The organism is Streptomyces sp. NBC_00344 (assembly GCF_036088315.1).
Lineage (GTDB): Bacteria > Actinomycetota > Actinomycetes > Streptomycetales > Streptomycetaceae > Streptomyces.
In genome coordinates this window covers 6065001-6121788 of the sequence record NZ_CP107996.1, presented here as the reverse complement: position 1 = coordinate 6121788, position 56788 = coordinate 6065001, and the positions used below count along the sequence as shown (strand labels likewise).

The 56788-nt window shown below is 69.6% G+C and carries 51 protein-coding genes, 2 rRNA genes and 1 riboswitch (2 of these 54 only partly in view); of the genes, 16 read left to right on the top strand and 37 right to left on the bottom strand.

Going from position 1 to position 56788, the window contains the following annotated elements; genetic code table 11:
• A protein-coding gene (locus tag OHS16_RS27725) for an undecaprenyl-diphosphate phosphatase (protein ID WP_328539966.1) crosses the window boundary here: on the top strand, positions 1 to 402 show its 3' portion. The gene continues 474 nt to the left of window position 1, outside the view; 402 of the gene's 876 nt are visible here — the last part of the coding sequence; its start codon lies off the left edge, out of view; it ends in the stop codon at positions 400 to 402.
• A 355-nt stretch (positions 403 to 757) separates the two neighbouring features.
• Positions 758 to 1282, top strand: coding sequence for an excalibur calcium-binding domain-containing protein (locus tag OHS16_RS27720; RefSeq protein ID WP_328539965.1), 525 nt, complete (start codon positions 758 to 760; stop codon positions 1280 to 1282).
• Between the two features lie 234 nt (positions 1283 to 1516).
• Here the strand turns inward: OHS16_RS27720 and OHS16_RS27715 are convergent, their stop codons facing one another.
• The 4 genes from OHS16_RS27715 to OHS16_RS27700 form a co-directional block, all read right to left on the bottom strand.
• Positions 1517 to 2122 (bottom strand): flavin reductase family protein, encoded by a 606-nt coding sequence (locus OHS16_RS27715; RefSeq protein ID WP_328539964.1) that lies wholly within the window; start codon positions 2120 to 2122, stop codon positions 1517 to 1519.
• A gap of 145 nt (positions 2123 to 2267) precedes the next feature.
• On the bottom strand, positions 2268 to 3170 hold the full coding sequence (locus tag OHS16_RS27710) for a slipin family protein (RefSeq protein ID WP_328539963.1): 903 nt from the start codon (positions 3168 to 3170) through the stop codon (positions 2268 to 2270).
• A 174-nt stretch (positions 3171 to 3344) separates the two neighbouring features.
• Positions 3345 to 3809 (bottom strand): hypothetical protein, encoded by a 465-nt coding sequence (locus OHS16_RS27705; RefSeq protein ID WP_328541014.1) that lies wholly within the window; start codon positions 3807 to 3809, stop codon positions 3345 to 3347.
• 5 nt (positions 3810 to 3814) lie between these two features.
• Positions 3815 to 5143 (bottom strand): molybdopterin-dependent oxidoreductase, encoded by a 1329-nt coding sequence (locus OHS16_RS27700; protein WP_328539962.1) that lies wholly within the window; start codon positions 5141 to 5143, stop codon positions 3815 to 3817.
• A gap of 216 nt (positions 5144 to 5359) precedes the next feature.
• Here OHS16_RS27700 and OHS16_RS27695 point away from each other — a divergent pair, with 216 nt between their 5' ends.
• Positions 5360 to 6754 (top strand): hypothetical protein, encoded by a 1395-nt coding sequence (locus OHS16_RS27695; RefSeq protein ID WP_328539961.1) that lies wholly within the window; start codon positions 5360 to 5362, stop codon positions 6752 to 6754.
• A gap of 144 nt (positions 6755 to 6898) precedes the next feature.
• Positions 6899 to 9217, top strand: coding sequence for a 5-methyltetrahydropteroyltriglutamate--homocysteine S-methyltransferase (gene metE / locus OHS16_RS27690; protein ID WP_328539960.1), 2319 nt, complete (start codon positions 6899 to 6901; stop codon positions 9215 to 9217).
• Positions 9218 to 9267: 50 nt separating this feature from the next.
• Here the strand turns inward: metE and meaB are convergent, their stop codons facing one another.
• The 4 genes from meaB to OHS16_RS27670 form a co-directional block, all read right to left on the bottom strand.
• Entirely contained in the window at positions 9268 to 10263 is a 996-nt protein-coding gene (gene meaB / locus OHS16_RS27685; RefSeq protein ID WP_328539959.1) for a methylmalonyl Co-A mutase-associated GTPase MeaB, read from the bottom strand.
• Between the two features lie 4 nt (positions 10264 to 10267).
• Complete coding sequence (scpA, locus tag OHS16_RS27680) at positions 10268 to 12469, bottom strand: methylmalonyl-CoA mutase (RefSeq protein ID WP_328539958.1); 2202 nt, start codon at positions 12467 to 12469, stop codon at positions 10268 to 10270.
• Positions 12469 to 14349 (bottom strand): methylmalonyl-CoA mutase family protein, encoded by a 1881-nt coding sequence (locus OHS16_RS27675; RefSeq protein ID WP_328539957.1) that lies wholly within the window; start codon positions 14347 to 14349, stop codon positions 12469 to 12471. Before OHS16_RS27675 ends, scpA begins: the two co-directional genes overlap by 1 nt.
• Positions 14350 to 14476: 127 nt before the next feature.
• Positions 14477 to 15250, bottom strand: coding sequence for a crotonase/enoyl-CoA hydratase family protein (locus tag OHS16_RS27670; protein ID WP_328541013.1), 774 nt, complete (start codon positions 15248 to 15250; stop codon positions 14477 to 14479).
• Between the two features lie 352 nt (positions 15251 to 15602).
• Between OHS16_RS27670 and lnt the strand changes: the two genes are divergently transcribed.
• Positions 15603 to 17174, top strand: a complete 1572-nt coding sequence (gene lnt / locus OHS16_RS27665) for an apolipoprotein N-acyltransferase (RefSeq protein ID WP_328539956.1) — start codon at positions 15603 to 15605, stop codon at positions 17172 to 17174.
• Here lnt and OHS16_RS27660 read toward each other — a convergent pair.
• Together OHS16_RS27660 and OHS16_RS27655 are read right to left on the bottom strand one after the other, a co-directional pair.
• Positions 17098 to 18003 (bottom strand): Gfo/Idh/MocA family protein, encoded by a 906-nt coding sequence (locus tag OHS16_RS27660; protein ID WP_328539955.1) that lies wholly within the window; start codon positions 18001 to 18003, stop codon positions 17098 to 17100. The two genes, lnt and OHS16_RS27660, sit on opposite strands and share 77 nt — an antisense overlap.
• Positions 18004 to 18025: 22 nt before the next feature.
• Positions 18026 to 19246 (bottom strand): FAD-dependent oxidoreductase, encoded by a 1221-nt coding sequence (locus OHS16_RS27655; RefSeq protein ID WP_328539954.1) that lies wholly within the window; start codon positions 19244 to 19246, stop codon positions 18026 to 18028.
• 94 nt (positions 19247 to 19340) lie between these two features.
• Between OHS16_RS27655 and OHS16_RS27650 the strand changes: the two genes are divergently transcribed.
• Entirely contained in the window at positions 19341 to 19931 is a 591-nt protein-coding gene (locus tag OHS16_RS27650) for a TetR/AcrR family transcriptional regulator (RefSeq protein WP_328539953.1), read from the top strand.
• Positions 19932 to 19972: 41 nt separating this feature from the next.
• On the top strand, positions 19973 to 20485 hold the full coding sequence (locus OHS16_RS27645) for a DinB family protein (RefSeq protein ID WP_328539952.1): 513 nt from the start codon (positions 19973 to 19975) through the stop codon (positions 20483 to 20485).
• Between the two features lie 96 nt (positions 20486 to 20581).
• Here OHS16_RS27645 and OHS16_RS27640 read toward each other — a convergent pair whose 3' ends face one another.
• The 6 genes from OHS16_RS27640 to OHS16_RS27615 all read right to left on the bottom strand — a co-directional run bounded on the left by OHS16_RS27640 (position 20582) and on the right by OHS16_RS27615 (position 25013).
• A complete protein-coding gene (locus tag OHS16_RS27640; protein WP_328541012.1) occupies positions 20582 to 21019 on the bottom strand; it encodes a hypothetical protein in 438 nt (145 codons plus the stop codon).
• A gap of 140 nt (positions 21020 to 21159) precedes the next feature.
• Positions 21160 to 21843 carry a uracil-DNA glycosylase gene (locus tag OHS16_RS27635; RefSeq protein ID WP_328539951.1) on the bottom strand — a complete coding sequence of 228 codons (684 nt, stop codon included), beginning with the start codon at positions 21841 to 21843 and terminating at the stop codon, positions 21160 to 21162.
• Between the two features lie 251 nt (positions 21844 to 22094).
• Positions 22095 to 22850 (bottom strand): SDR family oxidoreductase, encoded by a 756-nt coding sequence (locus tag OHS16_RS27630; RefSeq protein ID WP_328539950.1) that lies wholly within the window; start codon positions 22848 to 22850, stop codon positions 22095 to 22097.
• A gap of 17 nt (positions 22851 to 22867) precedes the next feature.
• Positions 22868 to 23629: a 3-oxoacyl-ACP reductase FabG gene (fabG, locus tag OHS16_RS27625; protein ID WP_328539949.1), complete on the bottom strand. Its 762-nt coding sequence runs from the start codon at positions 23627 to 23629 to the stop codon at positions 22868 to 22870.
• 146 nt (positions 23630 to 23775) lie between these two features.
• The gene (locus OHS16_RS27620; protein ID WP_328539948.1) at positions 23776 to 24159 is read right to left on the bottom strand and encodes a DUF3037 domain-containing protein; all 384 of its coding nucleotides are present in this window, start codon (positions 24157 to 24159) and stop codon (positions 23776 to 23778) included.
• A complete protein-coding gene (locus OHS16_RS27615; RefSeq protein WP_328539947.1) occupies positions 24156 to 25013 on the bottom strand; it encodes a HipA family kinase in 858 nt (285 codons plus the stop codon). Before OHS16_RS27615 ends, OHS16_RS27620 begins: the two co-directional genes overlap by 4 nt.
• A 110-nt stretch (positions 25014 to 25123) precedes the next feature.
• On the opposite strand from OHS16_RS27615, the gene OHS16_RS27610 reads away from it, so the two are divergent.
• On the top strand, positions 25124 to 27172 hold the full coding sequence (locus OHS16_RS27610) for a prolyl oligopeptidase family serine peptidase (RefSeq protein WP_328539946.1): 2049 nt from the start codon (positions 25124 to 25126) through the stop codon (positions 27170 to 27172).
• Between the two features lie 74 nt (positions 27173 to 27246).
• On the top strand, positions 27247 to 27687 hold the full coding sequence (locus tag OHS16_RS27605) for a Rieske (2Fe-2S) protein (RefSeq protein WP_328539945.1): 441 nt from the start codon (positions 27247 to 27249) through the stop codon (positions 27685 to 27687).
• Positions 27688 to 28042: 355 nt separating this feature from the next.
• Here the strand turns inward: OHS16_RS27605 and OHS16_RS27600 are convergent, their stop codons facing one another.
• Positions 28043 to 28948 carry a LysR family transcriptional regulator gene (locus OHS16_RS27600; RefSeq protein ID WP_328539944.1) on the bottom strand — a complete coding sequence of 302 codons (906 nt, stop codon included), beginning with the start codon at positions 28946 to 28948 and terminating at the stop codon, positions 28043 to 28045.
• A 75-nt stretch (positions 28949 to 29023) separates the two neighbouring features.
• Between OHS16_RS27600 and OHS16_RS27595 the strand changes: the two genes are divergently transcribed.
• Positions 29024 to 30010, top strand: coding sequence for a DMT family transporter (locus tag OHS16_RS27595; RefSeq protein WP_328539943.1), 987 nt, complete (start codon positions 29024 to 29026; stop codon positions 30008 to 30010).
• On the opposite strand, the gene OHS16_RS27590 is transcribed toward OHS16_RS27595, so the two are convergent.
• Positions 30001 to 31329: an aminotransferase class I/II-fold pyridoxal phosphate-dependent enzyme gene (locus tag OHS16_RS27590; protein ID WP_328539942.1), complete on the bottom strand. Its 1329-nt coding sequence runs from the start codon at positions 31327 to 31329 to the stop codon at positions 30001 to 30003. The genes OHS16_RS27595 and OHS16_RS27590 overlap by 10 nt on opposite strands.
• A 35-nt stretch (positions 31330 to 31364) precedes the next feature.
• Between OHS16_RS27590 and OHS16_RS27585 the strand changes: the two genes are divergently transcribed.
• Together OHS16_RS27585 and OHS16_RS27580 are read left to right on the top strand one after the other, a co-directional pair.
• Positions 31365 to 32027, top strand: coding sequence for a pyridoxamine 5'-phosphate oxidase family protein (locus OHS16_RS27585; protein ID WP_328539941.1), 663 nt, complete (start codon positions 31365 to 31367; stop codon positions 32025 to 32027).
• A 17-nt stretch (positions 32028 to 32044) separates the two neighbouring features.
• Positions 32045 to 32698 carry an FMN-binding negative transcriptional regulator gene (locus tag OHS16_RS27580; protein WP_328539940.1) on the top strand — a complete coding sequence of 218 codons (654 nt, stop codon included), beginning with the start codon at positions 32045 to 32047 and terminating at the stop codon, positions 32696 to 32698.
• On the opposite strand, the gene OHS16_RS27575 is transcribed toward OHS16_RS27580, so the two are convergent.
• The 4 genes from OHS16_RS27575 to OHS16_RS27560 all read right to left on the bottom strand — a co-directional run bounded on the left by OHS16_RS27575 (position 32680) and on the right by OHS16_RS27560 (position 36221).
• The gene (locus tag OHS16_RS27575; RefSeq protein ID WP_443042703.1) at positions 32680 to 33666 is read right to left on the bottom strand and encodes a DMT family transporter; all 987 of its coding nucleotides are present in this window, start codon (positions 33664 to 33666) and stop codon (positions 32680 to 32682) included. The two genes, OHS16_RS27580 and OHS16_RS27575, sit on opposite strands and share 19 nt — an antisense overlap.
• A 162-nt stretch (positions 33667 to 33828) precedes the next feature.
• On the bottom strand, positions 33829 to 34809 hold the full coding sequence (locus tag OHS16_RS27570) for an EamA family transporter (RefSeq protein ID WP_328539939.1): 981 nt from the start codon (positions 34807 to 34809) through the stop codon (positions 33829 to 33831).
• Between the two features lie 32 nt (positions 34810 to 34841).
• On the bottom strand, positions 34842 to 35411 hold the full coding sequence (locus tag OHS16_RS27565; protein WP_443042800.1) for a Clp protease N-terminal domain-containing protein: 570 nt from the start codon (positions 35409 to 35411) through the stop codon (positions 34842 to 34844).
• Positions 35412 to 35636: 225 nt separating this feature from the next.
• On the bottom strand, positions 35637 to 36221 hold the full coding sequence (locus tag OHS16_RS27560; RefSeq protein ID WP_328539937.1) for a PadR family transcriptional regulator: 585 nt from the start codon (positions 36219 to 36221) through the stop codon (positions 35637 to 35639).
• Between the two features lie 150 nt (positions 36222 to 36371).
• Between OHS16_RS27560 and OHS16_RS27555 the strand changes: the two genes are divergently transcribed.
• Positions 36372 to 37181 carry a PhzF family phenazine biosynthesis protein gene (locus OHS16_RS27555; RefSeq protein WP_328539936.1) on the top strand — a complete coding sequence of 270 codons (810 nt, stop codon included), beginning with the start codon at positions 36372 to 36374 and terminating at the stop codon, positions 37179 to 37181.
• A gap of 108 nt (positions 37182 to 37289) precedes the next feature.
• Here the strand turns inward: OHS16_RS27555 and OHS16_RS27550 are convergent, their stop codons facing one another.
• Entirely contained in the window at positions 37290 to 38090 is an 801-nt protein-coding gene (locus OHS16_RS27550) for a CPBP family intramembrane glutamic endopeptidase (RefSeq protein WP_443042702.1), read from the bottom strand.
• A gap of 302 nt (positions 38091 to 38392) precedes the next feature.
• Positions 38393 to 39913, bottom strand: coding sequence for a glutamate--cysteine ligase (locus OHS16_RS27545; RefSeq protein WP_328541010.1), 1521 nt, complete (start codon positions 39911 to 39913; stop codon positions 38393 to 38395).
• A gap of 505 nt (positions 39914 to 40418) precedes the next feature.
• Here OHS16_RS27545 and OHS16_RS27540 point away from each other — a divergent pair.
• Together OHS16_RS27540 and OHS16_RS27535 are read left to right on the top strand one after the other, a co-directional pair.
• The gene (locus OHS16_RS27540; protein WP_328539934.1) at positions 40419 to 41012 is read left to right on the top strand and encodes a hypothetical protein; all 594 of its coding nucleotides are present in this window, start codon (positions 40419 to 40421) and stop codon (positions 41010 to 41012) included.
• A gap of 290 nt (positions 41013 to 41302) precedes the next feature.
• Complete coding sequence (locus tag OHS16_RS27535; protein WP_328539933.1) at positions 41303 to 41506, top strand: DUF5999 family protein; 204 nt, start codon at positions 41303 to 41305, stop codon at positions 41504 to 41506.
• 139 nt (positions 41507 to 41645) lie between these two features.
• On the opposite strand, the gene gcvP is transcribed toward OHS16_RS27535, so the two are convergent.
• Positions 41646 to 44531 (bottom strand): aminomethyl-transferring glycine dehydrogenase, encoded by a 2886-nt coding sequence (gcvP, locus tag OHS16_RS27530; RefSeq protein ID WP_328539932.1) that lies wholly within the window; start codon positions 44529 to 44531, stop codon positions 41646 to 41648.
• 188 nt (positions 44532 to 44719) lie between these two features.
• Positions 44720 to 44817: riboswitch (glycine riboswitch) on the bottom strand.
• A 113-nt stretch (positions 44818 to 44930) separates the two neighbouring features.
• On the opposite strand from gcvP, the gene OHS16_RS27525 reads away from it, so the two are divergent.
• A complete protein-coding gene (locus OHS16_RS27525; protein WP_328539931.1) occupies positions 44931 to 45305 on the top strand; it encodes a PRC-barrel domain-containing protein in 375 nt (124 codons plus the stop codon).
• Here OHS16_RS27525 and OHS16_RS27520 read toward each other — a convergent pair.
• From OHS16_RS27520 to OHS16_RS27465, 12 genes are all read right to left on the bottom strand, one after another.
• On the bottom strand, positions 45224 to 46699 hold the full coding sequence (locus OHS16_RS27520) for a DNA polymerase IV (RefSeq protein WP_328539930.1): 1476 nt from the start codon (positions 46697 to 46699) through the stop codon (positions 45224 to 45226). The two genes, OHS16_RS27525 and OHS16_RS27520, sit on opposite strands and share 82 nt — an antisense overlap.
• Positions 46700 to 46755: 56 nt before the next feature.
• The gene (locus OHS16_RS27515) at positions 46756 to 47349 is read right to left on the bottom strand and encodes a MerR family transcriptional regulator (protein WP_328539929.1); all 594 of its coding nucleotides are present in this window, start codon (positions 47347 to 47349) and stop codon (positions 46756 to 46758) included.
• A gap of 166 nt (positions 47350 to 47515) precedes the next feature.
• Positions 47516 to 47989, bottom strand: a complete 474-nt coding sequence (locus tag OHS16_RS27510) for a bifunctional nuclease family protein (RefSeq protein ID WP_033327106.1) — start codon at positions 47987 to 47989, stop codon at positions 47516 to 47518.
• Positions 47990 to 48042: 53 nt separating this feature from the next.
• Positions 48043 to 48789, bottom strand: coding sequence for a transcriptional regulator FtsR (gene ftsR, locus OHS16_RS27505; RefSeq protein WP_328539928.1), 747 nt, complete (start codon positions 48787 to 48789; stop codon positions 48043 to 48045).
• 17 nt (positions 48790 to 48806) lie between these two features.
• On the bottom strand, positions 48807 to 49685 hold the full coding sequence (locus tag OHS16_RS27500; protein WP_328541009.1) for an FHA domain-containing protein: 879 nt from the start codon (positions 49683 to 49685) through the stop codon (positions 48807 to 48809).
• Between the two features lie 148 nt (positions 49686 to 49833).
• A complete protein-coding gene (locus OHS16_RS27495; RefSeq protein WP_328539927.1) occupies positions 49834 to 50703 on the bottom strand; it encodes a DUF881 domain-containing protein in 870 nt (289 codons plus the stop codon).
• Positions 50704 to 50708: 5 nt separating this feature from the next.
• Entirely contained in the window at positions 50709 to 51041 is a 333-nt protein-coding gene (locus OHS16_RS27490) for a small basic family protein (protein WP_023543062.1), read from the bottom strand.
• On the bottom strand, positions 51038 to 51961 hold the full coding sequence (locus OHS16_RS27485; RefSeq protein WP_328539926.1) for a DUF881 domain-containing protein: 924 nt from the start codon (positions 51959 to 51961) through the stop codon (positions 51038 to 51040). Before OHS16_RS27485 ends, OHS16_RS27490 begins: the two co-directional genes overlap by 4 nt.
• Before the next feature lie 96 nt (positions 51962 to 52057).
• The gene (locus tag OHS16_RS27480; protein WP_328539925.1) at positions 52058 to 54553 is read right to left on the bottom strand and encodes a mannose-1-phosphate guanyltransferase; all 2496 of its coding nucleotides are present in this window, start codon (positions 54551 to 54553) and stop codon (positions 52058 to 52060) included.
• 112 nt (positions 54554 to 54665) lie between these two features.
• Positions 54666 to 55274: a CDP-alcohol phosphatidyltransferase family protein gene (locus tag OHS16_RS27475; RefSeq protein WP_328539924.1), complete on the bottom strand. Its 609-nt coding sequence runs from the start codon at positions 55272 to 55274 to the stop codon at positions 54666 to 54668.
• Between the two features lie 180 nt (positions 55275 to 55454).
• Positions 55455 to 55571 (bottom strand): 5S ribosomal RNA (gene rrf / locus OHS16_RS27470).
• 78 nt (positions 55572 to 55649) lie between these two features.
• A 23S ribosomal RNA gene (locus OHS16_RS27465) occupies positions 55650 to 56788 on the bottom strand (it continues 1985 nt past the right edge of the window).

Here is a 56788-nt window from a genome sequence, read left to right as displayed (position 1 = left end):
AGCATCAGGGACGGTCTCGTCTTCGGCCTGTGCCAGGCGATGGCACTGGTTCCCGGTGTCTCGCGCTCCGGCGCCACGATCAGTGGTGGCCTTCTGATGGGCTATACCCGTGAGGCCGCCGCCCGTTACTCGTTTCTGCTGGCCATTCCCGCCGTACTGGCCTCGGGCGCCTTCGAGTTGAAGGATGCCGGCGGGCAAGGCCAGGTGGCCTGGGGCCCGACGCTCTTGGCGACCGTGGTCGCCTTCGCCGTTGGATATGCCGTGATCGCGTGGTTCATGAAGTTCATCACGTCCAAGAGCTTCATGCCGTTCGTGATCTACCGGATCCTGCTCGGTGCCGCGCTGTTCCTGCTGATCGGCGCGGGCGCGCTCAGCCCGGACGCCGGCCCGGCCGGCGGTTGAGGGCCGACCCCTCCCCGCGTGCATGGCGAAACACATCGGGCCGGCCGGTTGCGGCCCGCCCGCGCCGCCCATCCGGTGAACCGCACGCGCCCCGAAGGCCAGTAGCTCCGGGCAGTCGTCACGTGCGGGTTCCCCGGCCCGGCGAGATGGCCATGGCACAGGCGGAGAACGTGAGTTGCCGCGTCCGGGCCGGGAGAGCGATGCCGCACGCGGTGACTCACATGACGCCGGATGCGCCACCCCTTCACCACCAATCGGTCACAGTTTCGCCACTAACGGAACATGGCCCTCACATCAGGTGAAGGTGTGCCGCTACGGTCGTCCCCTCGCACAGAGCATCCTTGGGGGGACGCGCATGGCACGCAGAAACCAGTCACCGTCGGGACCGCAGTGGGGGCAGTGGGGGCCGCCGCCACAGCCCCGCCCCGCTTCTCCGTCCGGGCGGCCCGGGTGGGCACGGAAGCGGGTCGTCATCCCGGCGGCTTTCGGTGTGTTCATCATCGGCGTGGCGATCGGTGGTGCCGGCAGCGGCGGGGGCACCGAAGCAACTGCCAGTGCGAAACCTGCTCCCGCGCCCACGGTGACGGCCACCGCCACGGAGACCGCCGCGGCCCACCCTTCTCCCGCGGCCACGGTGACCGTGGAGGCCACCCCGAAGCCTGCGCCCACCGTCACTCGAACGAAAACGGTCCGGGTCACTGTGGCCCCGAGGCCGGCTGCCGCTGGGACCGGTGGCGGCAGTTCGACTTCCGGCGGCGGCTCGACGTACTACGCGAACTGCACCGCGGTACGTGCGGCCGGCGCCGCACCGCTCCACGCAGGTGACCCCGGTTACGGGCGGCACTTGGACCGTGACGGGGACGGGGTGGCGTGCGAGTAGAGCCCGGGCGACTGTCGCAGCTCGGCGGCGCGCTCACCTGACGGGCGGGCCCCCTCTTTCCGACACCGGCCGGAACCCCGGAGGCTCAGCCCCAGGGTTCCGGTCATGATGACAGCCGAGGGTCTGAAGTCGGTACGAACCGGCTGAACGCGACCTCCGGGACATGGCCAACTGCGCCGGGTGTTCGGCATGGCCACGCACTTCTGAGCACATCCGGGACTGCTGCGGGCAGCTTCAGCCGTTCCACTGGTCATAGGGGATGCGGGCGATCTCGCGCACCTCGCCCGGGGTTCCCCATTCGTTCTTGCCCAGCCGGGCCAGCGGGCGCAGCCGGGTGTACTCGGGGTGTCCGTTGGTCATCACGGACTCGTCGACCGCCGCATGCACGACACGCCCGAAGACCACGGTGGAGGAGCCGAAGCCGACGGTGCTGTGCAGTTCGCATTCGAGAGCGACCGGTGAGCCTGCGACGCGCGGCGGCTTCACCCGCAGACTGGGCTCACGCGCGATGCCGATGGCGTCGAACTCGCTGGTCCCGCGAGGAAAGTCGGTAGCCGTCCCGTTGATCTGCTCGAAGAGGTGTTCGGGAGCGAAGTTGACGACGAAGGCGCCCGTGTCCTCGATGTTGCGCAGGGAGTCCTTTCGGCCCACCGAGGTGAACTGGACGATCGGCGGCGACACGCTGGAGACCGTGAAGAAGGAGTGCGGGGCCAGGTTGTCCGACACCCCGTCCCGGTGGATGGTCGACACCCAGGCGATGGGCCGGGGCACCACGACCGCGGTCAGCAGGCGGTAGAAGGCGTCGACAGGCGTTTCGGCGGGGTCGAAGTCAATGCGCATACCGCTCAGTATCGCGGTGGCGGCCGCGCCGGGCGCCCCCGGGGTGAGCGGGCGAACGGGCTGTCGGCTGCGCCCCCATGCGCAGGTACGGTCTCGCGCCGGGAGACCCCGCCGGGCGGCCGGAGGTGCCGGGCCGCGCTTCGATTCAGCGACCGTCCGCATCCGGCGGAGGCTCACCCGCCGCGGGCGGCCCGGGGGCCGGAAGCTGTTCGGACAGGCCGGGTGTGCCGGTCCCCGCGGGCGGGCCGGTCGGGGCGGCCCGCTCCGCGGACGAGGCCTGCTCCGGCTGATTCTGCTGGGCCCGTTCCAGGAAGCGCAGCAGTTCGACCGGGAAGGGCAGTACCAGCGTGGAGTTCTTCTCGGCCGCCACCGCGACCACCGTCTGCAGCAGCCTCAGCTGCAGTGCGGCCGGTTCCTTCGACATCACACCGGCCGCGTCGGCCAGCTTCTTGGACGCCTGCAGCTCCGCGTCGGCGTTGATCACCCGGGCCCGCCGCTCACGGTCCGCCTCGGCCTGCCGGGCCATCGACCGCTTCATCGTCTCCGGCAGCGACACGTCCTTGATCTCCACCCGGTCGATCTGCACACCCCAGCCGACCGCCGGACTGTCGATCATCAATTCAAGGCCCTGATTCAGCTTCTCCCGATTCGAGAGAAGATCGTCGAGATCACTCTTACCGATGATGGAACGCAGTGAGGTCTGCGCCATCTGCGACACCGCGAAACGGTAGTCCTCGACCTCCACGAGCGCATCGGCGGCATTGATCACCTTGAAATAGATCACCGCGTCCACCCGGACGGTGACATTGTCGCGGGTGATGCCGTCCTGTGCGGGCACCGGCATCGTGATGACCTGCAGATTCACCTTGCGGAGCCGGTCCACCAGCGGAAGCACCATGGTGAACCCGGGCTCCCGGATCTGGCCGCGCACCCGGCCGAGGCGGAACACCACGCCCCGCTCGTACTGCTTCACCACGCGCGCGGCGGCCGCCCCGTAGACCGCAACGGCACATATGACCAGCAATATCAGTGTCAGCAGCTCTGGCATGATGTGACCACCTGTCCGAATAGGCCCTAATCCACGATATGCCCCCTTCTGCGATTGGAGCGAGGCCCAGCAGTCCGGCCCTCGCGATACGGCTCAAACGGTCGTTCGATCACGGAGGCGGCCTCTCGCGTGGCGACGGCCGGGCCGGCGCTCCCCGCGCTCGCGGCACCCGGGTCACTGACCGGCCCGGGGGCCCCGGGGCCCCCGGCCTGCCGCCCCACCCCGCAGCGCACCGGCCAGCCGCCACAGCAGCGACACCGCGAAGAGCGCAGCAGTGATCAGCAGCCAGTGGGACAGGAAGACTCCGGCGGGCAGACCGGTGGACCGCTCGTAGCGGGGAGCAGGACCGAGGATCAGTGGGAACCAGACGAGCAGCAGCAGCCCGGACAGTGCGGCGGGCACCCGGAACGTGTTGATCCAGCCCCCGGCCCTGACACCAGGCATGGCGCGCAGCGCCCGGTCGGCCAGCGCGTACAGCGGCACCAGGAGCAGATCGTGCAGCACCGCCGCGCCGACGAACCACACGGCGATCAGGAACCGGTCGCCGTCCAGGAGGCGCACCCCCGCGAAGCCGGCCGCCGCGAACGAGGCGAGCAGGACCCCGCAGTGCAGCGGCCCCGCCCCGTACCACCGCCTCATCCGCTTCACGACAGCTCCCCGAAGGCCACCGAGGCCACCCATTTGGTGTTGAGCACCCCGGGCGCGGCGGGAACGATGATCCGTGCCGGGTATCCGTGATCGGGGGTGAGGTCGGCGCCGTTGACCCGTAGCGCGAGCAGCGAGCGCGGGTCGCCTACCTGGTTGTCCCGCAGCGCCGCCTCGCGGAAGGAGCCGTGCGTCTGCAACGACGTCACGAGCGCCGGCAGCGCGTCGCCCGCACCGACCAGGGCCGCCAGGTCCCGCAGCCGTACACCCGACCAGCTCTGGTCCGGTGTCGACCAGCCCTCCACGCAGGCGATCGGGAGTTCGGCACGGTGCTGGGGCATATGCAGCAGCTCGGCGCGGGCGAGGCGCACGGTACTCCCGTCGGGTCCTCGCACCACCAGCCGCCAGCCGTCGCCGGTGTCCTGCGTTCCGACGCCCGCGACGGCCGCACTCCTGTTGATCTGAAAGCCGCCGGGGCCGCCGACGGGCTCCGGCCCCCCGTGCGGGGCGAGCAGCGCCGTCCTGCGCAGCGGGCCCCCGATGCTCTGCCCTGCGGTCACCACGAACAGCAGCACCGATCCCCCGCCCACCAGGCCGATCAGACCGCGGCGGGAGAGCGTCGGGGCAGCCGGCCGCGGTGTCACCAGGCCGGATTCGTCCGGTGGCTCCTGGCGGAATGCCGCGGGCCCGCGCAGGGGCGCCCGCAGCCCGTGTGTCCGCAACACCCGTACGGCCTGCGGGAAGCGGAGGGTCACATGAGCGGCGAAGGCCCCGATGAAGACCCAGGCACCATAGAAGTGCAGTCGGTAGAACGAACCGGGAAAGAGATAGTCCAGCTGCACATTGAGCATCCCGGTGACGAACTCGAAGAGCACCCCGCCGACCAGCAGAAGCAGCGAGATCCGCTCCAGTGCGTGGGCCACCGATCTCACCGGAGGCAGCGCGAACAGCTTGGGGACGACGGACCACAGCTTCGCCAGCAGCACCGGGACCAGCACCACCCCGAGCGTCACATGGACGCCCTGGGTCAGGCGGTAGAGCCAGTGCGGATCGGTGGGCCAGGAGAAGAGGTAGAAGCCGAGCAGGCCCTTGTCCGGCGTCTTGTCATTGACGCGTGCGAGATCGGGGTTGTACGCGGCGTAGGACAGCAGCCCGGTCACGATCAGCACGGTGACACCGGCCAGCAGTACGAAGCCCAGCAACGCCGTCAGCCACGGTCCGCGCAGCGGGCTGCGCCAGAATCCCGGCTGCGCGGGGCTCAGGATCCACGGGTCCCGTTGCTCGTCCGCGGTCTCTTCTCCGGTGGTGGTCCACTGCTCGACGCCCATGACACTTCCTCGGCGGTTACGTGGGCGGTCGTCCACCGCCGCGCTCCGACGTTAGGCCTGTGCACGGGCTCTCAGGGGGCCGGGAACCATGACGAAACGCTGACGGCATGGGCGGCACCGCGGAGTTCGGACCGCATCACCGCGGGGATCTGACGGTTCCATGACGGACGGTGGTGTCGTGGGCCGGACCGCGGGCCCGGGCCCTAACGTGTGGCCGTGACCGCCCCCGCCCCCGCCACTCAGGACCAGGCCGTACCCCGTCAGGGACACGGCGGACACCGGCCGGATGTGCTGGCGGCCCTCGGCGCCGCCCTCCTGGTCATCGCGGCCGCGGTCGCTGGAACCGTCATCGAGGACACCGACGGCACCCTGCGCGTCGGGTGGCCCCCCTTGCTGGCCACCTGGCTTCCGCACCTGGGCCCCGGCACCCCGGCGGCGCTCGTGGTCGCGACGACGGTGATCATTCATGGACCGGCCGTCGCGGACCGTCTCGCCTGGCGCCCGCTGGCCGTGACCTGCTGGGCCGTCGCGTCCGCCTGGATCTGGTCCCTGGCACTGATCGACGGGTGGCACCGCGGGATCGCCGAACAGCTCACCACCAGCAGCGAATATCTGCGGTCCATCGGCGCCTTCACGCATATTGGGCCGGCGCTGCGGGACTTCACCCACCACATTCTGATCGGCGCCCCGCACAACTATCCCGCCCATGTGGCAGGTCATCCGCCGGGAGCCACGCTCACCTTCGTCTGGCTGGACCGGATCGGGCTGGGCGGCGGCGGATGGGCCGGCGTCTGGTGCATCACTGCCGGGAGTTCGGCGGCGGCTGCCGTCCTGGTTGCCCTGCGGGCCCTCACCGACGAAGGGACCGCCCGCCGCGCCGCTCCCTTCCTGGTGCTGGCCCCGGCCGCCGTATGGATGGGCACGTCGGCGGACGGCTATTTCGCGGCCGTCGCCGCTTGGGGGATCGCGCTGCTGGTCCTGGCCGCCACCCGGACGGCCCGCCGGCCCGTACCCACCGCACTGGGGGCCGGACTTCTCTTCGGCTGGATGCTCTATCTGTCCTACGGGCTGACGCTCATCGCCGTCCCCGCGGCCGCCGTTCTGCTGCTCACCCGCACGCTCCGCCCCGTACTGCCGGTCCTGGCCGGGGTGGTGATCGTCGCGCTGACGTTCACCCTTGCGGGCTTCAACTGGTGGGAGGCCTATCGCCTGCTGGTCGAACGCTACTACCAGGGCTCCGGCGGCATCCGGCCGCAGAGTTACTGGATCTGGGGCAACCTGGCCAATGCGGTGATCATCATCGGGCTTGCCACCGTGGCCGGGCTCCGCCGCGCCCTGGCTTCGTCCCCGGCCACGGTCAGCAGGCTGCGCGGCGGCCGGGCCACCGCCGCCGACCGCCTGGTGGTGCTGGTGCTCGCCACACTGCTGGCCGTGCTGATCGCCGATCTGTCGGGCATGAGCAAGGCCGAGACAGAACGCATCTGGATCCCGTTCGCTCTCTGGCTGCTGCCCGCCACCGCGCTGCTGCCCGGCTCCTGCCGACGGCCCTGGCTCTGCGTCCAGGCCGTCGTACCCCTGCTCGTCAACCATCTGCTGCTGACCGGGTGGTAGGGCCGCGTCCCGGGCCCGTGGGGCGATGCACACCGGCCGGCGGTCCCGCCCGCCGCGCACCGGCGCAGAACCGACCGGTGCGGCGTCCGCCGGAGACTGCGCCGGTCCCTGATCGTGGGAGCCGGACCCGCGAAGGAGACATCCATGACAGGTAAGTCCGCGGCCGCTTCGGCCACCGTGTACGGCTACCCCCGACAGGGCCCGAGCCGGGAACTGAAGAAAGCCGTCGAGGGGTACTGGAAGGGCAGCGTCAGCGACGGGGCCCTGCGGGACACCGCGGCCGGTCTGCGCCGCGCCAACTGGCTTCAGCTCCGCCAGGACGGCGTCCAGGAGGTCCCGACCGGCGATTTCTCCTACTACGACCATGTCCTGGACACCAGCGTGATGGTGGGCGCGATCCCGGCCCGCTACCGGGCCGGGATCGCGGCCGACGCCCTGGACGGGTACTTCGCAATGGCCCGGGGCACCCGCGATGTCGCCCCACTCGAGATGACCAAATGGTTCGACACCAACTACCACTACCTGGTCCCCGAACTGGGCCCGGACACGGTCTTCGCCGCCGACTCCGCTACGCAGGTCGGCGCGGTCGGGGAAGCCCTCGCGCTCGGTCTCACCGCACGGCCGGTACTTCTCGGACCCATCACCTTCCTGCTGCTGTCGAAGCCTGCCCCCGGTGTCGCGGACGGGTTCGAGCCGCTGACGCTGCTCGAACGCCTCCTTCCGGTGTATGCCGGTGTGCTCGCCGATCTCCGGTCCGCGGGCGCCGAGTGGGTACAGCTTGACGAACCCGCGCTGGTCCAGGACCGCTCCCGGGACGAACTCGACGCCGTCGCCCATGCCTACCGTGAACTCGGCGCGTCAGCCGGCCGTCCGCGGCTGCTCATCGCCTCGTACTTCGACCGGCTGGGCGAGGCGCTTCCGGTTCTCGCGTCGGCTCCGGTGGAGGGGCTCGCGATGGATTTCACCGGCCCGGCTGCGGCGAACCTCGGAGATCTGGCCGCGATGGGCGGTGTGCCGGGCAAGCGACTTGTCGCCGGTGTGGTCGACGGGCGCAACGTCTGGATCAACGACCTGCAGAAGTCGCTGCACACGCTGGACACTCTGGTCCCTCTCGCCCACCGGGTGGATGTGGCACCTTCCTGTTCGCTGCTGCACGTCCCGCTGGATCTCGGCGCCGAGCGGGACATCGATCCGCAGACCGCCCGCTGGCTCGCCTTCGCCCGCCAGAAGACCTCGGAGACCGTCACACTGGCCCGGGGGCTCGTTCTCGGGGCGCAGGCCATCGCCGGCGAGCTCGCACTCAACCGGGCGGATCTCGCGTCCCGCGCCGGATCGGCGCTCACCAACGACCCTGCTGTACGCGCCCGCACGGCAGCCGTCACCAGCGCCGGGACCCGCCGCTCGCTGCCGTATCCGGAGCGCGCGGCCGCACAGCGCGCCCGCCTGGGGCTGCCGCTGCTGCCGACCACGACGATCGGCTCGTTCCCGCAGACCGACGAACTGCGCGCCGATCGCGCGGACCTGCGGGCCGGCCGGATCGGCACCGATGTGTACGAGCAACGCATCGAGGCGGAGATCAGGAGCGTCGTCGCGTTCCAGGAGAGGGCAGGGATCGATGTTCTGGTGCACGGCGAGCCCGAACGCAGTGACATGGTGCAGTACTTCGCCGAGCAGCTGACCGGCTTTTCCGCCACCCGGCACGGCTGGGTCCAGTCCTACGGCACCCGTTACGTCCGCCCGCCGATCCTCGCGGGCGACGTCTCCCGGCCCGGACCGATGACGGTGCGCTGGACGGCGTACGCCCAGTCGCTGACCGACCGCCCCGTCAAGGGCATGCTCACCGGTCCCGTCACCGTGCTCGCCTGGTCCTTCGTCCGCGACGATCAGCCACTCGAGGACACGGCACGCCAGGTGGCACTCGCACTGCGCGACGAGGTCGACGACCTGGAGAGGAGCGGAAGCCCGGTGATCCAGATGGACGAACCCGCGCTGCGGGAGACCCTGCCGCTGCGCACGGCCGACCGGCCCCGATACCTCGCCTGGGCCACCGAGGCGTTCCGTCTGGCCACCGGCGGCGCACGCGCGGACACACAGATCCACACACACATGTGCTACGCGGAATTCGGCGACATCCTCCAGGCGATCAATGACCTCGATGCCGATGTCATCAGTCTGGAGGCCGCGCGCTCGCACATGCGGGTGGCGGACGAACTGGCGGCGGCCGGCTATCCACGGGAGGTGGGACCCGGTGTCTACGACATCCACTCCCCGAGGGTGCCGGGCAGCGACGAGCTGATCCGGATGCTACACAAGGGGCTCGGCGCCATTGCGGCGGAACGCCTGTGGGTCAACCCGGACTGCGGGCTGAAGACCCGCGGCTGGCCCGAGGTCAGGGAGTCGCTGGAGAATATGGTGACCGCGGCCCGGTCGGTCCGCAGCGCGCTGCCGGAAGGGACGCACTGAGGGACGGAGGCGGGGCCGCTTCGCGCACCGGCCCCGCCCGCGGAGCACCGTCAGGGCTGCGGCTCCCCGCGGAACGCCCCGAGGATGCGGTCGGCAGCCAGCGTCGGAGTCAGGGAGCCGCTCCGCAGCTGCTCTTCCAGCACCGGGGCCATCCTGCGCACCTGAGGATCGTCCTGCAACTGCTTCAGCAGCCCCTCGCGCACCATGGTCCACGCCCAGTCGACCTGCTGGTCACACCGCTTGGCCGTGAGCCCACCGGAGGCGTCCAGCACTTTGCGGTGCTGTTCGAGCCGCTCCCAGAGGGTGTCGAGGCCGGTTGACTCACGAGCGCTGCAACTGAGCACGGGCGGAGTCCAGGAGGCGTCGGCGGGATGCATCAGCCGCAGCGCGCCCGCGAGTTCGCGTGCCGCTCCACGTGCGTCGCGTTCGTGCGGACCGTCCGCCTTGTTGACGGCGATGAGGTCGGCGAGCTCGAGCACACCCTTCTTGATGCCCTGCAGCTGATCGCCGGTACGGGCGAGGGTGAGCAGCAGAAAGGAGTCGACCATGTTCGCCACCGCGGTCTCGGACTGGCCGACACCGACGGTTTCCACCAGGACCACGTCGTAGCCTGCGGCCTCCACCACGACCATGGCTTCCCTGGTGGCCCTGGCCACCCCGCCGAGGGTGCCCGTGGTCGGCGAGGGCCGGACGAACGCCGCGGGATCGACGGCCAGCCGCTCCATCCGGGTCTTGTCACCCAGGATGGAGCCGCCGGTCCGGCTGGACGAGGGGTCGACGGCGAGTACCGCGACCCGGTGGCCGAGGCCGGTGAGCATGGTGCCGAAGGCGTCGATGAAGGTCGACTTCCCTACACCGGGCACCCCGCTGATCCCGATGCGGCGTGCCTGCCCGGCGTGCGGCAGCAGCTGCGTCAGCATCTGCTGGGCTAGCGCCCGGTGGTCCGCCCGGGTGGACTCCACCAGGGTGATGGCCCGTGCGATGAACGCACGTGACCCTTCGATGACGCCCTTGACGTAACGGTCGGGATCGATCACTGATGGCATCGGCTCACAGCTCGTGGCCGAGAGCGGAGGCGAGCCTGGTCACCAGGTCGTACGCGGCGTCCGGGATCACCGTGCCGGGCGGGAAGACCGCGGCGGCTCCGGCTTCGATCAGCGCCGGGATGTCCTGGGGCGGGATGACTCCACCGACGACGATCATGATGTCCTCCCGGCCCTCGGCGGCCAGTTGCTCGCGCAGTGCCGGCACCAGGGTGAGGTGCCCCGCGGCCAGCGATGACACCCCGACGATGTGCACATCGGCCTCGACGGCCTGGCGCGCCACCTCTTCGGGTGTCTGGAACAGCGGGCCGACGTCGACGTCGAAGCCGAGGTCGGCGAAGGCGGTGGCGATCACCTTCTGGCCTCGGTCGTGGCCGTCCTGGCCCATCTTGGCGACCAGGATGCGCGGCCGGCGCCCTTCCGCCTCGTCGAAGGCCTCCACCAGCGTGCGGGTGCGCTCCACGGAAGGCGACTCCCCTGCCTCGGTCCTGTACACACCGGAAATCGTACGGATCTGGCCCGCGTGCCGCCCGTAGACCTTCTCCAGCGCGTCGGAGATCTCCCCCACGGTGGCCATGGCCCGCGCAGCGTCGACGGCGAGGGCCAGCAGGTTGCCGTCGAGCCCCGGCCCCGGTTCGCGTCCGGCCGCGGCGGTCAGGGCCTCCAGCGCCTGCCGGCAGGCGGCCTCGTCGCGCTCCTCGCGCAGCCGCTTCAGCTTGGCTACCTGCTGGGACCGGACCGAGGAGTTGTCGACCTTGAGCACGTCGATCTCCTGGTCGGTCTCGACCCGGTACTTGTTGACCCCGACGACCGGCTGGCGACCGGAGTCGATACGGGCCTGGGTACGGGCGGCGGCCTCCTCCACCCGCAGCTTGGGAATACCCGCGTCGATGGCCTGCGCCATCCCGCCTGCCGCCTCGACCTCCTCGATGTGCTTCCAGGCACGCTGCGCCAGGTCGTGGGTGAGCTTCTCGACGTAGGCGCTGCCGCCCCACGGGTCGATGACCCGGCAGGTCCCGGACTCCTGCTGCAGGAGCAGCTGGGTGTTGCGGGCGATACGGGCGGAGAAGTCGGTCGGCAGGGCCAGCGCCTCGTCGAGTGCGTTGGTGTGCAGCGACTGGGTGTGCCCCTGGGTGGCCGCCATGGCCTCCACACAGGTGCGCGTCACGTTGTTGAAGACGTCCTGCGCCGTCAGTGACCATCCGGAGGTCTGCGAATGGGTGCGCAGCGAGAGCGACTTGGCGTTCTTCGGGTCGAACTGCTTGACCAGTCTGGCCCAGAGCAGCCGGGCCGCCCGCAGTTTCGCGACCTCCATGAAGAAGTTCATGCCGATCGCCCAGAAGAAGGAGAGGCGGGGCGCGAAGGCATCGACGTCCAGACCGGTGGCGATCCCGGCGCGCAGGTACTCGACACCGTCGGCCAGGGTGTAGGCGAGTTCCAGGTCGGCCGTCGCACCCGCTTCCTGGATGTGGTAGCCGGAGATGGAGATGGAGTTGTAGCGGGGCATCTTCTGCGAGGTGTAGGCGAAGATGTCGGAGATGATCCGCATGGAGGGCTTCGGCGGATAGATGTAGGTGTTACGGACCATGAACTCCTTGAGGATGTCGTTCTGAATGGTCCCGGCCAGCTTCTCCGGAGGCACACCCTGTTCCTCGGCGGCGACGATGTAGAGGGCTAGTACCGGGAGCACCGCACCGTTCATCGTCATCGACACGGTCATCCTGTCCAGCGGGATGCCGTCGAAGAGCTGTCGCATGTCGTAGATCGAATCGATCGCGACACCCGCCATACCGACGTCGCCCGTCACGCGTGGATGGTCGCTGTCGTAGCCGCGGTGGGTGGGCAGATCGAAGGCGACCGAGAGCCCCTTCTGTCCGGCGGCGAGATTGCGCCGGTAGAAGGCGTTGGACTCCTCGGCGGTGGAGAACCCGGCGTACTGACGGATCGTCCATGGCTGATTGACGTACATCGTCGGGTAGGGGCCGCGCAGATACGGGGCCACACCGGGGTAGGTGGCGAGGAAGTCGAGCCCCTCGGTGTCCTCACCGGTGTAGAGGGGTTTGACCGGGATGCCCTCGGGCGTCTCCCACACCAGTTCGTCGACGCTGTGGCCGGTGTCCTCCTTCACGGCCGCGCGCCACCGGTCGTCCGTGACGGGCGAGGAGGGCACCGGTCCCAGCTCGATCTCTGAGAAGTCCGGGATCTGCATTACGCCACTCCCATTCGGTCGAGCACGGAGGTCAGCACGGCTACCGCGTCCGCTCCGGCGAAGATGAACTCGTCCACTCCGGCCCGCAGATACGCGTCCTTCCGCTCGCCCGGCCGGCCGGCCAGGAAGATCTGGTCGGCACCCGCCGATTTCAGCGCGGCCGCGGTGCTCTCCGCCTGCTCGGCGTAGAGCGTGTCGCTGGAACAGAGACAGGCGACGGTCGCACCGCCCGACGCGAAGGCCGCGGCGACGTTGTCCGGGCCGAGCGGCGCCGGATCGTGCACCGGTTCGATGCCGCCCGCCTGGAAGAGGTTGGAGGCGAAGGTGACCCGTGCTGTGTGGGCCGCGGCGGGGCCCAGTGCGGCGATGAACACCCGGGGCCGGGCGCCGGTTGCCGCCAGATGTGCGTCCGAGCGGGAGCGCAGCGCCTCGAACGCGTCGTCACGGCGGACCACGGGCAGTCCGCCCGCGGGGCCCGCAGGTGCGGTGTCACGGACCACGGGTCGCTCGGCGAGCTGCGGGAACTCGCTGACCCCGGTGACCGGCTCACGCCGTCGGGCCAGCTGTTCACTGCGGCGCTCCCAGGTGTCCGCCAGCCGGCCGGCGATCAGCCCGGAACGCAGGCCGGCTGCCTGCCCGCCGGCGCGTTCGATCTCCTGGAACCAGTTCCAGGACGCCTGGGCGATCTCCTCGGTGAGCCGCTCCACGTACCAGGACCCCCCGGCCGGGTCGATCACCCGCGCCAGATGCGACTCCTCGACGAGCACGGTCGAGGTGTTGCGTGCGATACGCCGGGCGAAGTCGTCCGGCAGTCCGAGTGCGTGGTCGAAGGGCAGCACGGTCACGGAGTCCGCCCCGCCGGTGCCCGCGGCCAGGCAGGCGATGGTGGTGCGCAGCATGTTCACCCACGGGTCGCGCCGGGCCATCATCACCGGTGATGTCACGGCGTGCTGACGCTGGGCGCCGGCGGCGGGAGAGCCGCACGCCTCGGCCACCCTGGCCCAGAGCCGGCGGGCGGCGCGCAATTTGGCGATGGTGAGGAACTGGTCGGCCGTGGCGGCGTAGCGGAATTCCAGCTGCCCACAGGCCGCATCGGCGTCCAGCCCGGCCGCAGTGAGATCGCGCAGCGCGGCCACCGCGGTGGCCAGCGAACAGCCGAGCTCCTGGGCTGCCGACGCGCCGGCCTCGTGGTACGGCATCGCGTCCACGACAAGGGCGCGCACTCCGGGGTACCGCTGGTGGCACAGCTTCGCCAGTTCGGTGGCGGCAGCGGTGTGAGCGGTCAGGTCGTCGTGCCGGCCGGTGCGGGCGACAAGCCCGAGAGGGTCGGCGCCGAGATTGCCGAGGGCCGCATCAGGGGCGACCCCTCGGGTTTCATGAAGCCTCAGCAACTCCCGTGCGGCTGCATCGAATTCAGCGCCCGCGTCGAGAACGACCGGAGCCAGATCGAGGTGGACCCCCTCGAGGGCTCTGTCCAGCTGGGCCACCGGCACACCGGCGGCGCCGGCCGTCAGCCATACGGAGGCGACGCCGTTCTCCAGGTCCGCGAGCACGGCCTCGTTGGTGCGGGCGGCGTCCGGTCTGCTGTGTCGCTGCCGTACGTCCCAGCCGCTGAGGGAGCGGCCCGCGGGCGCGCTGCCCCGGGTGAACGGGGCGAAACCGGGATAACCCGGCTCACCTCCGGCGTCCGGCGCGATGTAGAGGGGACGGGCGATGAGCCCGTCCTCCAGCGTGGTGGAGAGCGCCGCTTCCGCCGCCGTGCCCGAGACATCCTTACCCGATTTGCGCAGCACGCCTTCCACAAGGGTCTGCCACTGCTCATGGGTCGCATGCGGGAACTCGGCGGCCAGGGGGAGCCCGTTGTCGGGCAGGACCGTCATGCTCAGATGCTAGCCAGCGTCTCAGACGAGCAGCAGAGGGAACCGCTGTGACCTTGAACTCTTCCCGGCCCGCCGGAGCGGAGCGCGACCGTGGCCGGGGGGGGGCGGCGCGGCCCCCGACGGTGTGTCAGTGGTCCGGATTCTCGCCGAAGGATCCGTGCCGGCCGGCTCCGGCCGCAAACCGGTCGGCGCCCTCCTGCGAGTGCGTCAGTGAGATCCGCCCGTGGCGCAGTTCGCCGGCCATCGCCTCCGCCTCGGAGCGGCCGGCCTGTTCCAGGAGCGAGAGCCGGTCCTCGCGCAGACAGTCCTGCGGAAAGGCCGCGATGGCTGCGGCGAGCTCCTCCGCCGCCGCGCGGGCCGTGCCGGACGGCACCACCCGGTTGGCGAGGCCGATCGCGTGTGCCTCGGCAGCGTCGACCGGGCGGCCGGTCAGCACCAGGTCCATGGCGCGGCTCTCCCCGATCAGCCGGGGCAGCCGTACGGTGCCGCCGTCGATCAGCGGTACCCCCCAACGGCGGCAGAACACCCCGAACACCGCGTCCTCCTCGGCCACCCTCAGGTCGCACCACAGGGCGAGTTCGAGGCCACCGGCCACGGCGTGCCCGGAAACCGCGGCGATGACGGGCTTGGAAAGACGCATCCGGGTCGGGCCCATCGGACCGTCACCCGCCTCGTTCACCGCATTGCCCCGGGGCGTCCCGATGGCCTTGAGGTCGGCGCCCGCGCAGAAGGTGCCGCCCTCGCCCCAGAGCACTGCCACCGCGGCCTCCGGGTCGGTGTCGAAAGCCCGGAAGGCGTCCGCGAGCGCGAGGGCGGTGGGACCGTCCACCGCGTTGCGCGACTCGGGCCGGGACAGCACCACGGTGGTGACCGGGCCGTTGCGTTCGCTGCGTACGGGCATCTGCCGCACCCTCCAGTCGGCCGGCCTGCTGTCCGGGGCGAGTCGTCCGGTGGCGATCAGCGGCAGCACCCGGCAGAGCCTTCCACACGCGGTGCCGGTGCGGCTCGCCGCGGAGCGCGGATCTCGGGTCGCGCGTGCGGTCCGGGTCGTACGCGCGCGTACGGTCCGGTGCGTATGCGGGTGCGGTCCGGCGCATGCGCGACGTCCCGGTCCGGGAGAGAAACGGCGGCGTGCCCTGGGGCAGCCGCAGGAGCCTGACACGCCGCGCGGGCCGCGCGCTGTCAGCAACCGGCTTACTCCCGCACACTGAGGGAAGAGACTGCACACGGGGCCGGAGAGCAAGGAGGCGCTGATGCAGATTCCGCTCGGCCGGCTTCGGGGACATGCCCGCTCGCCGTGGTGGCGTGGCGCGGCGGCCCTGCTGGCGGGGGCGTTGCCGGCGTTGTCCTTTCCGGCGCCGTCCCTGTGGTGGCTGGCCTACTTCGCGCTGGTGCCGTGGATGTTGCTGATGCGGGCCGCCCCCACCCCGCGCAGGGCCGCCCTCGACGGCTGGCTCGGTGGCACCGCTTTCATGATCGCTGTGCACCACTGGCTGCTGCCGAGCCTCAATGTCTTCATCGTGGTGCTCGCCGCGCTGCTCGGAACACTGTGGGCGCCCTGGGGGTGGCTGGTCCGCTCGATGCTGGGCCGGACCGCGACCGCCTCCCGCGTCGCGGCGGCCCTGGTGGTGGTGCCGTCCGGCTGGCTGATGGTCGAACAGGTCCGGTCCTGGCAGGGGCTCGGTGGCCCCTGGGGGCTGCTCGGCTCCAGTCAGTGGCAGGTCGGCCCGGCGCTGCGGCTCGCGTCGGTGGGCGGGGTCTGGCTTGTCAGTCTGCTGGTGGTGGCGGTCAACACCGCCGTGGTGGCACTGCTGGTGGCGGAGTCCGCACGGACGACCGCTGCGACCGGGGCAGTGGCCTGTGCCGTGGTCACCGGCGCGGTGTCCTGGTGGGCCCCCCGGCCAGCCGAAGAGGGGAGCACCCGTGTCGCCGTGGTGCAGCCGGGGGTCGTCAAGGGCGTCGACGCCCGGTTCGACCGGAGCGAGGCCCTCACCCGTGAACTCGCGGGCCGGGACGTCGACCTGGTGGTGTGGGGAGAGAGCAGCGTCGGCAGGGACCTCACCTCCCGGCCCCGTCTGACCGCCCGGATCGCCGCCCTTTCCCGGCTGACCGGCGCCGACATCCTGGTGAATGTGGATGCCCGGCGTTCCGACCGGCCCGGCATCTACAAGAGTTCCGTTCTCGTCGGCCCTTCGGGACTCACCGGCGACCGCTACGACAAGATGCGGCTCGTCCCGTTCGGCGAGTACGTCCCCGCCCGTTCGGTCCTCGGCTGGGCGACCTCGGTGGGAAAGGCCGCGGGCGAGGACCGCAAGCGGGGCACCCGTCAGGTCGTGATGACGCTGCCCGGCGGTCTGCGGGTGGGCCCCATGGTCTGCTTCGAGTCGGCGTTCCCCGACATGAGCCGGCAACTGACCCGCGACGGAACCCGGCTGCTCGTCGCGCAGTCGGCGACATCGTCCTTCCAGCACAGCTGGGCGCCCGAACAGCACGCTTCACTCGGGGCGCTGAGAGCCGCCGAGACCGGACGGCCGATGGTGCATGCCACGCTCACCGGGGTGAGCGCGGTGTACGGGCCCGACGGCCGTCGCGTCGGGCCCTGGCTGGGCACCGGCAGCAGCACATCGGAGGTGTACGACATTCCGCTGGCCGACGGCACGACTCTCTATGTGCGCTTCGGTGACTGGCCTCTCCGGGGCGCCCTGGCCGTGCTCGCGGTACTGGCCGCGGTCGAGGGTCTGCGGTCGTTCAGGCGGCCTGCCGCACGGCCGACTGCACCACACGCTCGCACAGCTCATGAGTCCGCAGGGCATCCTGGGCGCTGAGCAGTTCTCCCGCCTCCACCGCGTCGAGGAAGGAGGTCACGCACTGTTCGATGCCACGCTGCCGGGCCACCGGCACCCAGTCGCCGCGGCGGCGCACAGTCGGCTGGCCCTTGTGGTCGACGATCTCAGCGAGATTGATCACCTGCCGCTTCGACTCCTGCCCCGAGACCTCGAGGATCTCCTCGGTCGAGCCGTTCATCCGGTTCATGGTGCCGATCGCGGAGAAGCCGTCACCCGACAGATGCAGCACCACATGGTGCATCAGCCCGTCCCGGATCCTTGCCTGCACGTCCACCCGCTCGACCGGTCCTGGCGCCAGGAAGCGCAGGGTGTCGACCACATGGATGAAGTCGTCCAGGACCAGGGTGCGCGGGTCCTCCGGGAGGCCGACCCGGTTCTTCTGCATCAGGATCAGCTCGCGCGGATGGTCGGCGCACTGGGTGTAGCCGGGAGCCAGACGCCGGTTGAATCCGACGGCCAGACTGACTCCGCGGCTTTCGGCCAGGCTCACCAGACGCTCCGAATCGGCGAGTTCATAGGCGAGCGGCTTGTCGACGTAGGTCGCGACACCCGCCTCGAGGAGCCGGGCCGCGATCTCCGGGTGCGCCGTGGTCGGCGCGTGGACGAATGCGGCGTCGAGCCCCTGGGCAAGCAGTGCGTCCAGGTCGGCATGGCACTGAGCGGCCGGGATGCGGTGGGCATCAGCGGTACGCGCCAGAGTCGCGGGCGTCCGGGTCTGCAGATGCAGTTCGATGCCCGGCCTGGCGGTCAGTACCGGCAGATACGCCTTCTGAGCGATGTCCCCGAGCCCGATGCAGCCGACCTTCACAGGGGGCCTCCCTATCGCTTTGTCACGTACTGGTGCTGTGCTGCGCAGCATACGTGCGCTGCGGCGGCTGCCAGTCGGCGATGTCCGCGAAGGAGCGGAGCACCACGGTGGGCCCGACTCTGGAGACCGCGGCGATGAGGGTGTTCCGCAGCGCTACCGCCGGCAAGCTGCGCAGCATGGTCAGTCTGCCGGTTGCGGCCGCCCGGCGGGCTATGGCCGTGGTGCGCGGCAGCCGGTCCGCGGTGTGGGCGGCGAGCGCCGGGCCGGGAACGGCCCCGGGTCCTTGCACGGATCCGGCGTGGTGGGCGAGCACGATGGCGTCCTCGATGGCCTGGTTGCCGCCCTGGCCGAGGCTCGGAGTCATGGGGTGTGCGGCATCGCCGACCAGAACGGCCCGGCCCCGGTGATGGGCAGGCAGCGGAACGGTGAGATGGCGGACGTCGTGGCGCAGCACCTGTCGCGGCTCGGCGGCTGCGATGAGCGCGGGAACCGGGTGGTGCCAGTCGCCGAAGAGCCGGCGCAGTTCGGCCTTCTCGTCGTCGGGGGCACGGCCGCCCTCCGGTGCGGCGGCAGCCGCGTAGGCGTAGATCCTGCCGTCCTTGAGCGGCTGGCTGCCCCAGAGGCGTCCGCGCCCCCAGCTCTCGTGCGCGGGGAAGGACCGGTCCGGCGCCGGGACGATGAGCCGCCAGGTGGTGAATCCGGCATGGACCGGCTCCTGATGGCCGGGGAACAGCACCCGCCGCACACCGGAGTTGATGCCGTCCGCGCCCACGACGAGAGCGGCCTCCAGCTCCCCCTCGGGGGTGCGGACGACTGCGGGGCGCCCGGCAGCGCCCGGTTCGGCCAGTTCGGCGGGCACCCCGGTATGGACGCACCCCGCCGGCAGCAGCGCGGCCAGTCGCTCCACCAGCACGGCGCGGTGCAGCAGGACGACGGGCCCGCCGAACGCGCGCCTGGCGGCTTCGGCGTTCGTACGGGACAGCCAGCGACCGCCGGGGGTGCGCATCCCGCCGTCCCCCTGCCATGCGGCGAGCCGGCGCACCTCGTCACCGAGGCCGATGACATCCAGCGCGCGCTGGGCGTTGGGTGCGAGGGAGATCGCCGATCCCAGCGGTTCGATCGAGGGCGCGCGTTCGAGGACTGTCACCTGCCAGCCGCGCTGGTGCAGGGCTGCCGCGGCGGTCAGACCGCCGATGCCCGCTCCGATCACCACGGCATGAGAATCGGTCGCCGCTTTCCGCATGACCCCTCCTGTTCGCGCACCCCGGTCACATGGGACTACAGGCGTAGTGACCGGTAGGGTACTACACCTGTAGTACCCCCGGTAGGTTGGCCGCATGGCAGCATCCAGCCCCGGCAGATCCCGTGCCGAACTCATCGCCGACACCGCCCTCACCCTGCTCACGGAGCGCGGCATGCGCGGCCTCACCCACCGGGCGGTCGACGAGCTCGCCGGGCTCCCCCAGGGCTCGACATCGAATCACGCACGCACCCGCCAGGCCCTGCTGGAGGCCGCGGTACGGCGCCAGGCGCAGCGGGAGGCGCGGGTACTCACCGTGGACGAGATGCCGGTTCACGGCGACGGCACAGCAGAGTTGGTGGAAGCCCTGGCCACGGCGCTGCACCGCTATCTGACCCGCCATCCCGGACTGCTCGTGTCACGCTACGAGCTGGCACTGGAGGCCACCAGAAGGCCCGAGTTGCGGAAGTTCTACGACACAGCGGGCCGGCAGTTCCGCGAGCCCCTGGTCACCCTGATGACGCAGGCGGGGTCGCCGGAACCCGAGCGGCACGCGCTGTCGCTGATGGCCTGGTGCGAGGGGCTGATGTTCTCCTGTGCGGCCGGCTCCCACCACGACGCCGTGCCCAGCCGGGAGGAACTGAGCCGCGGCTTCGGCGAACTGCTGCGTGGAATGCTGCAGCGATAACGGATGGCGGCGACGCCGATCACAGGGCGAGGATGTCCGTCATGACAACCCAGGAACGCAGCGAACCGCCTCTGACCGCCGACGAACGCACCATGCTGGACGGCTGGCTCGACTACCACCGGGACACCCTGGCACTGAAGTGCGCGGGGCTGGACGACGCACAGCTGCGTACGGCATCCGTGCCCCCGTCCGAGCTGTCCCTGCTCGGTCTCGTCCGCCACATGGTCGAGGTGGAGCGCGGCTGGTTCCGCCAGGTCCTGGCCGACGAGGAGACACCGCCGATCTACTTCAGCGACGAGGATCCGGACGGGGAATTCCACCTCACCGAATCCGACACCTGGGACGAGGCGTACACCACGTGGCAGGCCGAGATCGCGCATGCGCGCCGGCTGGCCTCCGGGCGCTCTCTGGACGATCTCTCCGACGGCAGGAACAAGAGGGGCGAGCAGTTCAGTCTGCGCTGGATATACACCCATATGATCGAGGAGTACGCCCGTCACAACGGCCATGCCGACCTGCTGCGCGAACGGATCGACGGCGCCACCGGGGAGTAGTCGTGACGGCCGGCCGGAGGTCCGGCAGGTGCAGGGCCGCACAACCGGCCGCCGGTTCGCGGGCCGTGGCGGGCCCGCGTCGTCCGCGCCGGTCGCTCACTCCTCTCCCAGCTGCCACTCGAGCCGGTCGATCGCGGCCCGGATGCCGTTGCCGTATCCGTCGTCGGCCAGCGCGTCCGTCGCGGCCCGCGCGCGAGCCAGATGGCCGCGCGCGGCCGCGCTGCGCCGCAGCTTCAGATAGTCGGCCGCCAGACTGAGATGCAGCGACGGATAGAAGCCCCGGACGACCAGGGAGGAGTCGTGCCGGGCGGCCCGCCCTTCGTCCAGTCCGTCCGCCGCGGCCAGCGCCCGCAGATCCCAGAGCAGTTCGTGCTCCGGATCGTCCTGGGTGTCCGCCATGTAGTGCGCCAGAGTGCAGCGGTGCAGGGCGTCGCCCTTCTCCCCGATCTCGGCCCACAGCCTGCCGAAGCGGTTCCGGGCCTCTTCGCGGTCGCCCCCGTGCATGAGCATGATCACTTGGCCGATCCTGGTCATCACGGTGTCAGCCGATGTGTCCTGCTGCGACTCGGCCACTCATGTCTCCTCTGCCCGTGCACGGATCAGCTCGACCCGCGCCGTCTCCGACCCCGGCTGGTGTCCGCTCGATCATGGCGCAGCCGTGCGGCCTTCCCGGGTCAGCCCAGATCAGGGATACGCCAGTCGATGGGCTGATGCCCCTGCGCGGCGACCGCCTCGTTGATCTGCGTGAACGGCCGGGAGCCGAAGAACCTCTTCGCGGACAGCGGCGAGGGATGCGCGCCCTTCACCACCACATGCCGCTCCTCGTCGATCAGCGGCAGCTTCTTCTGCGCGTAGTTGCCCCAGAGGACGAAGACCGCAGGATCCGGCCGGGAGGCCACCGCGCCGATCACCGCGTCCGTGAACTTCTCCCAGCCCTTTCCCTTGTGGGAGTTGGCCTCGGAGGCCCGCACGGTCAGCACCGCGTTGAGCAGCAGCACCCCCTGTTCGGCCCAGGGCATGAGATATCCGTTGTCCGGCACGGGGTGGCCGAGCTCGTCCTTCAGTTCCTTGTAGATGTTCCGGAGCGAGGGCGGCGTCCTGACGCCGGGACGCACCGAGAAGCACAGCCCGTGCCCCTGCCCTTCGCCGTGATAGGGGTCCTGACCGAGGATCAGCACTTTCACCCGGTCGTACGGCGTGGCGTCCAGGGCGGCGAACACCTCTTCACGCGGCGGGTAGACCGGCCCCCTGGTCCGCTCCTCCTCGACGAATTCGGTGAGCTCCTTGAAGTAGGGCTTCTGAAGCTCTTCGCCGAGGACGCCGCTCCAGGACTGGGGCAGCATGTCGGTTCCGGTCACGTCAACAACCTCCGGTGTGCGATTCGTATCCGCCACAGAACCTACCGGCGGCCACTGACAGCGGCCCCGGGCGCTCCCCTTGCACCGCCGCGGCCGACGGTCGCCCACGCACGACGCCCGGCCGGGAAACCCCGGCCGGGCGTCTGTCCGCACTGCGCGCGAACCGGTAGGCCGGCCACGCGTTCAACCGCCAGGCGCATGCGCTGCAGGGCGGGGCCGTGCTGTGTACGTGCGGCTGACGGGGCCGCGGCTCAGGCGACCCCGGCGTTGAGGAAGATACCGCCGTCGACGACCAGCGTCTGACCGGTGATCCAGCCCGACTGGTCGGACGTGAGGAACGCGGCGGCGCCGCCGATGTCCTCGGGCACACCGAGCCTGCCGAGCGGATAGGCGGCGGCCGCCTCCGCCTCGCGGCCCTCGTAGAGCGCCTCGGCGAACTTGGTCTTCACCACGGCGGGAGCGATGGCGTTGACCCGGACGGCCGGGGCGAACTCATGCGCCAGCTGAAGGGTCAGATTGACCATCGCGGCCTTGCTCATGCCGTACGCGCCGATGAAAGGCGACGGCGAGACACCGGCGACCGACGCGATATTGACGATCGCTCCGCCGTTGTCCCGCTGCCAGGCCTTCCAGGTCTGCTGTGCGAAGCCCAGCGCCGAGATGACGTTGGTCTCGTAGACCTTGCGGGCGACATTCAGGTCGAGCTCGGCCATCGGGCCGAACACCGGGTTGGTTCCGGCGTTGTTCACCAGGAAGTCGACCCGCCCGAACGCCTCCATGACGCGCTCGACGGCCACCGCCTGATGTGCCTCGTCGTGGGCCTTGCCCGCGACGCCGATCACCCGGTCGGCGCCGAGCTTCTCCACGGCCGCCTTGAGGGCGTCCTCGTTGCGTCCGGTGATGCAGACCCGGTCACCGCGGGCTACGAGCGCCTCGGCGATCCCGTATCCGATACCGCGGCTGGCACCCGTGATGAGCGCCGTCCTCCCGCTGTCCTGTGCAGTCATGTCTGTTGATTCCCTGTTCAGTTGAGCGGGCCGCCGGCGACGTACATGACCTGACCCGAGACGAAGCCCGCGTCCTCGCCCGTGAAGAAGGCGATGGCGTTGGCGATGTCCTCGGGCCGGCCGACGCGCTGCACGGGGATCTGGGTGGCGGCCGCGGCCTGGAACTCCTCGAAGCCCATGCCGACGCGCGCCGCGGTCTGGGCGGTCATCTCGGTGACGATGAAGCCGGGGGCGACGGCGTTGGCGGTGACGCCGAACTTGCCGAGCTCCTTGGCGAGTGTCTTGGTGAAGCCCTGCAGGCCCGCCTTGACCGCGGAGTAGTTCGCCTGTCCGCGGTTGCCGAGCGCCGAGCTGGAGGACAGGCTGACGATGCGGCCGAACTTCGCGTCGACCATGTGCTTCTGGACGGCCTTGGACATCAGGAACGCACCCTTGAGGTGGACGTTCATGACCATGTCCCAGTCGGACTCGCTCATCTTGAAGAGCAGGTTGTCGCGCAGGACACCGGCGTTGTTGACGAGGATCGTCGGCGCACCGAGCTCCGCAGCGACCCGGGCCACGGCGGCCTCGACCTGCGCGCTGTCGGAGACGTCACAGCTCACGGCGATGGCCTTGCCGCCGGCCGAAGTGATCTTCTCTACGGTGTCCTTGCAGGCTGCCTCGTCGAGGTCGAGCACTGCGACGGCGCGCCCCTCTGCCGCCAGACGGACTGCCGTGGCTGCGCCAATGCCGCGCGCCGCCCCGGTCACAATGGCAACACGCTGCTCGGTGGTGGACATTCTGGATCTCCTCGCCCTCGGATCGCGGCCCTCGATCGCTGAGCAACCGCTTAGTACCTTCAGCAGACGAGACGCTAGAAGGCCTGGCACCCGGTGTCAACGGCACACGGGATCAGCAGTGAACGTCACACCGGATGCCACACCGCTCAGCGCACCAGCAGTTCCAGCAGGCGCTCGACCTCCGCCGCCGGATCCGCGGTCAGCCCGGTGTGCACCGGGCCGGGCTGTACGACCGTCGACCGCGGTGCGATCAGCCAGCGGAACCGCCGTCCCGCGTCGTCCGGCGCCGCCTGTCCGGCGGCCCGGCCACCGTGGCAGATCCCCTCGACGGCGCGCAGCGCGGCCCGCACTCCGACAACGTCCGCACGCGGATCGAGCACCATCAGCTTCGCCTCGTCCAGATGGGTTCTGGCCGCCACGAAGGACTTCGCACGGCAGTAGACCATCACGCCCGCATTGAACACCTCACCGCGCTCGACCCGGGGCATCACACGCACCAGCGCGTACTCGAAGACATCCCGCTCGCTCATCGGGCACCGCCCCTGTTCCCGCTCTCCTTCGTCGGGTGCGGCCAGGGCGTGAGGTGTTCGGTCAGCCAGCCGGGGGCCTGCGAGGGTTGCGTCGCCGTCTGCGGACCGAGGGTCAGTCGGGTGTGGACACCTGCGGCCCGCTCGAGCAGGACCTCCACATAGGCCCGGCGCAGCGCGTCGGGGGTGTCGAATCCCGCCTCGCCGGCCAGCCAGACATCGGGGATGTCCGCGGCGATCCCGGCGAGCAGGTCCTCAGTGACCAGGGGAGCCAACTCCCCGGCAGCGGCCGGGACATCGGGGGAGAACGTCGCCAGCACATGATCCGACGCGTCGTACGGTTTGGTCCCGTAGTTCTTCGCGGACGGCCAGTTGTGCTGCCAGATCATCGTGGCACCGTGATCGATGAGCCACAGATCGCCGTGCCAGACCAGCATGTTCGGGTTGCGCCAGGAGCGGTCCACGTTGTTGATGACCGCGTCGAACCAGACGATCCGCCCCGCCTCGAGTGGGCCGACCTGGTAAGCTAGCGGATCGAATCCGAGTGAGCCCGGCAGATAGTCCATGCCGAGATTCAGCCCGCCGCTCGCCTTCAGCAGCTCCTGCACTTCCTGGTCCGGTTCGGAGAGTCCGATGACCGGATCGAGCTGCATCTGCACCAGTTCAGGCACGCGCAGGCCGAGCCTGCGGCCGAGCAGACCGCACATCACCTCGGCGACGAGGGTTTTGCGTCCCTGCCCCGCCCCGGTGAATTTCATGACGTACGTACCGAGATCGTCTGCCTCGACGATCCCCGGAAGCGAGCCTCCCTCACGCAAGGGCGTGACATAGCGGGTCGCGGTGACTTCGGTGAGCATTTCGCCAGGTTACTTCGGGGACGGGGGCGACGATTTCTTTTATGTGCCCGCACGGTGCCGCGTGACCGCCCGTCACCGTACCGCCGCCCCCGACAGAATCCATGGAGCCGATGGACAGCGAAGAATTCCCCCGCCAGTTCGCCAGGACCCGCCGGTTCACCCTCGGCGTCCCCGCACAGTTCACCGTGTCCCCCGACGGCGAACGAGTGCTGTTCCGGCGTACCGCATCCGGCTCCGACCCGCGCGGCCTCCTCTGGCTGCACGAGAACGGACGCGAGCGGCCCCTCGTCGATCCGCCGCACCCCGCCGCGGGCATGAGCGGGTACGCGACCGACCAAGCCGTCCGGACCGCCGTCTGGGCGGTGGAAGGAGCCCTGTGGACGGTACGGACGGACGGCGGCGCCCCGCCCCGCCGGGTCCCGGCAGCGGGCCCGGTGACCGCGCCACGGCTCTCCCCCGACGGGACGCTGATCGCCTACGTCACCGGCGGCGCCCTGCATGTGGTGGGCACGGACGGGACGGACGACAGGCCGGTCGCCGTCCCGGAGAGCGCCGATGTGACCTACGGGCTGCCGGACCACACGGCGGTGGAGTCGATCGGCAGAACGCGCGGGTACTGGTGGTCGCCCGACAGCGGCACACTGCTCGTCGCGCGGGTCGACACCTCGGCAGTGCAGCGCCGGTACCTCTCCGATCCGGCGAACCCCCTGGAGCCTCCGAGGCCGATCCGCTATCCGGCAGCCGGCACGTCCAACGCCGTCACCACGCTGCTGCTGGTCACTGCGGGCGGCGAGCACATACCCGTGTCCCTCCCGAGCACGGCGGACACGGAGCCCGCGGCGCACCCCGCCTGGGCCGATCCCGCTTTCGAATACCTGATCGCCGCCGCCTGGGGAAGCGCAGGCCCCGTCGTCAGCCTGCAGACCCGCGATCAGCGCACGGTCTGGACCGGCGCGGTCGACCCGGCGACCGGCGGCTTCGATGTGCTGTTCCGCGCCACCGACCCGCACTGGGTGCACTTCCCGCCGGGCGCCCCTCTGCACACGGATGCGGGGACCGCCGTCACCCCCCACGACATCGGCGATGTCCGGCGAATCCGCATCGGGAGCACACCGAGCCCGGCAGGCCTGCAGGTGCGCGAGGTGCTGGGCGCTGTGGGCGAACGGATTCTGTTCACCGCGAGCGAGGACCCGACGGAGACACATGTGTGGTCCTATGCGCCGGGGAGCGGCTTCGTCAGGCTCACCGACGAGCCCGGAGTGCACACCGCGGCCGCCGGGGGCGGCACGGTCGTCGTCGACAGCAGAACCGCGGCCGGGCAGACGGTGACCGTGCTGCGGGAGGACGGTCCGTGCGGGCGGATCGCCGTTCTCGCCGAGGAGCCGCGAGTGAGGCCCGCGCCTGTTCACCTCGTCGTCGGCGAGCGCGAACTGCGTACCCGGCTCCATCTCCCCTCCTGGTACGCCGCGGGGTCGGGCGGGCTGCCCGTGCTGCTCAGCCCCTACGCCGGGCCCGGGATGCAGGTCGTGACCAGGGCGCGGATGTGGTACACCGCCGTGTGCCAGTGGTTCGCGGAACAAGGATTCGCCGTGCTGGCGACGGACGGTCGCGGCACACCGGGTCGTGGCATCGCATGGCAGCGGGCGGTGATCGGCGACCGGTTGGGGCCGGTTCTGGACGACCAGATCGACGCCCTGCACGCCGTCTCCGGCCGGTACGACTGCCTTGATCTGGACAAGGTGGCGATCAGAGGCTGGTCGTTCGGCGGATACCTGGCCGCGGGCGCCGTGCTGCTCCGCCCCGATGTGTTCCGGGCGGCTGTCGCGGGGGCGCCGCCGACCGACCGCCGCCTCTACGACACGTACTGGGAGGAACGCTTTCTCGGCCACCCGGATTTCCAGCCCGAAGGGTACGAGCGCTCGTCGCTGCTCCCCCACGCGCACAGACTCACCCGGCCGCTGCTGCTGGTGCACGGGCTCGCGGACGACAACGTGGCACCCGCCCATACGCTGCTGCTCTCCGCCGCACTGCTGGCAGCCGGCCGGCCGCACAGCGTCCTTCCCCTCTCCCGGGCCGGGCACCGGGTCTCCGCGGAGGGGGTGGCGGACAATTTGCTGCTGCTGGAACTGGACTTCCTGAAGAAATCCTTGAACATCTGAACATCGCGCCGGCGATATCCGTACCTCCTCGGGAACCGGTCGTCCGATGGCCGGCCGTCGAAGGGAAGCCGGTAATGACCGCAGCACAGGAACCCGCTCGCGCGTTCGACCGCAGGACCGTCGTGGCCGCGGTGGGTGCGACCGGAATCGCCGCCGTACTCACCGCGTGCGGCGGTTCGGACCAGTCGGGAGGCTCCGACGCGGTGAAGCCGGCCGACGGTGGCGGCGGCGCCGCCCTTGCGAAGACCTCGGACATCCCGGAGGGCGGCGGCAAGATCTTCGCCGATCAGGGCGTCGTCGTCACCCAGCCGACGGCGGGGCACTTCGTGGCCTTCTCGTCCAAGTGCACGCACCAGGGCTGCGCCGTCACGAAGATCGTGGACGGGACGATCCACTGCCCCTGCCATGGCAGCCAGTTCGGCGTGGCGGACGGCAGCGTCAAGCACGCCCCGGCCACGCAGCCGCTGCCGGCCGTGAAGATCAAGGTGGACGGGGACTCGATCAAACTCGCGTGAGGCACCGCGCGCACTACCGGCCCCCGGCGACGACGTCGGAGGTGGACGGTGGCACCGCACGCGGACACGCGGCGGGTCATCGTAGCGGGGGGTGCCCGGCAGGTACTCCCCCGACGGCATCCGGGGGAGTGCCTGCCGGCCCATTGCGCTGCCGCGGGCAGCTCGGACGGCCAGGACACAGCCGAGGGCTGCCCCGCAATCCCCGGCGGGCGCACGACGAGAGCTGACGCCATCCACGGCGCCGCGCCGCGCCGTCGGACCGCCCGGAATTCGCCCCGTACGAGGACGTTCCTCCGCCTTGCGATCCACGGCACCGGACCCCCTCACCGATCCGACCTGATCCGAACGAGGGACCCTAACCGGCAACGGCCGCCCCGGCGTTGTACAGGGCGTCGACCGCGGCCCTGATCGACGGCCTGCGGTCGGCGTCCGCGCGCCAGATCGCATAGACATGGCGGCGCAGCGCGTCCCGGACCGGAACCACGCGCACCCCGTCGGGCACCGGGCCGCGCCCCAGCCTGGGCGCCACCCCGACTCCCAGCCCCGCGGCGATCAGCGCCATCTGGGTGGGGTGCTCACCCGCCACATGCGAGATCCGAGGCTCGAAGCCCTTGCCTCCCAGCGTGAACATCAGCCATTCACGGCAGAACTCTCCTTCCGGCCAGGTGATCCACTCATCCTGAGCGAACTCCTCCAGATCCACCTCGGCGCTGCCCGCGAGCCGGTGACCGGCGGGGACTGCGATATCGGCGATGTCGTCGAGCAGTGCGCGCTTCGCCATCCCCTCGGGCATCGGAGTCGGCTTGTTGTACCAGTCGAGCACCACAGCCACATCGAGGTCGCCGCGCACCACGCCGCGGACCCCGTCCTCGCCCTCGAGCTCCTGCGAGCAGACCGCCAGTTGAGGATGGCCGGCGCGGAGCGCGGCCAGCGCGCCCGGGAAGAGACCGCGGGCCGCCGTGGGGAAGGCGGAGATCCGCAGGTCGCCGACGACCCGTCCGCGCTGTGCCTCCAGATCGGACTGGGCGACCTCCACCTGGGACAGGATGCGAGCGGCATGGTCGGCAAGCAGCCGGCCGGCATCGGTGAGCCGCACACCGCGGCCGTTCTTGGCGAGCAGCGGCTGTCCGGCCTCACGCTCCAGCTTGGCCAGTTGCTGGGAGACCGCCGATGTGGTCACATGCAGGCCCTCGGCAGCCCCGCTCACCGACCCGTGCCGGGCCACCGCATCGAGGATCCTCAGACGCTCCAGATTCAACATGTAAGCAAGTCTAATCTAACTACTTCACATAATCTCGCTTGTGCTACGAAGTGAGGGCACCTCACAGTGGTCCTCATGAGCACCGCGACTCCGCCCACCACTCCGCCCGCGACCGTGTCCGTACCGGTCGCAGCACCCTCCGCCGCCGCTCCGCGGCGCTCACTCGACTGGCGCGTCCGCTTCATGGTGCTGTCCCTCATCTGGGGATTCAGCTTCCTGCTGATCAAGGTCGGCACGAACGGCTACGCACCGTTCCAAGTCACCTTCGGGCGGCTGTTCTTCGGCACTGCGGTGCTTGCCGTGGCGATCGTGACGAAGCGGGAACGCCTGCCCCGCGGAGTCCGCACCTGGGCCCACCTCGCCGTGGCCGCTCTGCTGCTCAACGCGGCGCCGTTCTCGCTCTTCGCCTACTCGGAACAGACCATCCCCTCGACACTCGCCGGGATCTGCAACGCCACCTCGCCGCTGTGGGGCATGGCCCTCTCCCTGGTCGCCCTCTCCGAGGACCGCCCGACCAGGCGCAGGGTCGCCGGGCTCGGCATCGGATTCCTCGGAGTGCTGACGGTGCTCGGCGTCTGGCAGGGGTTCTCGGGGCTGGACTACCGGGGCACGGCGATGGCCCTGCTGGCCTCACTCTGCTATCCGATCGGCTGGATCTACGTACGCCGTACCCTCGCCGGCACCGGGCGTTCCAATGTGTCGCTCATGGGCTCCCAGCTCCTCGTCGCGACCCTCGAACTCGCCCTGATCACACCGCTGTTCACCACTCTGCCGCGCTCGTTCCCGGTGGTGCCGCTGCTCGCGGTGGCGGCACTCGGCGCTCTCGGGACCGGCCTCGCGCTGTTGCTCCAGTACGGCCTGGTGACCGAGGTCGGTCCGACGACCGCACAGATGGTCACCTACTTCATCCCGGTGATCGCCACGGCCGCGGGTGTGGCGCTGCTGCACGAGAACCTCGGCTGGAACACCCCGGTCGGCGCGGCTGTCGTGCTGGCAGGCGCCGCACTCACCCAGAGCCGGCCGAGAAGGCCGCGGCGGCGCAGCACTCCGGATCAGTCGTAGCGTCTGCCCGGCGCGGGCCCTGCCGCCGAAGCGACGGCCTCGGCGGCCGCAGCGATGTCGCCGGGGCCCAGACCCGAGACGGTGATGCGCACACCGGGAGACGAGGCCGTCCGGAACCGCGCACCGGGGGCCACCGCCCAGCCGGAGTGCAGCAGCCGCGCCACCACTCCGGTCTCGTCGGCCACCGGCACCCACACGTTCATTCCGCTGCGCCCGTACGCCTCGATCCCCCGCTCGCCGAGCGCCCGCACCAACGCGTCCCTGCGGTCACCGTAGGCCCGGGACACAGCGACCGGGTCGACAGCCCCGGAGGTCCAGAGGTGGACGACGGCACGCTGCAGCACTCTGCTGACCCAGCCGGGGCCGAGCCGCTGCCGGCCCCGCACCCGGTCCACGGTGGCCGCGTCACCGGTCAGCACCGCCAGTCGCAGATCGGGCCCGTAGGCCTTGGAAGTGGACCGTACGAACGCCCAGTTGCCGGTGGCCCCGGTAAGTGTGTGCAGCGGCAGATCCGCGATGCCGTGACCATGGTCGTCCTCGATGAGCAGCACATCCGGATGGGCGGCCAGGACCGCCCGCAGTGCGCCGGCACGGGCCGCGCCCACCGCCGCGCCCGTCGGATTCTGCGCACGAGCCGTGACGACGAGTGCCCGGGCGCCGCCCCGCAGAGCCTGCTCCACCTCCCCGGGGAGCGGCCCCTCGTCGTCGAGCGTGACCGGCACGGCGCGCAGCCCGAGCGCCGGCACCAGGTCCAGCAGCGCTCCCCAGCCCGGGTCTTCCACAGCCACGGCGTCACCCGGCCTGAGGTGCGCGGCCAGGACCCGCTCGATGGCGTCGAGCGACCCGGACAGTACGGCGACCGGCCCATCGGGCACCCCGTCGGCATCGAGGGCGGCGCGGGCCAGGGCGGACAGCTCCGGATCCACGGCGTCCTCGCCGTACAGCACCGGCGACCGGTCGCTGAAGGCGCCCGCAGCGGCGAGGGCGGGGGCGAGCGGCGGCAGCAGCAGCGGGTCCGGATTGCCCGCCGCTACGTCGCGCACCCCGGCAGGCACATCCCGCCTGGCATCTCGTGCGGTGCTGGCCGGGCGGGGCCGCACCCGGCTGCCCCTGCGCCCCGCCGTCTCGATCACCCCGCGGTCGCGCAGGGTCCGGTAGGCGGCGGCGACTGTATTGGGATTGACACCCAGACCGGTTGCCAACTCCCGCAGAGGTGGCAGAAGTTGGCCCGGCTCCAGCTTCCCTGAGCCGACCGCGCGCTCCACGCTGGCAGCGATGTCCATTGCACGGCGACCTTCGATCCCATATTCTTCTAGCACAAAGATGATTATGCACTAGTTCAATGGAGAGCACAATGCCGGAGACCGCCCGTTACGAACCGACCGAGCGCACTGTTCCCACCCGCTCGCGGGACCGCGCGGCCTACGACCGCGACCTGGTGCACTCGATACTCGACGAGGGCTACGTCTGCCATCTCGGCTTCGTCAGGGACGGCGCCCCCGTTGTGCTCCCGACGCTGTACGGGCGAGTGGGCGAGCGTCTGTACATCCATGGCTCCACGGGTTCCCGACCCCTGCGGATGGCGGGCGAGCAGGATCCCGGCCTCGCCGTCTGTCTGACCGTCACCCACGTCGACGGTCTGGTGCTGGCCCGGTCCGCCTTCCACCATTCGATCAACTACCGCTCCGTGGTGGTGCACGGCACGGCGCACCAGGTCGTCGACCCCGATGAGCGGCGCATGGCGCTCGACTCCCTCGTCGACCACGTCGTCCCGGGCCGTTCCCTCGACTCGCGCCCCGCCGACGCCAAGGAACTGGCGGCGACCGCCGTGCTCCGGCTCGACCTCGAAGAGGTCTCGGCCAAGGTCCGCACCGGCGGCCCGAACGACGAACCCGAGGACCTGTCGCTGCCGTACTGGACAGGAGTCGTACCGCTGACGCGCGGTTACGGCACGCCGATCGCCGCCGGCGACCTCGATCCGGCCGTCGCTCTGCCCGGCTATCTCGCGGAACTCTAGAAGGGCCGGCGACCACCGTGCTGATTCATCCCTGGGACACCCCACAGGACGACACCGAGTGGCAGCAATGGCTGGCCGTCCACGATTTCGGCCAGCTGGTGGTCAACGGTCTGCCGGGCGAGGCCCCGTACAGCCAGCCGGCGCACTTCGTCTTCGACCCCGGGTGCGGCGACGTACTGACGCATCTGGCCCGGCCCAACCCCGTCTGGCCTGCCATCGAGGCGGATCCACGGGTCCTGCTGAGCGTCGTCGACGACTACGTCCATGTGCCGGGGCCCTGGCAGGCGCCGGTGGGCACACCGTCGGAGCACGGTGTACCCACCAGCTTCTACGCCGCCGTGCAACTGCACTGCACCGCGCACCCGGTCGACGATCCGGTTCTGAAGGCGGAGCTGCTCAACCGGCAGATGGCGCACTTCCAGCCGGAGGGCGGATCGGCGGAAGCCGCCGTGGGGGAGGCGCCGTTCGGACGGATGCTGTCCGGGATCCGCGGGCTGCGCCTGGAGGTGACGCAGGTGCGGGCGAAGTTCAAGTACGGAAGCCAGAAACCGCTCGACGTGCAGGAGCGGACCGCTGCCGGCCTCGCCGCGCGCGGCGGTCCGCGCGACGAAGCCGCGCGCGTCCACCATCTGCGCCGCGGGTCGGCGGGCGGTCATGCCGGAACCGGCTGACGGCGCGCGAGGGCAGCGGCCCGCGCCTCCCCGTACGCCAGCCCCGCGACCGCGGTGAGCAGCAGCAACGTGCCCAGCACGGTCGCCGTCGTGAGCTGTTCACCGAGCACGGTGACGGCGATGACGGCCGCGCTCACCGGCTCCAGCAGCATGATCACGGAAACCGTAGCGGACCTGATCACGGCAGCTCCCGTGAAGTACAGGGCATAGGCGAGAGCGGTGGGCACGACGGCCACATAAGCCAGCAGGCCGATCACGTCCGCGGTATCGGCGGTGCGCGGCAACAGACCTTCGGCAAGGGCGAACGGCAGCAGGACGACCGTGCCCACGGCGAAGGACCAGGCCGTAGTAGACAGCGCGTCGCCTCCGCCGTTACGTCCGAAACGACGCGTCAGCAGAGTCATGGCCGCGTATCCGAGCGCCGAGAGGAGGGCCCAGCAGACTCCCGCCGGACGCACCGCACCACCGCCGCTGCCGAGTACCAGCACCACCAGGCCGCCGAGCGCGCCGGCCACGGCGGCCGAACCGCCGCCGCCCAGCCGCTCCCCCAGGGTCAGCCAGGCGCCGAGGGCGATGAGCACCGGGCCGGCGCCCAGCGTCACGACGGTGCCGACGGCCAGCCCGGTGTCCTGGACCGCGGCGAAGTAGGCGGCCTGGAAGACCGTGAACACGACCCCGGTGGCCGCGATCCGGAGGGCCGCGCGCCCGGGCCGCTCGCCGGCGCGCGTCCGGGGCGCCGGCCGCGGGCGCCGCAGTCCGCGCGCGACGAGCAGCACCACGAGTCCTCCGGCACAGCGCCAGAAGGTAAGTGCGGCCGGACCGAGATCGCTCACCCGGTAGAGCAGCGAAGCGGCTGCCCCCGCGGTGCCCCAGGCCGCGCCGGCAATGATCAGAAAGACGAGGCTCCGCCGGACGGACGGGCCTGATTGCTGGTTCGCCACAGATTCGGCGCGCTGTGCGTACGTCACGTACTTCTCCACATGCAAGACAGGGACGGGGGTCGCTGAAATCCGCGCGCGGGCAGCGACGACCCGCTCGGGGACACCCCGAGCCCGGTCTTCGTCAGGGAATGCGACCGCCCGCGCTAAGCGGCGGGAGGCGGCAGTACGGTCGAATGCATGGGCGCCACCCTAGGACGCGGTCCGGCCGGCCGACAACTCGGTTACCTCGGCGCCGGCCCCGCCCGCCAGCGGCCCCGACGGGGCTTTAGGGGCCGAGGACTGGGCGATGAAGGCGCCGAGCAGCACCACCGCTCCGCCGACGACCTGCGGGGCCGAGAGGTGCTCCCCGAGCAGCACCCAGGCGAGCACGGTGGCGATGACCGCCTCCAGGCAGGCGACCACCCCGGCCACCTGCGGAGAGAGCCTGCGCACCGAGACCACCCCGAAGACGTAGGCGACAACGGTGGCGATCAGCACGATCCAGCCGAGGAGCAGCCAGCCGGGCACCTGCGTTCCGTTCATGTCCGTATGCGCGGCGAGCAGCGACCAGTCCATCCGCCAGGGGCGGGCGACAACTGTCAGCACCGCGGTGCCCACCAGCAGTCCATAGGCGATGACGCCCAGCGGGTCCGCCGGATCAGCGCCGTCGCTGCCCTGGTCGGACAGGACGAAATAGCCGACCTGGCAGCAGGCCGCGCCGAGGGCGAGCAGCAGACCGACCGCGTCGAAACTCAGTCCCGACCACACCTCGACAACACAGGCCAGCCCGCCGGCTGCCAGCACCACTCCGAGCGCCGCGGCGCGGGTCACCGGCCGGCGCTGGACGAACCGGACCCAGCCGAGGACCAGCGCGGGCGCCAGGTATTCGACGAGCAGGGCGACACCCACCGGGATCCGGGAGAGCGCGGCGAAGTAGCAGGCCTGCACCCCGGCGACCGCGAGCAGGCCGAATCCGACGAGCAGGGCAGGCCTGCGCAGCACGAGATGACGGTGGCGCCAGGCGACGGGCAGCATGACCAGCGCCGCCCCGGCCACCCGTAGCCAGACAACTTCGAGGGGGGCGAGCCCCGCTTCGATCAGCGGCTTGGCCGCGACTCCCGATCCACCGAACGCGAACGCCGAAACCAGGGCCAGTCCCAGGCCGACGCTCTTTCCCTGAGACACCCGCATCGGCACATCATGTCAGCTGCCCGTCAGGAGTGTCACCCCTGATACACCTGTTGAGATGCGCCCTCCTCGAGCCGTGTGCCAAGCGCTTCCCTGTCGACTCCCGCCCTGTCCAGCACCTCGACGGCGCGGCACCGGCCGTCCCGCACGACCGCGGCCAGCAGGTCGAGCGCGGTCGCCCGTTCCTCTGCCCGCGCACGCGCCCGTTCCAGTGCGCCCTCCATCGCGGCGACGGCGGCGGGCGACCACCCGGCGACGGCCGGCCCTGCGGGAACCGCCCCCGTCTGCTCCACCGAACCCTGCCAGCGAAGTCCGTAGCCGATGCTGCGCTGCACGAGATACCCCAGCACCCTGGAGGCCCGCGGCCCCCCGCCGATGGCCGTCCGTACGGCAGGATCCGTCTCGACCACCGAGTGCAGCAGATGGGCGGTGTCGATCTGACGGTCGCCGTCGCGCAGCGCACGCCGGCGGGCGCCGGTGACGACCGTCGCCATGTGTACGGAAAGTCCGGCCTCGATCCCAGCACGCGGCGCGGCAGGCCTGTCGTCCGGCCGAAGAGGGCATTGCACAGGTCCCACCCCATCAGGTGCACACGCCCCGGGCATCGCCGGCGGGAAGCATCCGGATGTCCCACGGAGGGTGGGCACGCACGGCGGTCGCGTCCTCCCTGCGGATGAGATGACGGTTCCACGCCGAAAGGGCGCGCGCCGCCTTGCCACGCGCCCCGTGCCGGGAGTTGAAATCCGTCGCGCCGTCGTGGGCACAACAAAGCGGCGCCCCACGGAAGTCCGTGGGGCGCCACCGGCGCACCGGTTGCCCGGCGCCGGTCGTCAGGCCTCGTCGGCCAGGATCAGATACAGCTTCTTCCTGGTCTCGCCGATCAGAGCGATCGCCTTCTGCCGCTGCTCCGGGGTACCGGTCCTCCAGACCTGACCGAACGCTTCCATCAAGCCGAAGCCCTCCTGCCGGATCTCGTTGATCGTGTCCCAGTCACCACCGCGCCCGGCGGCCTCCCACGGGGCATCCGGCCCTTCTTCGGCCGCCGTGCGCCCCGATTCGGTCAGCGTGAACAGCTTCTTGCCGCCCTCACTGGCACTGCTGATCAGACCTTCGTCCTCGAGCAGCTGCAGCGTCGGATAGACGGACCCCGGGCTGGGGCGCCAGGCCCCGCCGCTGCGCTCACCGATCTCCTGGATCATCTCGTAGCCGTGCATGGCCCGGTCCTTGAGCAGAGCCAGGATCGACGCGCGTACGTCACCTCGCCGCGCCCTTCCTCTGGGGCCGCCCCTGCCGCCTCGCCCGCCGAACGGGCCGCCGAAGGGCGGTCCGAACGGACCGAAGGCACCACGCCGGCCCTCGAAATCACCCCGACCCCGATGGCCGGGACCGTCGTTTCCATGTCCATGGGAACGCATCGCGCTCACTTCCTTCCATCGTTGATCTGTCGCGATGCGTCAACGATATATCGGTACCTTTCGTTTGGCAACACCCTTCGACCGCGCACCGGTCCAATGCCAGCCGATTGGCCGTGGCCTGCGGCTTTCTTCTCGGCCTACGGTCGTGCCATGCGGATTCGAATCGTCGACGCCTTCACCGACCGCCCCTTCGCCGGCAACCCGGCCGGGGTTCTCCTGCTCGACTCCTTCCCGGACGACGAGTGGCTCCAGAACGTGGCGGCGGAGGTGAATCTCTCCGAGACCGCCTTCGCCCACCCGCTCGCCGCCGGCGGAGCGGCCGACTGGGCGCTGCGCTGGTTCACCCCGGCCACCGAGGTCGACATGTGCGGCCATGCCACGCTCGCCACGGCGCACATCCTGAACACCACGGGCGCGGCGGACGGGACCGTGCGCTTCGCCGCGCGCTGCGGGATTCTCACCGCCACCGCTCAGCGGGACGGCGCCATCACTCTCGACTTCCCGACGGCGCCCCTCACCCCAGAGCCGGAACCCGAGGGCCTGGCGGATGCGCTGGGCGCAAAGGTGCTCTCCGTGCGGGACACCGGTCCGCACATCGGCGATCTGCTGGTGGAACTCACGGACGAGAAGGCGGTGCGCTCGCTGTCTCCCGATTTCGCCGCTCTGGTCGCGCACTCCGGACGAGGCATCATCGCGACCGCCCCCGCAGCCGACCCCGGCCGGGGCTACGACTACGTCTCCCGCTGCTTCTTCCCCCGGGTCGGCATCGACGAGGACCCCGTGACCGGCAGCGCCCACACGGCGCTCGCACCCTTCTGGTCCGCCAGGCTGGGGCGCGACAGCCTCACGGGCCTCCAGGCATCGGCCCGCTCCGGTCTGGTGAAGACCACGCTGCGCGGCGACCGGACCCTGCTCACCGGCTCCGCGGTCACCGTCATCGACGGCGAACTGCAGGTCTGAAGAGGGACCCCGGGGGCGTGCGGGGGCGCCGTACGCCCCTGGGGTCATGCGCTGCCCCCGGGCAGCGGGAAACATCAGACGGTGGGACGCATCAGGCAGTGGGGAGCATCAGGCAGTGGGGAGCCATCCCACCTTCCCGGCCAGCAGCACGTAACCCACGAAAGCCCCCGTGTCGAGCAGCGAGTGCGCCACGACCAGCGGTCCGACCCGGCCCCAGCGGCGGTAGAGCAGTACGAACACCACCCCCATCACCACGTTGCCGAAGAAGCCGCCGATCCCTTGGTAGAGGTGGTAGGAGCCGCGCAACAGGGAGCTGGCCAGCAGCGCGGCCATCGGTGTCCATCCGAACTGTCCCAGTCTGCGCAGCAGATACCCGACAACGATCACCTCCTCGAGCACGGCGTTCTGCACCGCGGAGAGGATCAGCACCGGGACCCTCCACCACACGTCGGGCAGCGATTCCGGCACTACGGTCAGGTTGAACCCCGAGGCCCGGGCCGCCAGATAGAAGGCCAGCCCAGCACTCCCGATCCCCGCCGCGATCAGCGCCCCGCGTGCGAGATCCGGCAGCCTGCGCGTGAGATCGAAACCGATCGCCCGCAGGCCCGATCCCTCACGCAGCAGCAGATGCGCCACCAGGGCGACCGGCACCAGCGCGGTGGCGATACCGAACAGCTGCCAGGCCAGATCCAGCCATGGCCGGCCCGGGGCATATGAACCATTGAGATGGGCGGCCTGATGCTTGAGCCCACCTGGTTTCGTCAGCGCTCCGACAAAACTGATCAGTGCCGAGACGCCACTCGCACCGAGCGAGAGAGCCAGCACCAGCACCGTCTCGGGCCGCAAGAACCGCTGCGGAGTCCCCTCGGTGGGAAGAGAATCAGCCACACGCCCTGCCTCCGCCTGCACGCCCGCCTCCAGTTGGCCAATCGCGCCTCGTCCTCGGTGCCGCGCCGCCAGGGTCTCGAAATGCAAGTACGAAGACCGCGCGCGACAGGCCGTGGTACGGACGCCGGTTCGCTGGCGCGCTCCGCTCTTGCCGCGTCAACGGTCCAGAAGGGAGACGCCACCGCATGGGACGTCATAGCTTGCCCGATGACCACGCGCCGAGGGGAACCCGGTCCCCGTCTGCGTACCCTCGCGACCCCGGCCGGGCCTGCACACTCCCCCTGCGGACCGCCGGTTCGCGCCACCGTCGCCGCGGGGAGGGGTCACATCCGCCCGGACGACGGGCCGGGAAATCCGACCGGCCATGAATGCACCGGTTCACCCTCCTGCATCAGTTCCATGTAGCGGCGGGTGGTGGCCGCCAGCGCCGCATCCCGGCCCAGTCCGGCCTCCAGCGCCCGGTGATAGGTCTCCGCCTGCCAGGACGCGCCGTTCGTCCGGCGCCTGCACCGCGCCTCGATGACACCCAGGTAGCGGTCGCGGTCGGCCGGCTCGATCCCCCAGGCATCCAGGCCGGCGGCCGCCAGCGGCAGCAGCTCGTCGCGCACGAGCTGCACAGCCGGAACCCGCACCACACCTCCTGAACGGCCCTGGCGGGGCCATTCGAGTTCGGCCTCGATGCCGTAGCGGCAGGCGCGGTCGAAATTCCGCGCCGCGACATCGAAGGGGAGACGCTTCCACACCGGGCGTGATTCGTCGGCGAGTGCCCGGACCAGCCCGTAGTAGAAAGCCGCGTTGGCGATGACATCGGTGACCGTGGGACCGGCGGGCAGCACCCTGTTCTCCACACGCAGATGCGGAACGCCGTCGGTGAGGTCGTAGACCGGGCGGTTCCAGCGGTAGACGGTGCCGTTGTGCAGGACGAGCTCCGCCAGGCGGGGTACGCCGCCGTCGTCCAGCACCCGCAGGGGTTCCTCCTCGTCGCACATCGGCAGCAGCGGCGGGAAGTAACGGAGGTTCTCCTCGAAGAGGTCGTAGGCCGATTCGATCCAGCGTTCGCCGAACCAGGTACGCGGCCTCACCCCCTGGGCCCGGAACTCGGGCGGGCGAACATCGGTGGCCTGCAGAAAGAGCGGCGGCCTGGACTCCCGCCACAGTTCTTTGCCGAACAGGAACGGCGCGTTCGCGCCGACGGCCACCTGTACCGAAGCGATGGCTTGCGCAGCGTTCCACACGTCGGCGAACCGGGCCGGGGTGACCTGGAGGTGCAACTGCACGGAGGTGCAGGCCGCTTCGGGGGCGATGGAGGAAGACGTACAGGTCAGCCGCTCGACACCCTGGATGTCGAGCAGGAAGTCCTCGCCACGGGCAGCATGCATCTGATCGTTGAGCAGGGTGTAGCGGTCGACATCCGAAAGGTTCGCCGAGACGAGATCATGCTGTGCGAGCGTCGGCAGAATTCCGATCATCACGATGCCCGCGTCCACCTCACTCGCCTTTCTGTGGGCGTAGCCGAGACCGGTGCGCAGCTCCTCCGCCAGCTGGTCGAAGACCTGGCCCCCCAGACGGTGCGGAACGATATTTACTTCCAGGTTGAACATCCCGAGTTCCGTCTGGAAATCCCGGCTGGCGATGCGGTCCAGCACCTCCGCATTCATCATCCGCGGCATACCGTCGGCACCGGCGAGATTAAGTTCGATCTCCAGGCCCATGAGATTCTTCGGCCGGTCGAAGCTCTTCTCGTCGAGCAGCCGCCCGAGACCGGCAAGACATTGCTGGAGCTTCCTCCGGTACCGCTGCCGATCGGACGGGTCCACTCCGCCTGCCTCGACCTTCTCCCCCATCGAAGCGTCCCTCCTCGAGCCTGCGGTCACGTAATCGGCGTTCATGTCACCGTCGATAATGCCCAGACTCGTTGATCCGTAACTCCCCACGGCCGGCCCGCGCCGGGTAGGGTGACTCCGGATGGCATGTGGCACATGCGATCGGCATGAAGCGGGTGCAGATACCGAATCCGCGGAAGCGGCGAAAACGCCGACGTGTTTCGGCCTACCACTCACGCCGGAGCCCTTCAGGTCACAGACCTGCACGCAAGCTAAATCGGGAGATTCTGTACAAGAGAAAGTCCGAATACACACTTGCTTGCAATATCCACGTCAGCTAGCCGAAACATTTTCTGAACACGCGTCGTATAAACTCCGCGAACAAGGCAGAGAGTTGACGCCCCGGCCCGCGGAGGACGCACCTTCCTCCTGGCCGCCCGGCCCCCCTCAGGCCCCGCAAGCTGACAGCGCCGTCCGCACTGCCCGTGCATCACCGTGTCTCCGAAGCGAGAGGCGACCCACCATTATGCCGCTTTCCATCCCTCCGGCCCCCGCGCCGGCCCTGCGCAGCGTCCTCGCGGCACTCGATTCACCCACTGCCGTCCGCGAGGCCCGAACTCCTGCCCTTCGCTCCGCCCAGGGGCCGCTGGCCCCTGACTCCGCCCTTCCGGTGCACGTACTGGACGGCATCTTGGCGAGCGATGAGTCCCCGCGCACCCGGCTGACCAGCTGGCGCTTCCTGATCCGCAGCGGTGAGCGGGCGGTGGCCGCCGCCGACGCCAAGCTCACTGCCGATGGCTGGACCTTCTCGCACTTCTTCGAGGGGCCCTACATCGCTGCCACCGAGAACGCCCTGCGGCAGGCCGAGGCGATGAACAAGTCCTACCAGCCGAGGCTGCTGTCCGTCCCCCAGCTGTACATGATGACGCTCTGGCTGCACGCCGACACCGGGTCCGACGCATCCGACCCCGGTTCCACGCCGGCGCCCACGGACCTGCTGGTGCCGCTCGCGCCCGCGCCGCCCGGGATCGCCGCGCACCGCCCGCACCGGGTGTCCGAACTGCTGCCCGTGATGACGCTACGCCTGAAGCAGTCCCCGTTGCTCGGTTCTCCTGCCTGATCACCACCGGCTGCCGGTGCGCCCCGTGACCCCGTTCGAGTCACGGGGCTTTCTCGCCCATCGGACTAGCCCGGTCGGGTCACCCGGAACCACCCGAAGAGAAACCGGAGTTGGGTTGAACCGTCCGCACGGGTGATGCGTCCTCAAGCTGTAGCAAGTGCTGCCGCGAAATCCCTGCGGATTGGCGCCCGTGGGGCAACACTGGGACCGACCGACTGATACGGGGGGCGGCCATGACATCGACATCGAGCCGCAGGACACTCACCACAACGCAGCGAAAGAACGCATCCATGTGCCAGCACCAGCCATCCTGCCCGTCAGCCGACTCCGCCGACCGGGAGGCCGCGGTCCTCGTGGCGCACCACCCCGAGCAGGGCTGGAGCCTGCTGTGCAATGGCGTCCTCGTCTTCGAGGACACCGGCGAGCTGCTGCCGGACGGGCAGATCATCGCTCCGCACCGCCCGCTGACCGCGGGGCTCGCGACCGCCGCCTGACGGGCGCCCCCGGAGCGGCACCGCCCGCACGGACGGCACCCGACAACCGCTGAGCACCCATCCGGCAGCACCGAGGCTGCCGGAGACGACGAAGGGCCGGCCCGGGAGACATCCCCGAACCGGCCCTCCCGCATGTGCGTCAGGCGTCGTACGCGTCCAGCGGCGGGCAGGAGCAGACGAGATTACGGTCTCCGAACGCCCCGTCGATACGGCGCACCGGCGGCCAGTACTTGTCGGCGGGCGACACCCCGGCGGGGAAGACCGCCTCCTCACGGCTGTAGGAGTGCGTCCAGTCACCGCCGAGCGCGGCAGCGGTGTGCGGGGCGTTGGCCAGCGGGTTGTCCTCCGCCGCCCACTCACCCGAAGCGACCTTCTCGATCTCGCCGCGGATCGCGATCATCGTGTCGCAGAACCGGTCGAGCTCGGTGAGGTCCTCGCTCTCGGTCGGTTCGATCATCAGCGTGCCGGCCACCGGGAACGACATGGTCGGGGCGTGGAAGCCGTAGTCGATGAGGCGCTTGGCGATGTCGTCGACGCTCACCCCGGTCGACTTGGTGAGCGGCCGCAGATCCACGATGCACTCGTGTGCGACCAGGCCGTTCGGCCCGGTGTAGAGCACCGGGTAGTGCGGCTCCAGACGCTTGGCGATGTAGTTGGCAGCCAGCACGGCCACCTGGGTCGCCCGCTTGAGGCCGTCGCCGCCCATGAGCCGCACGTACGCCCAGGAGATCGGCAGTATGCCCGCGGAGCCCCACGGCGCGGCCGAGATCGGACCGATGCCGGTCTCGGGGCCCGCGGACGGCTGGAGCGGGTGGTTCGGCAGATACGGCGCCAGGTGCGCGCGCACGCCGACGGGACCGACGCCCGGGCCACCACCGCCGTGCGGAATGCAGAAGGTCTTGTGCAGATTGAGGTGCGACACGTCCGAGCCGAACTTGCCCGGCTTGGCCAGACCCACCAGCGCGTTGAGGTTGGCACCGTCGACGTAGACCTGGCCTCCGGCGTCGTGCACCGCGGCGCAGATGTCGGTGATGTGCTCCTCGAAGACACCGTGCGTCGAGGGGTAGGTGACCATCAGGACGGCCAGCTCGTCCGCATGCTGCGCGATCTTGGCGTGCAGGTCCTCGACGTCGACGTCGCCGTCCTCGCGGGTCCTGACGACCACGACCTTCATGCCGGCCATCACCGCGCTGGCGGCGTTGGTGCCGTGCGCCGACGACGGGATGAGACAGACGGTGCGTCCTGTGTCGCCGTTGGCCCGGTGGTAGGCGCGTACGGCGAGAAGACCGGCGAGCTCGCCCTGTGAGCCCGCGTTGGGCTGCAGCGAGACCTTGTCGTATCCGGTCACCTCGGCGAGCCGCTCCTCCAGCTCGTGGATGAGCGTCAGGTAGCCCTGTGCCTGGTCGACCGGTGCGAACGGGTGCATCGCGCCGAACTCGGGCCAGGTGACGGGCTCCATCTCGGTGGTCGCGTTCAGCTTCATCGTGCAGGAGCCGAGCGGGATCATGCCGCGGTCCAGCGCGTAGTCCCGGTCCGCGAGCTTGCGCAGATAGCGCAGCATGGCGGTTTCCGAGCGGTGCTGGTGAAAGACCGGGTGGGTGAGGACGGTGTCCCGGCGCAGCAGTTCCGCGGGCAGCGCGTCTGCAGTCCGCTCGTCGAGCGCCTCGACGTCGCCGTCCGCTCCGAAGGCGGACCAGACGGCAGCCAGCTGGACGCGTGTCGTGGTCTCGTCGCAGGAGACCGAGACCAGGTCGGCGTCCACGCGGTACAGGTTGACACCGCCCTCACGGGCCGCGGCGACGACCTGGTCGGCCTTCCCGCCGGTCCGTACGGTCAGGGTGTCGAAGTACTCGCCGTGCACGACATCGACGCCGGCGGCGCGGAGCCCCCCGGCGAGGATCGCCGCGTAGCGGTGGGTCCGGCGGGCGATCTCGCGGAGACCGTCGGGACCGTGGTAGACCGCGTACATCCCTGCCATCACGGCGAGGAGCACCTGCGCCGTACAGATGTTGCTGGTGGCCTTCTCCCGGCGGATGTGCTGCTCACGGGTCTGGAGCGCCAGCCGGTACGCCTTGTTGCCGTCGGCGTCCACGGAGACACCCACCAGCCGGCCCGGCAGATTTCGCGCGAACTTCTCGCGCACCGCCATGAACCCGGCGTGCGGGCCGCCGAAGCCCATCGGTACACCGAAGCGCTGGGTGGTGCCCACGGCGATGTCGGCCCCCAGCTCGCCGGGCGAGGTGAGCAGGGTCAGCGCGAGGAGATCGGCAGCGACGGTGACGATCGCGCCGAGCCGCTGCGCCTGCTCGATGACGGGCTTGATGTTCTGTACGCGGCCGGAGGCCCCCGGGTACTGCAGCAGAACACCGAAGACACCGCGCTCGGCAACCTCAGCCGGGATGCCGTCGCTCAGGTCGGCGACAACGACCTCGACCCCGGCCGGTTCGGCGCGGGTCTCGATCACGGCCAGGGTCTGCGGCAGCGCGTCGGCGTCGACCAGGAAGACACCGTTCTTGACCTTGCCGACCCGGCGTGCGAGCGACATCGCCTCGGCCGCCGCCGTGCCCTCGTCAAGCAGGGAGGCACCGGATGTGGGCAGCCCGGTCAGGTCGGCGACCACCGTCTGGAAGTTGAGCAGCGCCTCGAGCCGGCCCTGCGAGATCTCCGGCTGGTACGGCGTGTAGGCGGTGTACCAGGCCGGGTTCTCCATGACGTTGCGCAGGATGACCGGAGGGGTGAAGGTGCCGTAGTAGCCGAGGCCGATCATCGGTGCGAGCACCCGGTTGCGGTCGGCGAGCGAGCGCAGCTCGGCGAGCACCTCGGCCTCGGTGCGGGCCTCGGGCAGCCGCAGCGCCTCCGCGCTCTTGATCACTTCGGGCACCGCCGCGGCTGTGAGTTCGTCCAGCGAGCCGTAGCCGACGTGGGCCAGCATCTTGGCCTGGGCCCCGGCGTCGGGTCCGATATGGCGTTGTTCGAAGGGGATGCCACGCTCGAGCCGGGAGAGCGGAATGCGGTCGGCGGTCATGTTGGGAGGCCTCCTGGTCGATGCGACCTGCGAGAGGTACCACGGCACGGGTACCCGGACGGCCTCCCCCTCTGTCATCTCAACCTGAGAGTTTCACCGGCCCGTGCTGCGAGGCGCCGATTTTCACCGTCGGTGAGGAAGGGTCCCGGCCGTACCCGCCCGGTGCCCGCCCTGCTTTCCAGAGTGACCTCGTCCGCGCGGTACGTGTGCCTGAGAGATTCCGGGGAGGATTTGCTCCTTCGGCGCCCGCGGAGACTTCCTCCGGGGACTCTCCCGCGTGGGGTCAGTAGCCGCTAGCCAGCCTACCAGCGCGGCAGATCGCGGCACGCTCGAGTGGCCGAAGCCCCGGATCTGCACTTCTGTAGGGGTACGCAGCAGTTGCGACCAGTTGGAGGGACCGTGCAGACCGACATCGATCCGCGCAACCTGATAGGCCGCAAGGCGTTCGACCGCAACGGCGACAAGATAGGCACGGTGGACGAGGTCTACCTCGATGACGCCACCGGAGTGCCGGAGTGGGCCGCAGTCCGCACCGGCCTGTTCAGCCGGGACGCCTTCGTCCCGCTGGCTCCCAGCGAAATGGTGCAGGAAGCGCTTCGGGTGCCTTTCGACCGGTCTCTGATCAAGGACGCTCCGGACTTCGGAGTCGGCCGCCACCTGTCCCCCGAGCAGGAACTCCAGCTCTGTCACCACTACGGACTCGATGTATCGGCGCCGGCTTCTCCGCCGCCCCCCGACCGGGACTTCGGCCGGCTGGCCGGCGACGAGAGCTGATCCTCCGCGGGCGCGGGCTGCGCTGCTGCGTGTACCGGCGGTGCCTGTACCAGAGGCAAGGGGTCGGACGGCTCCAGATCGGGATCGTCCACGCCGAAGGTCCGGACCCGGCCGGGCGCGGACGAGCCCGGCTCCTCGAAGCGCACCGTCACCCGCCCCACACCGCTCCCCTGCACCCACCCGGCTCCGTACTCGCTGTGGCGCACATCATGCCCGGCGAGCCAACGGCGCCGGGTGGGCGGATCGGGCTCCAGGTCCGGCACGTCGGCGGGGCCGGCAGAGTCCGCATCCGCATCGTGCTCCCGTCCGGCGGCGCGCTCGGTCGCCGCCTGGGCGAACAGATCCTCCTGGGTGAAGTCGGCGAGCCCGGTGACCCCCACCCCGAGCAGCCTGACCCCTCCGGTGGTGTCCACCGGCTCCAGCAGCCGCGCAGCGGCCTCCCGCACGACTGCAGGATCGTCGGTCGGGCCGCGAAGGGTCTCCGAGCGCGTCAGGGTTGAGAAGTCATATCTCCGGACTTTGAGTACGACGGTCCTTCCGGACCGTCCGGCGGCGCGCAGCCGCTCCACGCACCGGTCGGCGAGCCGCCCCACCTCGTGGCGCACCCTGACCCGGTCATGCAGGTCGACGTCGAAGGTGTCCTCCACAGAGACCGACTTGGTGTCCCGCTCGGCGACCACGGGGCGGTCGTCGTACCCGATCGCCATCCGGTACAGGGACCCGCCGTGCGCCTTGCCGAGCAGGCGCACCAGTTCGTCCTCGCCTGCTTCCGCGAGGTGGGAGACCGTCGTCATCCCGGCCCTCCGCAGATGTTCTCCGGTGGCGGGACCGACGCCCGGCAGCGTCCGCACCGTGAGCGGGGCCAGCAGCTCGCGCTCCGTGCCCGGTTCGATGAGCACCAGGCCGTCCGGCTTGGCCCGCTCGGAGCCGATCTTGGCCAGCATTTTGGAGCCCGCCAGCCCGACCGACCCGCTGAGCCCGGTGACCGTCAGGATGTCCCGCCGCAGCTGCTCACCGACCCGCCGCGCCGATGCCGTGTCGTCGGCCGCGCCCCCCGCTTCCAGGTCGACGAAGGCCTCGTCGAGGCTCAGCGGTTCGATCAGCGGGGAGAGCCGCCCCAGCAGCTCCATCACCTGGTTGCTCACGTCCCGGTACAGGGCGAAGCGGGGCACCAGATAGGCCGCGTTCGGGCAGAGCCGCCGGGCCTGGGCCATCGGCATCGCGGAATGGACACCGAAGCGCCGTGCCTCGTAGGAGGCGGTGGAGACGACCCCGCGGGGCCCGAGACCGCCGACGACCACCGGTTTCCCGCGCAGGCTCGGCTTGGACGCCTGCTCCGCGGCGGCGAAGAAGGCATCCATGTCCAGATGCAGGATGGTCGGAACGGCTCTCACACCATCAGATGCTGCCCTACCGCACTGACAATCGGGCCACGGCGCAGCTGGGCGGCTCAGACGGCCCGGTTGCGTCTCCTGGCCAGTTCGTCCTCGGGGTTGTGCCCGATGAGGGTCTCGCCGGTGTCGATGCGTTCGCCGTGCAGCTGGGACAGGGCGGCCTGCACGTCGCTGAGCACCACTCCGACGGCGATCCCGAAGATCCCCTGGCCGCCCTGGAGCAGTCCGACCACTTCATCGGGCGAGGTGCACTCGTAGACGGTCGCACCGTCGCTCATCAGCGTCACCCGGTCGAGGTCCCCCGCATCACGGTCCTGGAGGTGCTGTACCGCGGTGCGGATGTTCTGCAGGGCCACACCGGTGTCCAGGAACCGCTTCACGACCTTGAGGACGACCACGTCCTTGAAGCTGTAGAGGCGCTGGCTGCCGGAGCCGTGCGCAGGACGCACGCTCGGCTCGACCAGTCCGGTGCGCGCCCAGTAGTCGAGCTGCCGGTAGGTGATGCCCGCGGCGGCACACGCCGTCGGCCCCCGGTAGCCGACGGTGTCGGTCGTGGGTTCGGCTGCTGAGCCGTGAAGCGGATACGGCCCGCTCTCCCCCAGGCTCCGCCCGGGGGCGCCCCCTGCCGTGCTGTCGCCGGTGCTTCTCACGCCGACCTCCGTCCTTGACCTGCCTTCTCGAAGGTAGGCAGTCACTCGGGGTGCGTCAACGATCGCCACACTCGGCACGCCGAGTGATAATCACCCTGAGAGTGGTTTGCCGCGAACCCCGGTGGGGAACGGCTTGCCGGATGCGCTGACTACCCCGGCCGGAGCGTCACTGGCTGTTGGTCCCGAAGTCCTCCGGTGAGATCTGGTCGAGGAACTCACGGAACTTCTCCACCTCGTCCTCCTGCTCGTCCGGGATGGCGATTCCCGCGTCGTCGAGCACCCCGTCACTTCCGTAGATCGGGGTCCCGGTGCGCAGGGCAAGCGCTATGGCGTCCGACGGCCTGGCACTCACCTCGACTCCGCTCGCGAAGACCAGCTCCGCGTAGAAGACCCCGTCACGCAGGTCGGTGATGCGCACTTCGGTGAGCTCCTGGCCGACCGCTTCGAGGACATCCTTGAAAAGGTCGTGCGTCAGCGGCCTGGCTGGAGCCATGCCCTGCTGGGCGAAGGCGATCGCGGTCGCTTCACCCGGGCCGATCCAAATAGGGAGATACCGGTCGCCTCCCACTTCACGCAGGAGCACGATCGGCTGGTTGGAGGGCATTTCCACCCGGACACCCACAACGTCGAGCTCGTTCACACAGCAACCCTAGGACGTGCCCGGCAGGTTTGGGTAGTCGGGCACCTCCGTGATCAGTACAACCGGACCCTCAGAGACGTCTGCACCAGCGCGGCGTGGAGCCGTACGGTCAGCGCCGCGAGCTCCTTCGTGGTCACCTTCGCATGCTCTCTGGTCTGCGGATTCCGGTTCAGGCGCAGCGGTGCGACGACCTGCTCGATCAGCCCCGCCTCACGGTCGGCTGCGGCTTTCATTGCGCGCAGATGCCGCGGTTCAAGACCGAACCGGCCCAGCTCCGCCAGAAGCCTGGCGACGTTCACCGCTTCGGCGTCATAGCCGCCTTCCGGCACCGCGGAAATCAGCCCGTAGGACTCCCACTCCCCGAGATCGGCGCTGCCGACCTCGGCGGCAGCCAGCAGCTCGTCCCTGCCGAGCACGGCGGCGGTCGAGTCCTGGATTCCGTCCTCCGGCGCGTCGTCGGGCAGCCCGGAGGCCGTGCCAGGGGCAGGCAGCTGCACCTGCTCCCCGCGCCCCAGCGCGTCGAGGTGGTCACGGATGACCTTGAGCGGCAGATAGTGGTCCCGCTGCATGCGCAGGACCTGCCCGAGCCGCTCGATGTCGGCCGGGCCGAATTTGCGATAGCCGGACGATGTGCGCTGCGGCTCGACCAGGCCCTCGGCCTCCAAGAAGCGGATCTTGGAGATCGTGACCTCGGGAAACTCGTCCCTGAGCAGGCTGAGCACCGTACCGATGCTCACCAGCCGGTCGTCCGCGGCGGCGGCGCCGTGGCCGGCACCGCCGTCCGTCGATGATTGCAGCATGGACCTTCCCTGAGGGGTCACACGCCCCGCTGGCTCGCGTAGAAGACCAGCCGGTACTTTCCGATCTGCACCTCGTCGCCGTTCGCGAGAGCGACGGAGTCGATGCGCTCACGGTTGACGTACGTGCCGTTCAGACTGCCGACATCCGAGACGGTGAATCCGCCGTCGGCACCCCTGCGGAACTCCACATGGCGCCGGGAGACGGTCACATCGTCGAGGAAGATGTCGCTCTGCGGATGACGGCCCGCTGTGGTGAGCTCACCGTCCAGCAGGAAGCGGCTGCCGGAGTTCGGGCCCCGGCGCACCACGAGGAGCGCCGAACCGAGCGGAAGGGCATCGACGGCCGCCTGCGCCTCCGGAGAGAGCGAAGGAGAGGCGGTCTGTCCTGTCGCCTCCGCCTCGTACGCCTCAAGACCCGAGATGGAGATCGTCGAGGTGGTCTCGGACGGCCGCTCGGGTACCCCGGCGCGCAGCGGAGCCCCGCAGTTGGAGCAGAACCGGCTGGCCTCGGCATTGCGATGGCCGCACCTCGTACAAACCGGCATGGACGCATCCTCCTGCCGCGACTGCCCGGCATGGGCACTGGTTGCGTACGGATCAGAGCTCAACCCTCGACCCGTACTTGAGGTTGATGCTTCCCCAGAACCTATGCGCCCCTGACCGGAGGGGTCAACAGACGACGCGCCACGATCACCCGAAATGTCACCGCCGGGACGGCCGATCTCATCGCGGAACAGCGGACGTTCGCCGCCCTGGTCCTCGCCTTCCGCGGCACGCGGGGCGCGGTGCCGGGCAGTGCTGTTGGCACTGTCCTGGCGGGCACTCTTGCCGAACAACTTCCCAAACAACTTCACGGGCGATTCCCCTTGACCGAAACAGACCCGCCCGTGGGGCAGGACGAACTCTCAATGAACACACCTGCCGAACCGGACATCCCTACAACGTCCGCATCCCTCAGACAGTTTCCACCACGTACCACGCTTACGGTGCGGCGACCCCCCGCAACCTCATGCCCTCGTCCCACGACCCTCATGCGCCACAGCCTCACGGCGAGGACGACCGAGCGTAGTCAGGCCGCTTCGCCGGTCGCAAGGCGTCCACAACCACCTTGTCGGCCCGCGTCACGGTGGCGGTGGCCTGCTCCTTCTCCAGAGTCTGCACGACTCCGCCGGGGATGTTGAGCGCAGGCTCCAGATCCTCGGGCTTGCCGATCACCCTGAAGGTGTACGGCGCACTGACCTTCTGGCCGTCCACCCGGATACCACCGCCCTGATCGGCGAAGTACGTGTCGGCCACCACCCGGATGTTGTTGATCTGGATGGCTTCGGCACCGGCTGCGCGCAGCTCCTGGATCGTGTCGAGCAGCATGTCCGCCTCGACCGTGCCGTGCGGGTCGTCGATGGAGAGGGTGATGCCGGGCCCCTGCGCGGCCTCGGTTCCCGCCAGGATGCCGAGCTGACGCGCCTTTTCACGGGTCTGCTTACGGGCTTCCTCGGCCTGGTCCGAACTGCTCTCCAGCTCGGTGCGCTGGCTCTGGAGACTCTGCTTCTCGTCCTCCAGGCGCTGGGTACGGTTGTCGAGCTCGTCGAGAATCCGGACCAGGTCCTCCTGACGCGCCCCGCGCAACGCGCTGTTGTCACTGTTGGACCGGACCTGGATCGCCAGCCCCAGGCCGAGCACGAACAGCAGCAGCGCGACGATGAGCTGTGCCCGCGAGACGCGCGGCGGCCACAGTCCGGCCATCAGACGCTGGCGGCCCGTCGGGCCGCCGCCGGCCGCCGAAGCCCCTTCGGCCGGACCGGCCTCGGGCGAAGTCGGCTCGGGACCGGCCGCGGCCGGCCGGCCGGCTTCCCCGGCATCCGGCTCGGCAGGCGTCCGCGCCGGCTTCTCCTCAGGTGTTTCGTCGTTGCTCATATGCCTCACGCCCGGAATACGTGCCGTCGAATGGCCGCGGCATTGGAGAAGATCCGGATGCCGAACACCACCACCACACCCGTGGAGAGCTGCGCCCCGACTCCCAACTTGTCGCCGAGGAAGACGATCAGGGCCGCCACGACGACGTTCGACAGGAAGGACACCACGAAGACCTTGTCCACGAAGATCCCGTCGAGCATGGCCCGCAGGCCACCGAACACCGCGTCGAGGGCCGCCACGACGGCGATCGGCAGATAGGGCTCGACCACCGCCGGCACTTCGGGCCGGACCAACAGTCCGACCACGACTCCCACGACGAGGCCCAGTACGGCGATCACGATGTGCCCTTCCCTGTGTCGGCCGCGCCCTTGTCGGTGCCGGCGGCCTTCGGCTGTGCTGTACGTACGATCAGACTGGCGGCCGGCGGAAGGCGCACCTCGCCCTGGACGGAGATGCTGGTGCGGATGCCGTAACTGTCCTTCAGCACCTGCAGAAACTGTCCGCCTGCGCTGTCCTGGAACTCCGAGCTCAAGTGCTTCCCGTCCCCCACCGCGAGCACCGTGTACGGCGGTACCAGCGGCCTGTTGTCGACCAGTATGGCGTCACCGGCCGCGCGGATGGCCGACAGGGCCGTCAGACGCTGCCCGTTGATGGCGACGGCCTCCGCGCCCGACTGCCACAGCCCGTTGATGAACTGCTGCATGTCCCGGTCCCGCACCCGGCCGGTATCGGAGAACCCGCTCGTCTCCCTGGGCCCGCCGCCGCCGCTCTCGTCGGTGTCCTTCGCGTCGTCGATCACCAGCTTCACGCCGGGGCCGTGCACCGCGGTGGCCCCGGAGAGCAGCGCGACCAGACCACCCTGATCACCGCCGAGCTTCTGAAGTGCCCTGCGCTGCCGCTCACTCACCTCGTCACGGAGCGCGTCGACCTTTTTCTGCTCCTCGTCAGCCGACCGGGTCTCCGACCCCACCCGGTCGATGAGCTCCTGGCGCTCCTTGGCCACCACCGGGGCTGCCACCCGGGCCTGCGCGGCACCGACCGTCACGACGACCGCCGCGAGCACCAGGCCCGCGGCGAGACCCAGCTTGGCCCGGAGCGGCCTCGGCACCCCCGCCTGGCCCGCGGCCGCACGCCGCGCGGTCGCCTCGGCATACCCGTCGTCGAGGCTGTGGTCCATCACGTTGTTCAGCAGCGACATCGACGCATCGGGACGCCTGGGCGGCGATGGTGTGCTCCGAATGGGGGGCTGCTGCGACATGCCGCACATCGTCGCACGTCGCGGCCACTGGTACCCAATGGCCCCACCGGTGTGCCGGAGGCGTTGAACCGCCCTGCCCGGCACACCGTCGCGACGTCAGTGACCTGCGCTCTCCACCACTGCCGACCACTCGTCGAGCAGTGCCTGCGCGGACGCGTCGTCGGGGCCCTCTGCCCACAGATGAGTGACAGCCTCGGCCGGAGCCGGCAGCACCATCACCCACCGTCCGTCGGGCTCCACGACCCGCACCCCGTCGGTGGTGTCCACCGACCGGTCGGCGGCGGCCTCCACCACGGTGCGCATCACCAGACCCTTGACGGCCCAGGGAGTTGCCAGGTCGCGACGCAGTACATGGGCCCGAGGGATACGCGCATCGATCTGACTGACCGTCAACTGGGTGCGCGAGACCAGACCGATCAGTCTGACGAAGGCTGCGGAGCCGTCGAAGACGCTGCTGAACTCGGGGATGATGAAGCCACCGCGTCCGTCCCCGCCGAAGATCGTGCCGTCCTCGCGGCCCACCCGGGTCAGATCGTCGGGTGATGTCGTGGTCCACTCCACCTGGGTCCCGTGGTACGCGGCGACCTGCTCGGCGATCCTCGTAGTGGTGACCGGAAGGGCCACGCGTCCACTGCGCCGCTCGGCCGCTATCAGGTCGAGCATCACGAGCAGCGCCCGGTCGTCCTCGATGATCTTTCCACGCTCGTCGACGAGAGACAGCCGTTCACCCACGGGGTCGAATCGCACGCCGAACGACGCACGTGCGGACGCCACGATCTCTCCCAGCCGGACGAGACCGGACCTCCGGCTGTCCGCGGTCTCCGTCGGCCGGGACTCGTCGAGTCCGGGGTTGATGACGAGCGCGTCCACCCCGAGCCGTCCCAGCAGACTGGGCAGCACCAGACCGGCACTTCCGTTGGTCGCGTCGACCACGATCTTGAGACCGGCTTCGGCGATGCCGGTGGTGTCCACATTGCGAAGCAGGGAACCCGTGTACGAGTCGAAGACACTCGCAGGGAAGTGCAGGTCCCCGATCTCCCCGGGGAACGCACGGCGGTACTCCTGCCGTGCGTACACCCGGTCGAGCTTGCGCTGTCCGCCGGCCGAGAGGTCGGCCCCGCGCTCGTCGAAGAACATGATGTCCACCGAGTCGGGCACACCAGGGGTCGTACGGATCATGATGCCGCCCGCGCTGCCCCGCGCGGTCTGCTGTCTCGCGACGGGCAGCGGCACGTTCTCCAGGTCCCGTACGTCGATCGCGCTGGCCTGGAGAGCGGAGATGACCGCACGCTTCAGGGCGCGGGCGCCACGGGAGTGGTCACGTGCGGTGGTGACCGTCGAGCCCTTCTTGAGAGTGGTCGCGTAGGCACCGGCCAGCCGTACCGCGAGTTCAGGGGTGATCTCCACATTCAGAATGCCGGAGACTCCCCTGGCGCCGAAGAGATGCGCCTGGCCACGGGATTCCCAGATGACCGACGTGTTGACGAAGGCGCCGGCCTCGATGGTCTTGAACGGGTAGACCCGCACATTCCCCTGGATGATCGATTCCTCACCGACGAGACACTCGTCGCCGATGACCGCGCCGTCCTCGATACGGCACGCCCGCATGATGTCGGTGTTCTTGCCGATCACGCAGCCGCGGAGATTGCTGTGCTGTCCCACGTACACGTTGTCGTGGACGACCGCCTTATGCAGGAAGGCACCGGATTTGACGACCACGTTGGAGCCCACGACCGTGTGCTCGCGGATCTCCACGCCAGCTTCGACCTTGGCGTAGTCACCGATGAAGAGGGGCCCCCTCAGCACTGCGTCCGGGTGCACCTCGGCTCCCTCGGCGACCCAGACACCGGGGGACATCTCGAAGCCGTCGATGTCGACCTCGACTTTGCCTTCGAGTACGTCGGCCTGTGCCTTGACGTAGCTCTCGTGCGTGCCCACGTCCTCCCAATAGCCTTCGGCGATATAGCCGTATACCGGCTTCCCCTCCTTCATCAGCTGAGGGAATACATCGCCCGACCAGTCGACGGAGGCATCGGCCTCGACATAGTTGAAGACTTCGGGTTCCATCACATAGATGCCCGTATTGACCGTGTCCGAAAAGACCTGACCCCAGGTCGGCTTCTCCAGGAAGCGCTCGACCTTTCCTTCTTCGTCGACGATCGTGATACCGAATTCCAGCGGATTCGGCACCCGGGTCAGGCACACCGTGACCAGTGCGCCCTTCTCCTTGTGGAAATTGATCAGGTCTGTAAGGTCGAAGTCGGTGAGTGCATCGCCCGAGATAACGAGAAACGTGTCGTCCTTGAGTGCCTCTTCGGCATTCTTGACGCTGCCGGCTGTACCGAGCGGCTTCTCCTCGTTGGCGTAGGTGAGCTCCATGTCGAGCTCTTCGCCGTCGCCGAAGTAGTTCTTGACCAGGGAGGCGAGAAACTGCACGGTGACGACGGTCTCATTGAGCCCATGCCGCTTGAGCAGCCGCAGTACGTGTTCCATGATCGGTCGATTGACCACGGGAAGAAGTGGCTTGGGCATACTCGAGGTCATTGGGCGAAGGCGCGTGCCTTCGCCGCCAGCCATCACGACGGCCTTCATGTCGGAAGCGTCCTCCTTGAAGAGACACGGTCCAGCCGACGTCACCCGTCCGGTCAGGACACCTGCGTCTCATACGCTATCCGGCCACGCTGCTCGGCGCGCATCGACGAGTTCAATCGGCTGTTGCGTCCGCCTTGACCAGTCGGCGGACTTGTACCACGTACAGGACTCCTGCCCACCAATAGAGTGTTGTACCCCACCCTGCGAACGCCCATCCAAGAATCGCCGCGAGGGTGCCGAGCCAACCGCTGTGATCACTGAGGAGCAACAACGGGAACGCGTACATCAGGTTGAACGTAGCCGCCTTCCCCAGAAAGTTCACCTGGGGAGGCGGATAGCCGTGCCGGCGAAGGATTCCCACCATCACCAGAAGCATCAGTTCGCGGGCCAATAGTGCGGAGGTCAACCAAATGGGCAGGATCTCGCGCCATGTGAGGCCGACCAGGGTGGAGAGAATGAAGAGGCGATCCGCGGCGGGGTCGAGCAGCCGGCCCAGGGCACTGATCTGGTTCCAGCGCCGGGCGAGCTTCCCGTCGAGGTAGTCACTCACCCCACTGAGCATCAGCACGAGGAGGGCCCAGCCGTCGCTGTTCGGTCCACCGAACTCGGGGCGGAGGATCAGCCACAGGAAGAGCGGCACACCGACGAGGCGGGCCATGCTGAGGATGTTGGGGATGGTGAGTACCCGGTCCGTCTGAACGCGGGTCTCCTGGACCTCCACCCGGGGGCCTCCTGTGAGGAACGTGCGAACGATGCTCCCTGACCTTACCCTCAGCCGGCGACGGTGACGGCACAGGGGTGGCGACGATGACACAGGAGTGGCAGAGAACCGTGTTCGCATTCTGGTCCGGAACGCAGAAAAGCCCCGCACCATAAGGTGCGGGGCTTCCCCACAATGATTGTTCGGCGGCGTCCTACTCTCCCACAGGGTCCCCCCTGCAGTACCATCGGCGCTGAAAGGCTTAGCTTCCGGGTTCGGAATGTAACCGGGCGTTTCCCTAACGCAATGACCACCGAAACACTATGAAATTAACGAAACCGGATATGGACACGGCTGTTCGTTATTTCAGAACTAACACAGTGGACGCGAGCAACTGAGGACAAGCCCTCGGCCTATTAGTACCAGTCAGCTCCACCCGTTACCGGGCTTCCACATCTGGCCTATCAACCCAGTCGTCTACTGGGAGCCTTAACCTCTCAAGGAGGTGGGAATACTCATCTCGAAGCAGGCTTCCCGCTTAGATGCTTTCAGCGGTTATCCTTTCCGAACGTAGCCAACCAGCCATGCCCTTGGCAGGACAACTGGCACACCAGAGGTTCGTCCGTCCCGGTCCTCTCGTACTAGGGACAGCCCTTCTCAATATTCCTACGCGCACAGAGGATAGGGACCGAACTGTCTCACGACGTTCTAAACCCAGCTCGCGTACCGCTTTAATGGGCGAACAGCCCAACCCTTGGGACCGACTCCAGCCCCAGGATGCGACGAGCCGACATCGAGGTGCCAAACCATCCCGTCGATATGGACTCTTGGGGAAGATCAGCCTGTTATCCCCGGGGTACCTTTTATCCGTTGAGCGACGGCGCTTCCACAAGCCACCGCCGGATCACTAGTCCCGACTTTCGTCCCTGCTCGACCCGTCGGTCTCACAGTCAAGCTCCCTTGTGCACTTACACTCAACACCTGATTGCCAACCAGGCTGAGGGAACCTTTGGGCGCCTCCGTTACTCTTTAGGAGGCAACCGCCCCAGTTAAACTACCCATCAGACACTGTCCCTGATCCGGATCACGGACCGAGGTTAGACATCCAGCACGACCAGAGTGGTATTTCAACGGCGACTCCACAACCACTGGCGTGGCCGCTTCAAAGTCTCCCACCTATCCTACACAAGCCGAACCGAACACCAATATCAAACTGTAGTAAAGGTCCCGGGGTCTTTCCGTCCTTCTGCGCGAAACGAGCATCTTTACTCGTAGTGCAATTTCACCGGGCCTATGGTTGAGACAGTCGAGAAGTCGTTACGCCATTCGTGCAGGTCGGAACTTACCCGACAAGGAATTTCGCTACCTTAGGATGGTTATAGTTACCACCGCCGTTTACTGGCGCTTAAGTTCTCAGCTTCGCACGCCCGAAAGCGCACTAACCGGTCCCCTTAACGTTCCAGCACCGGGCAGGCGTCAGTCCGTATACATCGCCTTACGGCTTCGCACGGACCTGTGTTTTTAGTAAACAGTCG

Bases quoted from the DNA above. Each gene is read 5' to 3' on its own strand.
- OHS16_RS27615 (WP_328539947.1), bottom strand. From the start codon at position 25,013: ATGCTCACCGAAGTCACCGCGACCCGCTATGTCACGCCCTTGCGTGAG.
- OHS16_RS27610 (WP_328539946.1), top strand. From the start codon at position 25,124: ATGGACAGCGAAGAATTCCCCCGCCAGTTCGCCAGGACCCGCCGGTTC.
- fabG (WP_328539949.1), bottom strand. From the start codon at position 23,629: ATGTCCACCACCGAGCAGCGTGTTGCCATTGTGACCGGGGCGGCGCGC.
- OHS16_RS27670 (WP_328541013.1), bottom strand. From the start codon at position 15,250: ATGCCCGTACGCAGCGAACGCAACGGCCCGGTCACCACCGTGGTGCTG.
- OHS16_RS27655 (WP_328539954.1), bottom strand. From the start codon at position 19,246: ATGCGGAAAGCGGCGACCGATTCTCATGCCGTGGTGATCGGAGCGGGC.
- scpA (WP_328539958.1), bottom strand. From the start codon at position 12,469: ATGCAGATCCCGGACTTCTCAGAGATCGAGCTGGGACCGGTGCCCTCC.
- OHS16_RS27570 (WP_328539939.1), bottom strand. From the start codon at position 34,809: ATGCGGGTGTCTCAGGGAAAGAGCGTCGGCCTGGGACTGGCCCTGGTT.
- OHS16_RS27705 (WP_328541014.1), bottom strand. From the start codon at position 3,809: ATGAGGCGGTGGTACGGGGCGGGGCCGCTGCACTGCGGGGTCCTGCTC.
- OHS16_RS27715 (WP_328539964.1), bottom strand. From the start codon at position 2,122: ATGCGCATTGACTTCGACCCCGCCGAAACGCCTGTCGACGCCTTCTAC.
- OHS16_RS27540 (WP_328539934.1), top strand. From the start codon at position 40,419: ATGCCGCTTTCCATCCCTCCGGCCCCCGCGCCGGCCCTGCGCAGCGTC.
- OHS16_RS27585 (WP_328539941.1), top strand. From the start codon at position 31,365: ATGCCGGAGACCGCCCGTTACGAACCGACCGAGCGCACTGTTCCCACC.
- metE (WP_328539960.1), top strand. From the start codon at position 6,899: ATGACAGGTAAGTCCGCGGCCGCTTCGGCCACCGTGTACGGCTACCCC.
- OHS16_RS27700 (WP_328539962.1), bottom strand. From the start codon at position 5,143: ATGGGCGTCGAGCAGTGGACCACCACCGGAGAAGAGACCGCGGACGAG.
- OHS16_RS27535 (WP_328539933.1), top strand. From the start codon at position 41,303: ATGTGCCAGCACCAGCCATCCTGCCCGTCAGCCGACTCCGCCGACCGG.
- OHS16_RS27620 (WP_328539948.1), bottom strand. From the start codon at position 24,159: ATGAGCGAGCGGGATGTCTTCGAGTACGCGCTGGTGCGTGTGATGCCC.
- OHS16_RS27555 (WP_328539936.1), top strand. From the start codon at position 36,372: ATGCGGATTCGAATCGTCGACGCCTTCACCGACCGCCCCTTCGCCGGC.
- OHS16_RS27605 (WP_328539945.1), top strand. From the start codon at position 27,247: ATGACCGCAGCACAGGAACCCGCTCGCGCGTTCGACCGCAGGACCGTC.
- OHS16_RS27485 (WP_328539926.1), bottom strand. From the start codon at position 51,961: ATGTCGCAGCAGCCCCCCATTCGGAGCACACCATCGCCGCCCAGGCGT.
- OHS16_RS27560 (WP_328539937.1), bottom strand. From the start codon at position 36,221: ATGCGTTCCCATGGACATGGAAACGACGGTCCCGGCCATCGGGGTCGG.
- OHS16_RS27710 (WP_328539963.1), bottom strand. From the start codon at position 3,170: ATGCCAGAGCTGCTGACACTGATATTGCTGGTCATATGTGCCGTTGCG.
- OHS16_RS27595 (WP_328539943.1), top strand. From the start codon at position 29,024: ATGAGCACCGCGACTCCGCCCACCACTCCGCCCGCGACCGTGTCCGTA.
- meaB (WP_328539959.1), bottom strand. From the start codon at position 10,263: ATGCCATCAGTGATCGATCCCGACCGTTACGTCAAGGGCGTCATCGAA.
- OHS16_RS27600 (WP_328539944.1), bottom strand. From the start codon at position 28,948: ATGTTGAATCTGGAGCGTCTGAGGATCCTCGATGCGGTGGCCCGGCAC.
- OHS16_RS27645 (WP_328539952.1), top strand. From the start codon at position 19,973: ATGACAACCCAGGAACGCAGCGAACCGCCTCTGACCGCCGACGAACGC.
- OHS16_RS27650 (WP_328539953.1), top strand. From the start codon at position 19,341: ATGGCAGCATCCAGCCCCGGCAGATCCCGTGCCGAACTCATCGCCGAC.
- lnt (WP_328539956.1), top strand. From the start codon at position 15,603: ATGCAGATTCCGCTCGGCCGGCTTCGGGGACATGCCCGCTCGCCGTGG.
- OHS16_RS27630 (WP_328539950.1), bottom strand. From the start codon at position 22,850: ATGACTGCACAGGACAGCGGGAGGACGGCGCTCATCACGGGTGCCAGC.
- OHS16_RS27565 (WP_443042800.1), bottom strand. From the start codon at position 35,411: ATGCCCGGGGCGTGTGCACCTGATGGGGTGGGACCTGTGCAATGCCCT.
- OHS16_RS27675 (WP_328539957.1), bottom strand. From the start codon at position 14,349: ATGACGGTCCTGCCCGACAACGGGCTCCCCCTGGCCGCCGAGTTCCCG.
- gcvP (WP_328539932.1), bottom strand. From the start codon at position 44,531: ATGACCGCCGACCGCATTCCGCTCTCCCGGCTCGAGCGTGGCATCCCC.
- OHS16_RS27720 (WP_328539965.1), top strand. From the start codon at position 758: ATGGCACGCAGAAACCAGTCACCGTCGGGACCGCAGTGGGGGCAGTGG.
- ftsR (WP_328539928.1), bottom strand. From the start codon at position 48,789: ATGCTGCAATCATCGACGGACGGCGGTGCCGGCCACGGCGCCGCCGCC.
- OHS16_RS27480 (WP_328539925.1), bottom strand. From the start codon at position 54,553: ATGAAGGCCGTCGTGATGGCTGGCGGCGAAGGCACGCGCCTTCGCCCA.
- OHS16_RS27545 (WP_328541010.1), bottom strand. From the start codon at position 39,913: ATGGGGGAGAAGGTCGAGGCAGGCGGAGTGGACCCGTCCGATCGGCAG.
- OHS16_RS27495 (WP_328539927.1), bottom strand. From the start codon at position 50,703: ATGAGCAACGACGAAACACCTGAGGAGAAGCCGGCGCGGACGCCTGCC.
- OHS16_RS27640 (WP_328541012.1), bottom strand. From the start codon at position 21,019: ATGACCAGGATCGGCCAAGTGATCATGCTCATGCACGGGGGCGACCGC.